Below are 57671 nucleotides of genomic sequence, written 5' to 3'. Positions count from 1 at the left end.
CTTCCTGCAATTTTAAAGCTTGATTCTTTTTAGCTAACTCTTCTAATTTTGTATCAGAATATTCTAGAAATTGTTGAACTGTTTTTACAATATTTTCCATTATTTCGGTAATAAGTTAGGTATCGTATAAATATATTCGCCATCTTTAGAGAAGGAATATTTTGCGCGTGCATATTTTGCAGCGTATTCGTCATCCTTCAATTTCTCTACGATATCCTTTTGATATTCTTTTTCCTCAAGGGTTTGCTGATATTGTTCTTGCAATTGAACATATTGTTGTTTGCGTTTTTGAAGCGTCTGGTAACTCTGAGCCAGATTATAGGTTGGAAGGATGAACAATAAAATAATTAAAATGAGAACCCAACCCATAAATCGGTTTTGTTTTTTCCGCTCTTCATTCTGGTATTTCTGACGTTGATGTTCGTCTTGGATATACCGATTATTCATTTGTACAATATTTTTAGGCATCTTCTTCTATCCTTGTTTCACGAATAATTTCATACATTTTAGACGCATCTTCTTTTTTGGTGCTATCTAACATTTCCAACACTTTTACTGTCAATAGCTTATTTCCAAAGCGAACTTCGACTTCGTCATTTACCTTTAAGTCGGTTGAACTTTTTGCTAGGACCCCGTTAACTTTGATGCGCCCCTTGTCGGCTACTTCTTTAGCTACAGGGCGTCTTTTGATAATGCGGGAAACTTTTAAATATTTATCTAATCTCATCGTATCACCTCTAATGTATTATTGTACCATTTTTTTAGAAAGAGCCCAGTAAAATCTATTTTTCTAGTCTTGTTTTTCCAGTTTTTCCTGCTTGATGGCTAGTAATTTTTCCCCAAATCGTCGCAAGCCTTCTAAAATTTCAAAATCTTTCTTATTTCGCACATCAAAGATTAATTCAATCAAGCCTTGGCTTTCTGCAATACGAGCTTTTAAATTCGTTGCTGATAAGGCAGCAAAATAATCTTGAGTCAAGAAAAGTTGCTTAGTAATTGGCTCAAATTTCACCGTTAGTTGCTGGTCTTTTCGATCGACTACTTTAACAAAGACCTGATCCAGATAAGATTTGATAAACCCTATTTCTAGGAGATAGGCTACCACATCTGGGTATTCTCCAAATCGATCAATCAATTCGTCTTGCAAAAGCTCATAATCTTCTTGAACTTGAATTTCTCGAATGCGTTTGTAAATTTCAATTTTTTGACGTTCATCGGAAATATAGTCACTTGGAATGTAGGCATCAATTTGGAGATTGAGTTCTGCATTTCCTTTTTGACGTTTTTTCTCTTTTCCTTGTTTTTTCTCAATAGCATCTTCGAGTAACTGTGAATACATTTCAAATCCGACAGAATCAATAAAGCCAGACTGAGAAGCTCCTAAAATATTTCCCGCACCTCGAATAGACAAGTCTCGCATAGCAATCTTAAAACCAGATCCCAATTCAGTGAAACCTTTGATAGCTTCTAGGCGCTTTTCAGAAACTTCTGTCAAGGTTTTGTCCGGCCGATACATCAAGTAGGCATAGGCAATGCGATTGCTTCGTCCGACCCGGCCTCTCAATTGGTAAAGGGTAGACAAGCCCATATGGTCGGCATTTTCAATAAAGAGGGTATTGGCATTAGGAATATCTACTCCTGTCTCAATAATGGTGGTTGTGACTAAAATATCATACTCACCTTCAATGAAGTCCATCAAGGTATTTTCTAACCGCACTTCACTCATCTGTCCATGGACAAAACCAATAGAGGCTTCTGGAACTAATTCTTGTAGTTCTGAAACCTTTTGTTCAATGGTGTCCACCTTATTGTAGAGATAATAGACCTGGCCTCCCCGATCCATCTCCCGACGAATGGCATCTCGTATAATGGTTGGATTGGTTTCTAGGACATAAGTTTGAACAGGATACCGATTGGTCGGCGGGGTCTCAATAACAGATAGATCCCGAATTCCCAACATAGACATGTGGAGGGTACGAGGAATGGGCGTTGCCGTTAAGGTTAAGACATCGACTTTTTTCTTTAATTCCTTGAGGGTTTCCTTATGTTTGACACCGAACCGTTGCTCCTCATCAATCACGATAAGACCGAGATCCGCAAATTCCACATCCTTAGATAAGAGGCGATGGGTTCCAATCAGAATATCGACCTGGCCTTTTTTTAGTTTTTCCAAAGTTTCTTTTTGCTCAGCACGACTCCGGAAACGACTCAAGACATCGACTTCTACTGGAAAGGCCTCGAAGCGTTCTTTGAAATTGGCATAGTGCTGTTGAGCTAAGACTGTTGTCGGAACTAATACGGCTACTTGTTTGTGGTCTTTGACAGCTTTAAAGGCCGCTCGCATAGCAACTTCTGTTTTCCCGAAGCCTACGTCACCGACCAAGAGGCGATCCATGGGGCTTGAAGACTCCATATCTTTTTTAATTTCTTGGATAGAGCGAATCTGATCATCTGTTTCAACATAAGGAAAGGCCTGATCAAAAGCTTCTTGATTCTCATCGTCTGGAGTAAAAGCAAAGCCTTGTAATTGACTGCGCTCTGCATAGAGTTGAATCAGATCATCTGCAATATCCTCTACTTCTTGACGGACCTTTTGTTTAGCCTTTTGGAAGCGACCATCGTTCAGTTTGTTGATTTTAGGAGGCTTGCCATCACTCGCAACATACTTGGACAGCATCTGGATTTGATCCACAGGAATGGAAATCCGGTCTCCATTTTGATACTGGATGGAGACATAGTCTCGGTGAACGCCAGAAATTTCAATGGTTTCTAGTCCTAAATACTGACCAATTCCATGAACCTGGTGAACGACGTAGTCTCCCTTTTCCAACTCATTGTAGTTTTTCAACCGCTCAGCGTTGGAAATGGTTTGCCGACGAATCTTTCTTTTAACCTTTTTCTGAAAGATTTCTGTCTCTGTAATGAGGACAATCTTCTCATCCACAAAATGGAATCCACGTGCCAAACCACCGATGATCAACTGGCTCTGTCCTGGATGAAGATGATCGGGTGTAAGATAATCCAGGTCGATCCCATAGTCTCTCAAGTGCTCTTGTAACTGCTGGAAGCCTTGTTTACTCGTCACTTGAAGGATGACTGTGTAATCTTGTTTACGGAAACGGTCAATTTCCTCTTTTAAGAGAGTAAATTGACTAAAGAATTCCTGCATGGGGTATTGGTTAAAAGAATAGAGAGCATCGAATCGCAGATTTCCCAAGCCTTTTTGGAAATTTGAAAAATAAGAAGCTGGTTTATAAGTGCGTAAGAGCGCGCTATTGTCCGCAAAATACTGAGCTTCAGAAAAAGACCGACTCTTTTGTAAATCCTCTGTCAAAAGATTAGCAACTTCTACATCAAACCGCGTTTCCTGATCCATGATTTTATGGTAATCATCCAAAAAAACAGGAGCATGCTTGGGCAGGTAATCAAAGAGAGTATAGGTTTGCTGATAAAAAAGAGAGAGAAATTTTCGACTATCTGCATGGAGTCGCTGGTGATGCGCCTCTGTGAGAATCTCAGCCAAATAGGATTTTAGCTCTGGATTAGGGCTTTTTTGAATCAGATTTTCTAGGTTCTTCTGTCCTCTTAAAAAATCATCTTTCGTTAGTAGCATATCACTAACTGGATGAACCCTTATCGCATCTAGATTTTCTAGTGAACGTTGAGTCTCTGGAGAGAAAGTCCGAATGCCATCTATCTCATCTCCAAAAAATTCCAGGCGATAAGGGAAATCTTGACTGGCTTCAAAAAGATCTAAAATATCCCCTCGAAGACTAAACTCACCCTGTTGGCTTACCTGTGAAACCTTTTGATAGCCCATGGCCAGTAGGGTATCTTTCAATTCTGTCAGATTTCGTTCTTCTCCAACAGAGAAAGGTTGAATCATAGAGCTGAAAGTCTTTGGATTAGGTAAGAGCAAACGGCTACCACTGACATTGGCAATAACGATTCCTTCTTTTTCTGGAGCTAGGAGAAAGTCCAGAGCTTCCAAACGAGAAAAGACCCGTTCCTGGGAAGCAAAGACAAATTCTGCCAAGGGATTGTCATCTCCGAGGAAAAGATAGACCTTTTCTTCGCCTAGTAATCCCAGTAAATCACTGGCAAGCCGTTCTGCTTCATTTTGAGAGGAGGTCAAGACTAAGACCTTGTGACCATTTTCAACAGCTGTTGCCATCGTAATAGCTTTAGTGGATGAAGACAGTCCTAGTAAAAGAGAGCGACTTCTTTTTTGCTGGTCCTGTTGCCATTTTCTGATATCTTTATTTTGTTGAAATAGATCAACCAGTGTCTTATATTTATCCATTGTATCGTTGCATTGCTTTTTCAAATTGACCATCTTTCAAATAAAAACGAAGAGCTTCTTCTGATTTGTCGATGGCAAGGAGGATGGCAGCATAATCATCCTGATCGAATTTCCCTAAGACATGGTGGACCACTGACATGCCATGCTTAGGTCTTCCGATTCCAATCTTGATTCGATTAAAGGTCTGAGTTCCAATATGGTTGATAATCGATTTGATTCCGTTGTGACCTCCAGCCGATCCTTTAGCTCGAAGGCGAATCTTGCCGACTTCCATATCCAAGTCGTCATAAATAACGACCAAATCTTCCACCTCTAAGCCATAATAAGTCAAAAGTGCGTGTACGGCCTTGCCACTCTCATTCATAAAAGTGGTTGGTTTGACCAAAAAGACCTTTTCTCCATCTATAAAAGTAGAGGTTACATCTGCTTGAAAAATCTTATCATGTGAGAAGGTGAGATTGAGAGACTTCGCTAGCTGATCTACTAGCATAAACCCCACATTGTGTTTGGTTTCTACATATTTATCTCCCGGATTTCCTAATCCGACGATTAATTTTGTCATTTGCTTTCCCTTTCAAAAGCCAAAAGGGCTGGAATTTTTTTCCAACCTTTTGGTTATTTACTTGTTTTCTTTACACATTGAAGCGGAATTCCATGATATCACCATCTTGAACGATATAGTCTTTCCCTTCTTCACGCAATCGTCCCGCTTCTTTTACAGCCTTTTCAGATCCGTATTTTACCAAATCGTCATAAGACATCGTTACTGCACGGATAAATCCTTTTTCGAAGTCAGAGTGGATAATACCAGCTGCTTGAGGAGCTTTCATGCCACGTTTAAAGGTCCAAGCACGAACTTCTTTTTCACCAGCTGTGAAGTAAGTTCCCAGTCCAAGTAAATGGTAAGCTGCACGGGTCAACTTATCCACACCTGATTCTGTCAAACCAATGGCTTCAAGAAACTCTTTTTTATCTTCATCGTCTAACTCAGAAATTTCTTCCTCCGCACGCGCAGAAATCACCACTACCTCTGCATTTTCTGTTACTGCGAATTCACGAATTTGCTTCACATAATCGATCGAATCTGGTTCTCCAACCACATCTTCATCTACATTCGCTACATAAAGAACTGGTTTCGTGGTCAAAAGGAAAAGTCCTTTAACTACTTTTTGCTCTTCGTCTGTGAATTCGATGGTACGAGCTGATTTTCCATCTTCAAGAACAGGTTTAATCTTTTGAAGAACGTTAAATTCTGCAACGGATTCCTTATCTTTTTGCGTACGGGCCATCTTTTCCACACGCGCATAGCGTTTATTCACAGATTCTAAGTCAGCCAAAATCAATTCTAGGTTAATGGTATCAATGTCTGCTAATGGATCGACAAAGGCATCTTCACGACCTTGCTCCCGCATGACATTTTCATCATCAAAGGCACGAACCACATGGACAATAGCATCTACTTCACGGATGTTGGCCAAGAATTTGTTCCCGAGCCCTTCCCCTTTAGAAGCTCCTTTAACAATCCCTGCAATATCTGTAAATTCAAAGGTTGTTGGAACTGTTTTCTTAGGAGTAATCATTTCCGTCAATTTTTGGAGGCGTTCATCTGGAACTTCTACCATTCCAACGTTTGGATCAATGGTCGCAAAGGGATAGTTTGCAGCCTCTGCTCCTGCTTTTGTAATTGCGTTAAATAGGGTTGATTTACCAACGTTTGGCAAACCTACAATACCTGCTGTTAAAGCCATTTTTCTTCTTCTCCGTTCCCATTTCAATCTTATCTATTATATCATAATTCAAAGAACAAAGGGATGAAAAATGGATTCTGAATTATTACTAAACTGTAACGTTTCCTAAAGTAAAAATATGATATAATCAAACCAACAATAATAAAGGAGTTTTTGTCATGAAAAAACTATCAATTAAATCTATCCTTCTGCCTCTTTTAGCAGTCTTTACTCTCTTTCTACTGGCAGCTTGTGGACAAAGCACAAAAAAAGGTTATCTTCAATTAATTGACCAAGATAAGAAAACAGACATTCGTGTAGTTCTTGAATATCAAGGTGATAAAATTTTAAGTACAGATTCAACAAGTATTATTTACTACGAAGGAACAGGCTTGCCAAAAGAACAATTAAAAGAAGTTATTGATGAATATGATAAGAAATTCAAAGATGTCAAAGGATTCTCACACTCTGCAGAATACAAGGATGACTATGTCGTTGAAAAAACAAAGATTGATTATACCAAGGCAGATTTAAAAGAATTACAAGAAAATCAGTTAATTGCTGCACAAGAAAATCAAAATGTTGATTACATTGGCTACAAGACAACGCTTAAAACCTTTAAATCCAATGGTTTCAAAGAAGTAAAAGATGGAAAATTTGAAGAATTAAAATAATAATACAAAAGAGAGTGGGACAGAAATCGGTAATTCGTTAGAATTCGATTTCGTCGTCCCACCTCCGCACAGTTGAGTAGGGCTGTAAAAGCTGATGAAATCAGCGTAGTAGAGCCCACTCAACCACTGCGTCTTGCTCGACAATCCAAAGACAATTGAGAGGCTGGGACAAAAGTCCCAGCCTCTTTTACAATACTTTTTTCATTTTTTGATCAAAATCGTGACGGCTCATCATGACCATATGATCACAATTGCTACAACGAATTTTGATATCTGCCCCTACTCGCCTAATTTCCCAACAATTGGCTTTTTTCCCTGTTGCTTTGATGATACAAGCATGGGGTTTTTTCATTTCTACAAAATCACCGACCTGATACATGGATTTTCCTTTCATCAACATAGAAGACGAAAAGCTAGCCTTTTTGATGCTAGCTTTTGGCCCTTAATTGGTCCGAACTGGTGTAATTAATTGAATGAAGCGTTCAGATTCCTCTGCTGGTACCAATGTAAAGGGACGAACTGCAGAGATGAAGCGAATGACGACTTTTTCACTTTCAATAGCTTTCAAAGCGTCAATCAAATAAGTTGGATTAAAGCTGATGTTCAAATCATCTCCCGAAACTGCTTCTGTATCAATTTCTTCATTCACACGCCCTACCTCAGGAGAATTTACGTGAGCAGAAACGACTCCACTAGCGATTTCTAATTTAACAGTACCATTTTGAGTAGCGTTAGACAAAAGGCGGGCCCGTTCCATTGCTTGGCGAAGATGAGCAACTTTAAAGGTTACTTCAGAACTAAACTCTGTTGGAATCAAGCGATCTGTATCTGGATAGTTTCCTTCTAGTAAGCGTGTATAGAAACTGATATTGTCACTTCTAAATAAAATCTGGTTATTCGCAAAGAAGACTTCAACCTGTTCAATTTCATCTGAAAAGACAGACGTTAACTCGCGTAAAGAACGGCTTGGAATCACAACATCAAAGTTATCCCCATTTTTTTCAAGAGTAATATTTTTTTGACTCATTCGATGAGAATCTGTTGCCACCGTTTTTAATTCCTTGTGATCAGAAAGAACAAAATGGACTCCTGTCAAAATCGGACGACTTTCTTGGGTACTTGCTGCAAAAGCTGTCTCAGAAATGATTTTCTTCAAGGTTTGAATTGGGAGCGTTAGAGGGTTGCTAGCTGAAATTTCTTGAATGCGAGGATATTGTTCTGCATCTTTCCCTTTAAGGGTAATTTCTGATTTCCCACTAACTAATACAATTTGTTTTTGTTCGATTTCTTTCACATCTAAAACGACATCTGGTAGACTTGAGACAACATTGATAAAGAAAGTTGCTTCTAAGAGAATAGCGCCTGGTGTTGTTACTAGAAGGCCTGCATTTTCATCTTTAACAGAAATAAAGTATTCAATTGAAATTTGTCCATTTGATCCAATGAGAGTAATTCCTTCAGAAGTTACGTCAATCTTAATAGTAGATAAGATAGGAATTGCATTTTTTGAACTAATGGCTCTTTTTGTCGTATTTAAAGCTTGTAGGAAATAGGCCTTGTTAATAGAAAAATTGATCATGAGATCTCCTTTTATTATTTTAGTATTAGTAAGTTAATAGTAATAGTAGAGTGTGTGGAACATGTGGAAAAGTCTTCTAAAGCCAGACAGGAATTGAAAAGTTCCTTGTTTACAACATGTGGAAAAAGAAGCAAGTTTTTCTATGATTGTCCACATGAGATTACTTTAATTTTTTCTTGATAGTTTGAATCTCGAGTCTGAGATTGTCATCAATTTCGATCATCCCTTTGATTTTTTCATAAGCATGCATGACTGTTGTGTGGTCTTTTCCTCCAAATTCACGACCAATACGGGGAAGACTATTATCAGTCATTTCGCGGGCGAGGTACATCGCTACTTGTCGAGCTAGGACAATATTTTGAACCCGTCGAGTGCCTTTCATTTCATTGACACTGACATTGTAAAATTTTCCAACCTCAGCTTGAATCTTTTCAATAGGAATTACAGTGATTTGTAAAGATTCATTCTTACGAGCTCGAATGGCTTCGGCTGCGACATCAATTGTAATATCTTTGATTTTTTTAACTCTTGCCACGAGAGAAATATCATTCAAAGCACCTTCTAAGTCTCGGACGTTCGAATCAAATTGACCTGCTAGGTATTCAAGGGTATCATCTGGGAAAGTAAAGTCTAGGTCTTCGATTTTATTTCTCAAAATAGCAATTCGCGTTTCAAAATCTGGTGGTGTAATATTTTGAGTCAAGCCCCACTTAAAGCGCGTGACTAGACGTTCTTCTAAGCTATCTAAATGATCAGGACTACGATCGCTGGTTAGGACAATCTGCTTATTATCCCCATAAAGAGCATTAAAGGTATTAAAGAACTCTTCTTGAGTTGTAACCTTTTTCCCTCCAAGAGATTGAATATCATCAATTAAGAGCAGATCCAAGTTTCGATAGGTTTTTTTAAAGGTATCCATATCATTGAGGCGAAGACGCTCTAAAAATTCATTGATAAAGGATTCTGCTGGGATGTATTTTACTCGAGCATTTGGGTAGTTTTCCATAATCTGATTCCCAATTGCGTTGAGCAAATGCGTTTTTCCTAAACCAGGTCCTCCATAGATAAATAAAGGATTATAAGTGGTAGCTAGGTTTTCAGAAACTGCTAAAGCGGCAGCCAAAGCCCATTGATTTCCGTCTCCACTTACAAAATTATCAAAGGTGTATTTCTTTTTTAACCCTGTTTGGATAGGAGGCAAATCGATGATTGGAGTATGGCTAACTGCATAGTCTCTATTCGTTTCTGAAAGAGGGATAAACTCTTTTTCTTCTTCCTCTTCTTCAAGATTGAATTGATAGGAAATGGTTAATTCTACTGCATAAATTTCAAAACCAGCAGTCAGAATCACCTTTGTCATATTCTCTTCCCAGAATAATTTCTTTACTTCCGCATCTAAATAAATAATGGCTTCTTGTTGATCGACTTTGATGAGTCTTGAAGTAAGGACAAAATAGTCAAAAATTTCTTTTTTAAATGTCTTTTTACTTAATTCAATCACACGATTCCAGAAGGTTTCTTCTCTTGACACCTATCGCCCTCCTATTCATTTTTACTTGCTATGTTTTTCTTATTTTATCATAAAAGGAGGGAGTTTTCCACAACTTGTTCTGAGGGAATAAAAAAGAGTTTTTTCCACAATATGTGAATAGTTATCCCCAATGTGTGTAGAAGTTTTCCACAAGTTGGGGATAAGATAGAATAAAGTAGGAATAGCAAGTAAAGAAGAGTTGTAAATAAGTGGATAAATCTGTTAATTGTTCTATAAAAAATAACAGCCTCATTTGAGACTGTTAATAATTCGTTGGTATTCATCAAGGTTGTTAAATGAAATATGAATACTTCCTTTTTCTTGTTTCGTCAGATGGATTTCTACTTCGGTTCCTAGAATCTTTTTTAGTCTATTTTCTTCCTGTGCTAAAAAGAGTTCTTTCTCTTTTTTACTTGGTGTTTTCTTTTTTTGACCAACCTTTTCTTCCAAACTACGAACGCTTAGTCCTTCTTTCAGAATTCGTTCCAGCCAATAGATTTGTAGATCTTCCTTTAAGGGAACTAAAATACGGGCATGTCCTTGTGAAATTTTCTCGTTTTTGATAGCGTCTTTGACAGCTGGTGAGAGATGAAGTAAGCGGACCATGTTGCTGATGTAAGGACGAGATTTTCCCATAAATTGAGCAATTTCTTCATGGGTAGCCCCTTTATCAATAAGATGTTGGTAGGATTCGGCCTCTTCAATTGGATTCAAATCTTCTCTTTGTAAATTTTCGATAATGGCTTGTTTGATCATGTCATCATCTGATAATTCTCTTATAATCGCAGGGATTTCTTTGAAACCAGCCATTTGAGCTGCTCGGTAGCGTCTTTCTCCAGCAAGTAGTTCATAACCAACAATAGGAGATTTTCGAACAATAATAGGTTGGATTAATCCATTTTCTTTGATTGAGGCTGCGAGTTCTTCTAATTTCTCTTTTACAAAGGTTTGACGAGGTTGAAAAGGATTGGTTCGTATTTGCTTTACGTCAATAATATCAATTTTTTCCATGATGTATATAGCATAACACACCTTTACAATTTCGTAAAGGTGTGTTGACACTGTTGTAAATTTACTTAATTTCCAAGATTTTCTGTTGATTTTGTAAGTTCAATGGTTGCTGTTTTTTGCTTACCATCTCTATAGAAAATGACTTTGATTTCATCACCAATTTGATGAGAATAGAGGGCAGATTGTAAATCTGCAGTTGATTCAATGGTTGTATCATCGATTTTTGTAATGATATCTAATCGACGTAAATGTTTGGATGCCGGCATATCATTTTCAACTGAGCGAACAAGAACCCCACCTTTGAGTTTGCTTGGAATGTCTAATTGGCTAAGATCAGAAGAGGATAGACTAGCCAGGTCCATCATGGTAATTCCAAGTGCTGGACGAATGACTTTACCATCTTTTTCTAAATGTTCAATAATATTTTGCACATCATTTACAGGAATAGCAAATCCCATTCCTTCAACCGCAGTTTGCCCATTTGAAGAAATTTTACTTGAGGTAATTCCGATGACTTGTCCCTGAATATTGATAAGGGGACCACCAGAATTCCCTGGGTTGATTGCAGCATCCGTTTGCAAAGCTTTTGTAGACACATTTTGACCGTCTTCTGATTTGAGCTTCACAGTACGTCCAAGACTAGAAACAATCCCTTGAGTAACGGAATTGGCAAATTTTGTCCCTAAAGGACTACCAATAGCGATTGCGGTCTCTCCGACGGTCAATTTAGATGAATCCCCAAATTCAGCCACGGTCGTAACGTTATCTGAACTGATTTTGACAACCGCAATATCTGAGAAGGTATCTGAACCAACAACTTCTCCAGAAACCTTGTTTCCATCTGCAAAAAGAATGTCGGCTTGTGTTGCTCCCATTAACACGTGAGCATTGGTTACTACATAAGCATCCTTACCATCTTTTTTATAGATAACACCTGAACCTTCACTAGCTACTTCTGGATCAGAGTCTGTTTCTCCATTAATAAAGCCTTTTTCAGAGGTTTCAGCGTAGGTAATAACAGAAACAACTGCATTTTTAACCTTATCAACAGCTTCACTAGTTGATGTTGTATTCTTATAAGCGCGATTGACTTTGGTAGATTTTATTTCTTGGCTAGAATTTGCAGAATTCCCTTTGGTAAACTGGAAAGAGGTTAAGGTTCCTAAAATTCCTCCAGTAAAACCAATGACAAGAACAAGTAAAAGTTGCAAAGCTTTTTTTAGAAAATTTGATGATTGTTTCATAGTTTTCTCCTATTTATTCCAATTATGGAAAATTATAGATCTAGTTTCTTAATTATAACTTAAAATAGAAATTTTTTCCACAACTTGTGGAAAACTGTGTATAAGTGTGAAAAACATGAGTATAGAGCCATTTTTTTAATGATATATTCAAGTGAATTTGTTGAAGACTTGTGTATAAGTTCATTTGTGTTAGAATATGAATATGAAAATTAAGATTGTAACCGTTGGAAAATTAAAAGAAAAGTATTTAAAAGATGGAATTGCTGAATATACTAAACGCTTGGGTCGGTTTACGAAGGTAGAAATGGTAGAATTGCCGGATGAGAAAACTCCAGATCGGGCCAGTGACTTAGAAAATCAGCAAATACTTGAAAAAGAAGGAAATCGCATTTTAGCAAAAGTTGGCGATCGTGAGTATGTGATTGCCTTAGCGATTGAAGGACAACAATTTCCATCTGAGAAGTTTAGTCAAACCTTAGAAGAGGTAACTGTACGAGGGTATTCTGAAATTACTTTTGTGATTGGAGGGAGCCTAGGCTTGTCTCCAGCTGTAAAAAAACGAGCGAATTTACTCATGAGTTTTGGAAAGTTAACTCTTCCCCATCAATTGATGAAGCTTGTTTTGATAGAACAAATCTATCGGGCATTTATGATTCAACAGGGAAGTCCCTACCATAAATGAATCTTGACGCTCCTCCTATTTTCTGATAGAATAAAAGGACATCTGGTCTCATAGCTCAGCTGGATAGAGCATTCGCCTTCTAAGCGAACGGTCGCAGGTTCGAATCCTGCTGGGATCAAAATAAAAAACGTGATTTTTATACAAATCACGTTTTTTTGTTATCTATTTTTTTAAAGAAACTAGATTTTTTTAAAACATATGGGATAAAAAAATTGCAAAAACTAGATTTTCGTTCCAAATAGCTGTAAAAATGAACCAAATAGCGGAAATGTTAAAAAAGTCTTTGATTTTTTACTAAAATTTATGTATATTAAATTTAATAATTTAATAACCAAATAAATTATAAGGAGTTTTTTTTATGAAAAATAATCCATCAACAGTTTCTAAGGCATTTAAAGTTCTCACAGAAAAAGAATTGCAGCAAATTTGTGGAGGGGATAAACGGAGAAAGAATAGTGTTGGTGAACTTATTAATCTAATTTTTGGTAGGGGAGGAAACTGATGTTTCTAAATACTCTATCTTTAATCTTAACTATTTTTATAATTTTTTTATCTTTTTTAAAAATTGATCAAAAACTTAATAAATATAGTAAACAATTGATTTTAGGATCTGGTGTTGTTGCTGTATTTGTCATCACAGCGGTCTTAGATTACTTTGATTTAAATATTGATTATCTAATGTTATGTCTATGGCCACTGTTTCTGTACCTTTATTACTATTTTATTTGTAATATTCAACGTCAGATAGCTATTTTATATTCATTCGTCATTTATTTAGCAGTTGAAAGTACAGATACATTTTTATCTGTAATCACTTCTTCTGTTTTTGGTGATAGTATAATTCATCAATGTTCTGACTATTATTTTTTGACTCTCCGAATTATCTCACTTGTTTTAATCATGAAGATATTAACCATTCTCGAAGTGAATCTTCTTTATTTTAAAGAGCGGGTTTTTAAGAAATTTGTCCAGGAATTGATTGTTAGTTATCTTATTTTAACCTTAGTATTGAATGCTTCTCATTGGATAAGTGATATTGGTCATTTCAATAGTTTTGGTAGTATGGTAGCAACGATTTGTTTCTTGATGTTTGTCGGAACCTTGGTTCAAATGAAGACGGTTCGAGACCGTTATGAAAAGAAAATGGAGTTGAAGCAAAAGAGGTTTGAACAGCGCCAAATGGAACAGTATATGAATAAAATTCAAGGCCTTTATTTAGAATTAAAAGGTTTTCGTCATGATTTTGGAAATATTATCACTTCTTTAAATTTGGCGATTGAGGAAGAGAATATTGAGGATATTAAACGAATTCAAAGAGATGTTCTTGAGGAATGCTATGGCCAACTCCAAAAAGAAGAATATACAGGATTTGACCTAGGAAATATTCGAGATTCTGCTTTGAGAAGTATCTTAAGTAGGGGATGGATTTATGCGGAGGAAATGGGTGTTAAACTAACCTTTGAAACAGAAGACATTATTGAAAAGGTTCCAATGAGATTGTTGGATCTCGTACGAACTGTCGGAATTTTAGTCAATAATGCTATTGAAGCTGCTAAAATGAGTCAAGAAAAAGAAGTTCAAATAGCGGTTTTTAATATGCCAAATGGAGTGCATCTGATTATAAAGAACTCTATTTCTGATGAGCCGATTAATTGGAATCGACTCTATGAAAAGGGATTTTCAACTAAAGGGGATCGTAGAGGAATGGGCCTTGCGATTGTAAAAGATCTTATTGGAGAATATGCTGCGATTTTTCTAGAGACAGAATTAATCAATGGAAGATTTACGCAGAGCTTAGTTATTGGAGAGAAAGGAATATAGATGAATATTGTATTGCTAGAGGACGAAATTTCTCAACAAGTTCGAGTAGAGAAACATGTGAAAGCTATCGCTGAGGAGGAAGGCCTACGATTAAATATTGTTTCAACCAGTAAAATAACTGAACTAAAGGAATATCTAACCAATGGTGATTTTCATCAGCTTTTCTTCCTTGACATTGATATCAAAGGGGATGAAAAAGCTGGTATCAAGGCAGCTCAAATGATTCGTGAGGTCAATCCTTTTGCGATTATTGCCTTTATCACGACGAAATCGGAATTTGCTACCATCACTTATCGTTACAAGGTATCAGCTCTCGAATTTATTGAAAAAACCTTAAATGAAAACTTGTTTAAAGAAAAAATTCGAGAATGCATTCTCTACTTGAAGAAGAATGTGATTGAAAATAAAAATATCGTTGATTTCTTTGAGTATAGTTTCAAAAATATGGAAATTCGAGTTCCATATCGAGATATATTGTACATTGAGACAACTGGAGTTTCCCACAAATTGCGACTTGTTGGAAAGAATTTTCAAAAGGAATTTTTAGGGACTATCAAGGATATACTTGAAAAAGATGTAGACAATCATTTCTTTAGTCCCAATCAGTCCTATCTAGTGAATCAAAGAATGATTGTCAATTTTGATCGTCGCAAGAGACTCTTGATGTTAGAAGAGGAGACAACTTGCCCTGTCTCTCGTACACAGGTGAAAAAGGTCGAAAAATTATTAAATAAAATACAGAAAAAGGCTTGACAATTTTTGAATCGATGGTATAATGGGATATGTTCTGTTAATGACATGGTCCGTTGGTCAAGGGGTTAAGACACCGCCTTTTCACGGCGGTAACACGGGTTCGAATCCCGTACGGACTATATCTCATTCCGCCATAGCTCAGTTGGTAGTAGCGCATGACTGTTAATCATGATGTCGTAGGTTCGAGTCCTACTGGCGGAGCTAAACTAGCATCCTAAGGGATGCTTTTTTTGTTTAAAATAAGAGAGTGGGACAGAAATCGGTAATTCGTTAGAATTCGATTTCGTCGTCCCACCTCCGCACAGTTGAGTAGGGCTGTAAAAGCTGATGAAATCAGCGTAGTAGAGCCCACTCAACCACTGCGTCTTGCTCGACAATCCAAAGATAATTGAGAGGCTAGGACTTTTGTCCCAGCCTCTTTATGATGCATCTCTACTGATTTTTTGAGGATTGAGATCTATTTCGAATAGCATTGTAGCCAGCGAAGGAAAGAATCCCAAGTAGAAAAGCGATGGTTCCTTCTTTCAACCCATGTGGAATAAACTGTAGAATAACCTGTCCTTTTCCTTTAGGGACATCAACAGCCATGAATCCTTTTTGAGCTCTTCGAATAGGGACAGGCTGGTCATCCATCGTCGCTGTCCACCCTTTATCATAAGGAAGTGTGAAAAAGAGACTTGTATGATGATCTGCTGTAAAATCTGCAGTGACAGTATTTCCTTTGGTTTGCACATGAACTTCTTGTTGGTGTAAAGTTTCAAAGGCTTCCTGGTAGGCTTGAAGGTTCAAAGCAAAAAATTCTGGATTTTGGAAGGTTACTGTCGAATTTTCAGGGAAGGCAATTCGAATCTTAACAGTTTCTCCTGCTTTAAAGTGACCAATGGTGAAGAAGGGAAATACATTGTCTGTTGTATAGCGGTTAACTTGGCCATTCGTGATGATTTCAACGTCGGTATAATCTTCATTCTCAAATTCTAAAGAAGGAAGATTTACATAAAGTTGACTATCATTTTGAACGTAGAGCTCATATTCGATACTGGCATAAGTTAGAAAACTATCTGCTTCAACTTTAGCCTTTTGAGGTCCTTGAGCAGGATTGTCTGAGCTAGTTTTCAGTGGATATAATCGCTGATAGAAGGTCAAGGATTGGCCTGTTAGATGATTGAGAAAATTCTTTTGGTTATCCAAGGTTAGATTAGAAAATTGGATATCCTTGTAGGGACTTGCTGTTAGAAATGCTAGTGAAAGAGCTTTTTCATTTTGATATAAGGTCTGGTTTCCTTGAGTTTCCAATTTATGAAAAGCAAACTTTTGAGGATTTCTATCTGTAATATTGTATTTGATCCCGAACAGACTGTCCATTAGTAAAGTATTGTTTTGATAGCGTAGGTTTAAGTTCGTTCCATCTGATTTAAAACCAAGTTTGTCCAAGGTCGAACTGGTATCTGTATTTCTGACAGATGAAAATTGGGAAATCCCTCTAAAATTGTATTTCATACTATCATTACCTGTTTGAGGTTGGAGAATCTCTGTTCGGTAAAAATTTTGATCATCCTGTAAACTTGATGTCAATTTATCAATTGCTGGAATCTTTCCTTGATAAGAAGAACGAGCTGCAAATACCCATTCATTTGCAATCCCATCTATCTGATAATAACTGTTTATACTGATTTCAAACAGACAGAAGAAAAGAATCACAGCAGAAAAAATTGTATAAGAAAGTTTACGAACTGTAAAGGCAAGTGTCACAGTTAAAAAAACAAGAAGAAATTCTAGTGTCAATACATAATGACTGCTTGTTAAGAAATGATAGTGTTTGCGATAGATAAAAGTCAGAATAAAGCCAATGCTAACTAAACTAAAAGCTAGACAGAGGCGTTGCCAATTGATTTCTTTTATCCGATTGAGGACTTCTGCTGCCATGAACAAAATAGTCAATGAAAATAGCCAGGCATAACGGTGAAGAAACATATTGGGAGCATGCATCCCCTGCCAGAATAAATCTAAAGCTTGTAAATAGAAGCTTGCAATAAGAATGACTAATAAAGTCAAATAGGCTAGTTTCACGTGAAACCTAATCGATTTGACAAAGAAAAATAGAAAGGCAAGTAAAAACGGGAAGAGACCAACATAGATCATAGGGATAGCCCCATATTTTGTTGTGTCGAAGCTACCAATTAAGTTTTTTGCAAAGACGTCTAAGTACCAACTATTTTCTGTAAAGGTTCTTGTTATCTTAGTAAAGTTTTCCCCATGAGTTCGTAAATCTAAAAGAGTGGGGTAAATCATGATCAAGCTAGTGATCCCTGATAAAATTGACACAATTGTAAAGTCTAAAAAGGAAGATATTCTTTTTTTAAAGTTCCAGGAAAGCTGCGTACAATACCATAAAGTTAAGAAAATAGCCATCATAAATCCAAAATAATAATTCTGGATGAAGAGGATAGTCAAGCTTGTAAAGTAGAGGACACGCTTCTTCTGAGTCATTAAACGGTGTAAACCTAACAGAATGAGAGGAGCTAAAATAAAGACATCGAGCCAGGTTTTGATTTCAATCTGGCTGATAGAGAAACTCATTAAAGCAAATGAAGTTGACAGTGAAAGGATCAAGAATTTTTGTAGTTGAGGATAGATTCCTTTAATGGAGTGATAAGTTGACAACCCTATCAATCCTATTTTTATCAGTGTAAAGAGATAGACGGAATCAACCATGGATAAACTGTCAAAGAAGAAGACAAAGGGAGATAAAAAACTGCCCAAATAATAGCTAGAAAGAGCGTAAAAATTTAAGCCCAGTCCACTTGTAAAGCTGTAAAAAAGGCTGTCGGTTCCGTGTAAAATATTTCGTAAGGTAACGTCGAAAATAACGTATTGATGAAAACCATCGCCTAATAAAGGAGAAGTCTCACTACCCCAATAAATACCTTGACTGAGGTAGACAAAAAATAAGATTGTAAAGGGAAGTAAAAAAGCTGTAAAGTAAAATATGATGGGGTGTGATAAATATTTTTTAAATTTCATATACTCTATTGAAAGACCCTGAAACAAAGGTTCCAGGGTTTTTGATCATTTTGAGTGATTTCTTAGTCTTTCCAAAGTTCTTTGACTTTTGCTTGAACTTCTTGGTTTTCTAAGAATTCGTCATAGGTTTCATCAATCCGGTCAATAACACCATTTTTTGAAAGAACAATGATATGGTTGGCAAGAGTTTGAATAAACTCATGGTCGTGACTGGCAAAGATGATCGATTCTTTGAAGTTTTTCAATCCATCGTTTAAGCTTGAAATAGATTCCAAATCCAAGTGATTTGTAGGATCGTCAAGTACAAGAACGTTTGACTTCAAAAGCATGAGTTTTGAAAGCATCACGCGTACCTTTTCTCCCCCTGACAAGACGTTTACAGGCTTGTTAACCTCGTCTCCAGAAAAGAGCATACGTCCGAGGAATCCACGAAGGAAGGTATTGTCATCTTCTTCTTTACTTGCGAATTGACGGAGCCAGTCAAGGATCGACTCTCCACCTGCAAAGTCAGCTGAATTGTCTTTTGGTAAGTAAGAGCGACTAGTTGTGACACCCCACTTGACAGTTCCTTCATATTCGATTTCACCCATAATAGCGCGGATCAAGGCAGTTGTTTGGATGTCGTTTTGTCCGATAAGAGCTGTCTTGTCACCTGGACGCAAGATGAAGCTGATGTTGTCAAGTATAGTTTCACCGTCAATCTTTACAGATAAGTTTTCTACTGTCAACAAATCATTCCCGATTTCTCGTTCAGCTTTAAAGCTGATAAATGGGTATTTCCGGCTAGATGGGACAATTTCTTCTAACTGAATCTTGTCAAGCATCTTTTTACGCGAAGTTGCCTGTTTAGATTTTGAAGCATTGGCAGAGAAACGAGCCACAAATTCTTGTAATTGTTTGATTTTTTCTTCTGCTTTGGCATTACGATCTGCTAACAACTTGGCAGCCAGTTCAGATGATTCTTTCCAGAAATCATAGTTACCGACATAGAGTTTGATTTTTCCAAAGTCCAGGTCGGCCATGTGAGTACAGACTTTATTCAAGAAGTGACGGTCGTGGGATACAACGATAACAGTATTCTCAAAATCAATCAAGAAATCTTCTAGCCAGGTAATGGATTGAATATCAAGACCGTTGGTCGGCTCGTCCAAAAGAAGGACATCTGGTTTACCAAAGAGAGCTTTGGCTAGGAGGACTTTCACTTTATCCCCATTTGCTAGTTCACTCATATTTTGGTAGTGGAGCTCTTCTGGAATATTCAGGTTTTGGAGGAGTTGTGAAGCTTCGCTTTCTGCTTCCCAACCACCTAGTTCAGCGAATTCTCCTTCAAGCTCTGCTGCACGGACACCATCTTCATCTGAAAAATCTTCCTTCATATAGATAGCATCTTTTTCTTTCATGATGCTATAAAGTTTTTCATTTCCCATGATAACGACGTCAATGGCACGCTCATCTTCGTAATCAAAGTGATTTTGACGAAGAACAGAAAGACGTTCGTCTGGACCAAGAGAGATGTGACCAGTTGTTGGTTCAATATCCCCAGCTAAAATTTTTAAAAAGGTTGATTTCCCAGCACCATTGGCCCCAATCAAACCATAGGTATTTCCTTCTGTAAATTTGATGTTAACATCATCAAACAATTTTCGATCACTAAAACGTAGTGAGACGTCTGTTACTGTTAGCACGTATATTTCTCCTCTATTTCTGTCTATATAAGCCTATTTTACTAGAAAACGCTTGATTTTTCAATGAATACCCTTAAGCATTTGAGGGAGATGATTATGGAGGATAAAAGAGAGAAGAACTTGACTTTCCCTTGATGTCATTATATAATGAAAATCAATCAGAAGAGTAGTCTAGATTCGTTTTTTAGAGAGCTTATGGTCGCTGAAAATAAGCAATGAACTAGCATGAAATGGACTGATATTCAAATAGAATCTGAACCAATAGAGATTCGGCTAGCAGGCCTTATGTGCAGCTCATTTGTGATGAGCCAGAGGGAACACCAGATGTTGTTCTAAGTGAGGTGGCACCGTGTCTCAGACGCCCTCGCATAGTTTTTGCTATGCGTGGGCTTTTATTTTGTACTTCAGGGAGGAAGAAAAATGACTAAGCCGATTATTTTAACTGGAGATCGCCCGACTGGGAAACTCCATATTGGACACTATGTCGGTTCATTGAAGAATCGAGTTCTTATGCAAAACGAAGACAAGTACCAGATGTTTGTCTTTTTAGCAGACCAGCAAGCCCTAACGGATCATGCTAAAGACCCACAAACCATTGTCGAATCCATCGGAAACGTTGCTCTAGACTATTTAGCAGCTGGATTGGATCCAAATAAATCAACCATTTTTATTCAGAGTCAAATCCCTGAGCTAGCGGAATTGACCATGTATTACATGAATTTGGTCTCTGTTTCACGTTTGGAACGCAACCCAACCGTTAAGACAGAAATTGCTCAAAAAGGGTTCGGAGAGTCTATTCCATCTGGTTTCTTGGTTTATCCTGTTTCTCAAGCAGCAGATATTACCGCTTTTAAAGCCAATCTGGTACCTGTTGGGACCGACCAAAAGCCCATGATTGAGCAAACACGTGAAATCGTCCGTTCCTTTAATCATGCCTATCATTGTGATGTCTTGGTTGAACCAGAGGGAATTTTCCCAGAAAATGAGGCGGCGGGTCGTTTGCCTGGTCTGGATGGAAATGCCAAAATGTCTAAATCTCTTGGGAATGGCATCTATTTAGCGGATGATATGGACACCTTGAAGAAAAAGGTGATGAGTATGTACACGGACCCTGAGCATATTCGTGTCGAAGATCCAGGAAAAATCGAAGGAAATATGGTTTTCCATTATTTGGATGTTTTTGGAAAAGAAGAAGATCAGGTGACTATTCAAGACATGAAAGACCATTACCAAAGGGGTGGTTTAGGTGATGTTAAAACCAAACGCTATCTTTTAGAGATTCTAGAGAGAGAGTTGGGTCCTATTCGCGAACGGCGGATTGAATTTGCTAAAGATATGGGACAAGTCTATGATATGCTTCAAAAGGGTAGTGAAGTGGCTCGTTCTGTTGCAGCAGAAACGCTCGATCAAGTCAAGTCTGCTATGGGTTTGAACTATTTCAAATAAGCTCTTGATATGAAGATGATCTAATACAATAAATGATTCAAAAGAGGTTTCAACACCTCTTTTTGAAATATTGTACAAATGATTGACAAATTATCTTAGAATGGTATGATATTATCAATCAAAAAAGACGAGCTTGGCTCAAAAAGAAAGAAAAGAGGAAAATGGGAATGTCAAATTGGGACACTAAATTTTTGAAAAAAGGTTATACCTTCGATGATGTATTGCTCATTCCAGCTGAAAGTCATGTATTACCAAACGATGCAGATCTTCGTACAAAATTGGCGGATAACCTTGTGTTGAATATCCCAATCATCACAGCTGCAATGGATACAGTCACTGAAAGCCAAATGGCTATTGCCATTGCGCGTGCTGGAGGACTTGGCGTTATTCACAAAAATATGTCAATTACCCAACAAGCAGATGAAGTTCGTAAAGTAAAACGCTCTGAAAACGGCGTTATCATTGACCCATTTTTCTTAACACCTGAACATACCATTGCTGAAGCCAATGAACTCATGGGACGCTACCGTATCAGTGGTGTACCTGTTGTTGAAACCATGGAAAATCGTAAACTAGTTGGGATTTTGACCAACCGCGATTTGCGTTTTATTTCTGATTATGATCAACCAATTTCAAATCATATGACGAGCGAGAATCTAGTAACTGCACCAGTCGGTACTGATTTAGAGACCGCTGAACGGATTCTTCAAGAACACCGAATTGAAAAGTTGCCATTGGTAGACGAGAATGGTCGTTTGTCTGGTTTGATTACCATTAAGGATATTGAAAAAGTCATTGAGTTTCCAAATGCAGCTAAAGATGAATTTGGTCGTCTTTTAGTAGCAGGTGCGGTGGGTGTTACTTCTGACACATTTGAGCGTGCAGAAGCATTGTTTGAAGCTGGTGCAGATGCGATTGTGATCGATACGGCCCATGGTCATTCTGCAGGGGTTCTTCGTAAGATTGCTGAAATACGAGCTCATTTCCCAGATCGCACTTTGATTGCAGGTAATATTGCTACAGCTGAAGGAGCGCGTGCTCTCTATGATGCAGGTGTTGACGTCGTTAAGGTTGGAATTGGACCTGGTTCAATCTGTACAACTCGTGTAATTGCTGGTGTTGGGGTTCCTCAAGTTACAGCGATTTATGATGCAGCTGCTGTCGCGCGTGAATATGGAAAAACAATCATTGCTGACGGTGGAATCAAGTATTCTGGAGATATTGTAAAAGCTTTAGCTGCGGGTGGTCATGCAGTTATGCTTGGTTCCATGTTTGCCGGAACAGATGAAGCTCCTGGTGAAACTGAAATTTTCCAAGGACGTAAATTTAAGACCTATCGTGGTATGGGATCCATTGCAGCTATGAAGAAGGGATCTAGTGACCGCTACTTCCAAGGTTCTGTCAATGAAGCCAACAAATTGGTTCCAGAAGGAATCGAAGGTCGGGTTGCTTATAAAGGATCAGCAGCCGATATCGTCTTCCAAATGATTGGTGGTATTCGTTCTGGTATGGGCTATGTTGGAGCTGCCAACCTTCAAGAATTGCATGAAAATGCGCAATTTGTTGAAATGTCCGGGGCAGGTTTGAAAGAAAGTCATCCACATGATGTTCAAATTACCAACGAAGCACCAAACTACTCCGTTCAATAAAAAAGAAAAAGTGTGAAATTCTATGATTTCACACTTTTATTGTGTCAAATAGATGTAAACTTAAATTGACAACACTGTTAATTATTCGTCAATTTGACCTGAGTGAATATTGAAGATTTTTAAGTCTTCAGGCAAGTCTTTTAGGTGATCTAGAGTTGTAGTTGTAATAAATGTTTGGATGTCACGAGAGATAACTTCTAGTAAATGTAGTTGACGATTGTTGTCAAGTTCACTCATGACATCGTCTAAGAGTAAAATAGGCTTTTCATTCGTCAAGGATTCAATCAATGAAATCTCTGCTAGTTTTAATGAAAGAACAACACTGCGGTGCTGACCTTGGCTACCAAAAGTCGCATTCATGTCATTGATGTAAAAACTAATGTCATCTCGGTGAGGACCGACACTGGTTGTTTTTTTGATGAGATCCTTGGTCCGATTTTCTCGTAGTAATTTGATAAAAGTTGGGCGAAGTGTTTCTTCATCTTGAAAAGGAACAGAGGAGTCATACCGAATGGTGAGTTTTTCAGCTTGATTGGAAATTTCAAAATGTTTTTCCTGGCCAAAGTTTTCTAATTTTTTAAGAAAATCTTTCCGATGGATGCAGACTCGGCTACCATAATCTGCTAATTGTTCATCTAAAACATCTAAAAAGGTTGGATCTACTGTGTTCGCCGTTTTTAAGTAACTGTTGCGCTGCTTTAGAACATGATGATAGGCTGTTAAATCCGATAGATAAACGGGTTTCATCTGCCCTAAATCAATATCAATAAACTTGCGACGAAGAGAGGGTGATCCTTTAATGAGTTGTAAATCCTCTGGAGCAAAGAGAACCACATTCATGTTACCGATATATGTTGATAACTTGCTTTGTTTTAAGTGGTTCACTTTAGTGACTCTTCCTTTTGAGGATAAGGAAATTTCTAGAGGGATAGAGCCTGTCTTTTTTTCTAACACTCCTGAAACGGTAAATTGTTCCTCTTGAAAATGAATTAAATCTTTATCGGAACGAGTCCGATGGCTGCGGGTCAAGGCTAAAAAGTAGATAGACTCAAGGAGATTGGTTTTGCCTTGAGCATTTTGACCTAAGAAAATATTCAAACCGGAGTGGAATTGGAGTTCTACTTCTTTATAATTTCGAAATTTTTGAATATGTATGGATTTAAGCCACATATTATGTCCCTGGGAAACGAACGGGTTTCCGTTTGTTCTCCTCTTTTTTTGGTTTTGTGTCTTTTTTTTGTTTCTGTTCTTTGTTTAATTTCTTCACTAATTGAGCAACGCGTTCTTTTTCTAGCTTGTCCGCTTGGTAGTCTTCAATTTCTTCTGGACTAGGTTGCGTAATCGTTACGATTTCCTTATCACCAATTACTTTGATTGTATCTCCTACTCGTAATTTACGTCCTCTTCTGGTTTCCACTTCTCCATTGACCTCTACTTGATTTTCAAGTAAAAAGGCTTTGATAGCTCCACCGCTTTGGATGATTCCCAGTTCTTTAAATAGAGCTTGTAATGTGATAAATTCATCAAAAAGTTTATAGTTCATAGTTCACCTCAATGATTGTTATTATACCACAAAAGGATGAAAAACCTAAAATAGGGCGAGTCAGTGTAAACGTTTTTTAATCTGTCTGGGAAAGATTTTACTGGGATTTCATGATATAATGAAGAGTAATATTTGTTAGAACGAGGATGACGATGGAATTAGTTACTGGTGTTCGAATCCATTTTATGAAATCAGAAAAATTTAAGACCAATGAGATAAAAGTGCGATTCTCGGCCCCCCTTTCTGAAGAAACAATAGCAGGACGGGTTTTAGCCTCACGCATGATCGAAACAGCCAATCAACTTTACCCAACTTCTCAGCAATTTAGAGAACAGTTGGCGAACTTGTATGGAGCCAATTTTTCTACTTCTGTTTCAAAACGCGGCCAAACACACTACGTTGATATTAATTTATCCTATGTCCGTGATGCTTTTTTGAGCAAGAAAAATGTCTTGACAGATCAGATGCTGGATTTATTAAAGGTATCTCTTAATGCTCCTCTTGCAGAAAATGGATGCTTTCATTCAGAAACTTTTTTAGTAGAGAAAAAAAATCTTATCACAGAACTAGAAGCAGAAATTGAAAATCATTTTTATTATGCTCACCAACAATTGAATCGGTTGTTTTATGATCAAGCTGACATGAAACTAAGTAAGTATGGAAGTGTCCAGCAGATTCAGAATGAGGATGAAGAGTCAGCTTATGAAGCATTTCAAGAAATGCTTCAAACAAATCTGATTGACTTTTTCTTTATGGGTGATTTCAATGAACTAGCGGTCATTGAAAAGATCAGTAACTTTGGTTTACAACCTCGTAAATCTAATGTCAACCTTTTTTACACACAATCTTTCTCGAATGTTGTCAGAGAAGGACTGGAGCAGCGAGAGACTCATCAATCTATTTTAGAATTAGGTTATCACTTTCCTGTTCAGTATGGAGAGAAAGAGCATTTTGCTTTAATTGTTTTAAATGGTTTACTGGGCACTTTCTCTCACTCAAAATTGTTTACAGTCATCCGAGAAAAAGAAGGGTTGGCTTATACTATCTCCAGCCATTTTGATATTTTTTCTCATTTTATGCGTATCTATGCAGGGATTGATAGAAAAAATAGAACCCGGACGATGACTCTGATGAGTCGTCAAGTGAGTGACTTTAAGAGAGGGAAGTTTACCAGTGAAGAGTTGCGCTTGACAAAAGAAATGATAATAAATGCTGCAAAATTGTCGCAGGATCGACCTGGCACCTTGATTGAAAGAGCTTATCTAAAATCCACTTTAGGAAAACAGTTCTTGTCAATTGATGATTGGATTCAAGCCATTCAACTGGTGACGAAAGATGAAATTATGGCTGTTGCCAAATCACTCAAATTACAAGCGGTCTATTTTATGGAAGGAAGAGAATGATAAAGAAAGATTTGGAGAAAATAGAGTATCCAGCTGTTGGAGAATGCGTTTATCAGACAACTCTCCAAAATGGATTGAGGTTATATTTAATTCCAAAAACGGATTTTAATGAAAGCTATGCAATCATTTCTACTAAATTCGGTTCAGTTGACACAAGATTTACAATGGATGGAGTAGAAGGTGTAAAAGAATTTCCAGCAGGGATTGCACATTTTCTTGAACATAAATTATTTGAAGATCAAGACGGTCAAGATTATTTACAACATTTTGTACGGCTGGGGGCTGAAAGTAATGCTTTTACTAGCTTTACGCAGACCAGTTATCTCTTTTCGACTACCTCGTATGTCAATGAAAGTCTGAAATTGTTACTGGAGATGACACAGTCTCTTCATCTCTCAAAGGATTCTCTAAAGAAGGAACAATCGATTATTCAACAAGAAATCGAAATGTACCAAGATAGTCCTGACTATCAATTATTCTTTAGGGCGCTGGCGAATCTCTATCCAGATACACCATTGGCCCAAGATATTGCAGGTACTACAGCTTCTCTCTCTCAAATTGATGAAGAGAGTTTACAGGATAATTTCGATTTATTCTACCAACCATCCAACATGTATCTAGTAGTTGTCGGAAATTTTGATCTTGACAGTCTTGTGAACCTTGTTTCTGAATTTGAGATGAAAACTTCTTCAAATCCTCTTCCTCACATTTCACCTGTAGACTTAAATCCAGTTGTTCAAAATGAGACAAGTCGGATGGAAGTTGCTTCACCAAAATTAGCAATTGGAATTCGTGGAAGAAATCAAATTCCTCCTATGTACCAGTATCGCTACAAGATTATCCTCAAATTATTGTTTGCAATGATGTTTGGGTGGACATCCAAACGATTTCAGTCGCTTTATGAAGTTGGTAAACTTGACAACTCCTTGACATTAGAAATTGAAGTCGAGTCTTCGTTTCACTTTGTGATGTTAACGATGGATACTTCTGAACCTGTCAGTATATCACATCAGTTCAGAACTGCCATAAAGAATTTTGAGAAAGATCCCGATGTGACTCAAGAGCATTTGGATACGATTAAAAGCGAAATGTTTGGTGATTTTTTACATGGTTTGAATTCCTTGGATTATATTGCTACTCAATTTAATCCAATTGAGACGGGTGAAAATCTATTTGACCTTCCAAAAATTTTACAAAGTATTTCTTTACAAGACGTTGTAAAGGTTGGGCGAGACTTTGTCAACGCTTGTGATATGACGGACTTTATCATTTTTCCTAAATAATGGGAAAAGAATGGAATGATGATTTTGTCGAATTAAATCGAGGTCGGTTTTGTCAATTAGATGTAAACTATTATGTAAACTAGTAAGGAGACTAGAATGAAAAAAGAAAATATTCCTAATGCCTTAACACTGATTCGAATTGTGTTTATTCCCATTTTTATTTTGATGCTAATATTTGGCAAAAGTTATGGCTGGCATGTAGCAGCAGCTATCGTATTTGCTGTTGCAAGTATCACCGATTATTTAGACGGTTATCTAGCTCGTAAATGGAACGTTGTTAGTAACTTTGGAAAATTTGCAGATCCTATGGCTGATAAGCTTCTTGTCATGTCTGCCTTTATCATGATGATTGAATTAAAGATGGTTCCGGCCTGGATTACGGCAGTTATTATTTGCCGTGAATTAGCTGTTACTGGCCTCCGTCTGTTATTGGTTGAAACAGGAGGAGTTGTTTTGCCAGCAGCTATGCCTGGAAAAATTAAAACCTTCTCACAAATGTTTTCCATTATTTTCCTTCTCTTTCATTGGGATTTATTGGGCCAATTGACGCTTTATGTTGCGCTAATCTTTACAGTCTACTCTGGATATGAATACTTTAAAGGCAGTGCCTACCTCTTTAAAGATACCTTTAGATAAATGAATAATATTATAGAAGTTCGAAATCTTACATTTAAATACCAAAAAACAGATGAGAACCATCAGTTAAATGATATTTCGTTTCACGTGAAACATGGTGAATGGTTATCCATTATCGGACATAACGGAAGTGGTAAATCAACAGTGGTTCGTTTGATTGATGGTTTGTTGGAACCTGAATCGGGTGAAATCTATATCTCTGGAGATTTGCTAACTCCTGAAAACGTTTGGGATAAACGTAGTGAGATTGGTATGGTTTTTCAGAATCCGGATAACCAATTTGTTGGAGCTACTGTAGAAGATGATGTGGCGTTTGGATTGGAAAATCAAGGGATTCCAAGAGATGAGATGGTTCAACGAGTAGATGAAGCTTTGAAAATGGTTCGCATGGATGAGTTTAAGGATCGAGAACCAGCTAGGTTATCCGGTGGACAAAAGCAACGGGTGGCGATTGCAGGAATTATTGCTTTACGACCTAAAATCATTATTTTGGATGAAGCGACCAGCATGTTGGATCCTGAAGGACGCTTGGAACTGATTCGTACGGTTCGAGAAGTTAAAGAACGATACGGTTTAACGGTTATTTCTATTACCCATGATTTAGAGGAAGTTTCCCTAAGTGATCGGGTTATTCTCTTTGAAAAAGGGAAAGCGACCTTGGATCTGACTCCAAGAGAACTCTTTTCTCGAGATGATTTAGATGAAATTGGACTAGAAGAACCTTTCGCGAATCGATTGCGAAGCATTTTACATCAAAAAGGTTTTCCAGTCGGAGAAACCTATCAGACTGAAGGAGAGCTAGAAAAACTATTATGGGAATTGCTTTAAAACAGCTTAGTTATACCTATCAAGAAGGAACTCCATTTGAAGGAGCGGCTCTTTTTGATGTGAATATGGAAATCCCAAGCGGTTCTTATACAGCTCTAATTGGGCATACTGGAAGTGGAAAATCAACCATTCTCCAATTATTAAATGGTCTGCTTTTACCTAGTCGAGGGGAAGTGCAAATGAATGATTTACACATTGATTCTGAGTCCTCTCAAAAAGAGTTAAAGAACCTTCGGAAGAAAGTTGGTCTTGTTTTTCAATTTCCAGAAAGTCAACTTTTTGCTGAGACTGTGGTAAAAGATGTCGCTTTTGGTCCTCAAAATTTTGGAGTAGACCAAGAGTCAGCTGAAAGCATTGCCAAGGAGAAATTGACTTTAGTCGGTCTTTCTGAAGAGTTGTTTGAACGGAGTCCCTTTGAATTATCTGGAGGACAAATGAGACGGGTTGCTATTGCAGGCATTTTAGCGATGGAACCTGAAATCTTGGTACTGGATGAGCCGACAGCTGGCTTGGATCCCTCAGGCAGACGGGAATTAATGAAGCTATTTGCGTCACTTCATCAAGCTGGCATGACCATCGTTCTTGTTAGTCATTCTATGGAAGATGTGGCAGAATACGCAAATCTTGTTTATGTTTTGGAAAAAGGACGAATTGTGAGGTCTGGGCACCCAAGGGACGTATTTCAGGATGTAGAAGGGTTAGAAAATATTCAATTAGGTGTACCTAAAGTGACGAAATTTGCTTGGCGTTTACGTCAAAAAGGACTATCTTTGCCAATTTTACCAATCACTTTACAGGAGTTTAAGGAGTTAATTGGACATGAATAGTATGATTTTAGGACGATATGTACCAGGTAATTCCATTCTCCATCGTATGGATCCAAGAGCAAAGTTACTGGGACTTTTCTTATTAATTGTTATTTTGTTTTGGGCTAATAATGTGATGACAAATGCCCTGTTATTTTTATTTGCCCTTGCTTTGATTTTGATTGCTAAAATCCCCTTTCGTTTTTTTATTAATGGCTTGAAATCTATGGTCTTTATCATCGCATTCACCACCCTCTTTCAGTTGTTTGCGACGACTGGTGGTAAGACTTTATTTCAATTTTATTTTTTGACTGTAACGGATAAAGGTCTTGCGCAAGCTGGTGTGATCTTTTGTCGTTTTATTCTCATTGTTGTATTTTCAACGATTTTAACGCTGACAACCACACCCTTAAGCTTAGCAGATGCAGTAGAAAAATTGTTAACTCCTTTTAAAATGATCAAAGTTCCTGCTCATGAAATTGGGCTCATGTTGTCTATGAGCCTCCGTTTTGTTCCCACTCTGATGGATGATACAATTCGCATTATGAATGCACAGAGAGCTAGAGGGGTTGATTTTGGAGAAGGAAATCTCCTTCAGAAAATCCGCTCTTTTATACCGATTTTAATTCCCTTGTTTGCATCAAGTTTTAAACGTGCAGATGCTCTTGCAATTGCCATGGAAGCAAGAGGTTATAAAAGTGGAGAGGGAAGAAGCCGATACAGGCAGTTAAAATGGCAAGCCTTAGATAGTATAGCTATTCTATCTATAGTGGCAGTTGGTGCTATCATTTTTTGGTTGAAATATTAGAATACCACCACTACATATAGGGTGTTTTTTCTAAAAAGATGAAGAAAAACGCTATTTATAGCGTTTTTTGCATGAAAAATACATGTTTTTGTAACCTTTGTAACATAAAATATAACTAACTGTAACATTTAATGTGTAAGATAGTATTATGTTCGAAAGGAGAATGTATTGATGAACACAAAAAAAGTCCAATGGACATTAACTTCTATTATCTCAGCTCTTTCACTTTTTGTTACTGGTGTGGTAGTGAATGCTGAAACATACGAAGTAAAAAATGGTGATACTTTATCAGAAATTGCGATTAAGAATAACACTACTATCGAAAAGCTTGTTGAATTGAATCAAATCAGCAATCAAGATTTGATCCATGCTGGTCAAATTATTGAGTTGGGTGAACGTTCAAACTCATTGATCAACAAAGTAAATACTGCCAAAGCAAGTCAGGAACCAGTAGCTGGAGCTTCTACAAATCAAGTTGCAGCAGAAACAACAACTAATGCTACTTATAATGCGGCACCAGTTGTTACGAATTCTGGAAATGGGATTGTACTTGCAAATGGAAATACTGCTGGAGAAACTGGATCTTATGCAGCAGCTCGAATGGCTGAAATGACAGGGGTTCCTGCATCAACTTGGGAAGCAATTATTGCCCGCGAATCAAATGGTCAAGTGAACGCAGCAAACCCATCTGGGGCTAGTGGTCTTTTCCAAACAATGCCAGGTTGGGGTTCAACTGCTACAGTTGATGATCAAATCCAAGCAGCTTATAATGCCTATTCAAACCAAGGACTTTCAGCTTGGGGATACTAAAAAAGAGGGGGAACCCTCTTTTTATTTTGTTTCTTATCTTGACAAGTGCGGGAAAGAGTTGTAAAGAGGTACGATAGTATTCGTCAACCTTGATGACCGATGTGTAGTCTTACCCAAGCGTGATTTTATACAAAAAAGAGGTTTACAATTTTGTAAACCTCTTTTATCAACTTAAATGAGTGAGTAAATCTAGGGGAGAATCTATGATGGTATCAGGACTTTCCTCTTTTAATTGATTTAGAGGAGCAAAACCCCAACTGACTGCAATTGTATGAATGCCAATGGTTTTTCCTCCAATGATATCAAATTTAGTATCCCCAACGATACAAGCCTCATCTTTTGGAATTTCATGATCCAACAGTACACGCTGAATGATATCAGCTTTGTGCATGGATCCAGGGATAGAACCATAAATCCCTTCAAAGTAATCACTAATTCCTAGTAAATGGGCTATTTCAAGACTCACTTCCTGATTTTTAGAGGTGGTGATGAATAAGTGGAAACCCAATTCCTTTAATTGATGAAGGAGTTCTTTGATACCTGGGTAGAGGTAGGTTTGCTGTTGGCCGGTTTCTTTGTAATAGGTGCGATAGATTTCTACAGCTTTTGTAACAAGTTCTTTTGGAACATGGTTTGTAAATGTAACCTCGAGTGGAGGGCCCATAAAGGTTCGAATAGTCTCTTTATCAGGTGCAGGAACCCCCAGCAGGTTAAAAGTGTGTAGAAAGGTGGTCTCGATACCTTCGGAACTATCGACTAAGGTCCCATCCAAGTCGAAAAATATATACTTCATAGATTACTCTCCGAAAATTTCTTGTTGTAGTCGTTTCCCAGTTGGAGTAGTTGCCAGACCACCTTCAGCAGTTTCTCTAAAGGCAGTTGGTAGACTTGATCCGACCTGATACATAGCATCGATGACTTCATCAACAGGTATTTTGGATTCAATTCCTGCCAGGGCCATATCTGCCGCAATATATGCATAACTCGCTCCCATAGCGTTTCGTTTGACACAAGGAACCTCAACTAGTCCTGCAACAGGATCACAAATCAGGCCTAGCATATTTTTAATGACGAAACAAATAGCCTGGCTAGCTTGGTAGGGACTTCCTCCCGCTGCTAGCGTTAAAGCTGCTGCGCTCATAGCAGATGCTGACCCAACCTCTGCTTGACAACCTCCCTCGGCTCCAGAAATCGATGCATTGTTGGCAATAACCAGACCAAAGGCTCCAGCCGCTAATAAGAATTCCAATTGTTGGTGTTCATCTAAATGGAGTTTCTCAATCGCTGAAGTGAGAACAGCGGGTAAACAACCGGCCGATCCGGCTGTTGGAGTAGCACAGACCAAGCCCATTTTTGCATTGTGTTCGTTGACAGCGATAGCATTTTTGGCTGCAGTTAGGACAGTATAGTCAGAGAGGGCTTTTCCAGATTGAATATAGCGATCTAGTTTTGCAGCATCTCCTCCTGTCAAGCCACTTCGAGAAAGCTGATCATTGAGGCCTAAGTGGACAGATTCTTTCATCACCTCAAGATTACGTGTCATAAGAGTCAGAACTTCTTCTCGCTCACGGCCAGTTAGTTCAAACTCGGTAGCAATCATTAATTCTGCGACATTTCCTTCATAGTGGAGGGTCGCTTGCTCAACTAGTTCTGTAATTGAATAAAACATGGGGTCTCCTTATTGAAAGAAATTCACATTGTGTAAATGGGGAATTTGACGGATTAATTCAATCGCTTCGTCACAATTTCGAGAATCTACTTCAATGATCATAATAGCCTTTTCACCAGCTTTTTCGCGGGTTACGTTCATTTGGGCGATATTGATATCATAGCGGGAAAGGGCTTCTGTAACATGGGCAATCATCCCAGGAACGTCTTGGTGAACGATAATAATAGTTGGGGTGTTCATGTTCAGTGAAATTGCGAAGCCATTTAACTCAGTTACCTGAATATTCCCCCCACCAATAGAAATTCCTGTGACGGAGATAGTTTTATGCTCATTTTTTACCGTGATGGTCGTCGTATTTGGATGAGGAGCATTGCTCTCTTTTTGAATGCTCCAAACAATGCGGATTCCTCTTTTATGAGCAATCTCTAGGCTATTTGGAATCTCTGGATCATCTGTATCCATGCCTAAAATTCCAGCTACCAGGGCCAAATCTGTTCCGTGACCACGATAGGTTTTGGCAAAGGAATTAAACAACTGAAATTCAACTTCTGTCGGATCCTCTCCAAAAATAGAAGAGACAATTTTTCCAATACGAACGGCTCCAGCAGTATGGCTACTAGAAGGTCCAATCATAACTGGTCCAATAATATCAAATACGGATTGGAATTTAAGCGAATTCATCAGTATGCTCCTTAGGGTTTCTTTTCTTTCATTATAACAAATCTAGGTCTTGTTTTCTCCTATTTGAGAGGGAAATTTTGTTATAAACTTAAAAGATACTTAAAACTATTTTATTTGAGGTGTTATTTATTCTCGCTAACACATGTTTGAAACATTTGACGTACTTTCATAAAATTTCTGAAACATTTCTTCTGTAAGATAGAGAACATACAGAAAAGGAGTATAAAACTATGAATAAAAAAATGTTTGTAAAACGTGTTATCGGACTTAGCTTATTATCAGGAATGTTTATTCCCGCTCTTGCCTGTGCAGAATCTTACACTGTAAAGTCTGGGGATACCTTATCTGCTATCGCTAAGGAGAAGAATACGACAGTTGATGCCATTGCTCAGAAAAATAAGATTAGCAATGTAAACCTCATTACGGTTGGACAAGTTCTGGAGATTGAAGATACGAATGCAACGAATAAGACTTCAGAGCAAGCTACCACCAGTAAAGTTGACACTACACAAGCAACAACGACGGGTTCTGCATCAAATGGCTTGAGTGCAGAGGATGCAGCGGCTAAAGAATGGATTGCTCAGAAAGAATCAAGCGGCAGTTATACAGCACAAAATGGCCAATATTATGGTCGATATCAGTTAACAATCACGTATTTAAATGGAGATTTATCACCTGAAAATCAGGAGAAAGTAGCCAATCAATATGTCGTTAACCGCTATGGATCATGGTCTGCAGCTAAAAACTTCTGGTTGACCAATGGTTGGTATTAAAGTACATGAAAGAGTTCAGCAATTGGACTTTTTTTTGATTTACAGAGCTGTAAACGTAGATAAAATAGTAAATAAGAAGAATGGCAAGATGCTTGTTTTCTACTATAAAGCGTGTTACAATTGATAATGCTCAAAACGACCTTCAATCGTTGAAGCAAACCACGACCTTCAATCGTGAGAAACGAAAAGATGGGAGAAATCTATGAGTGATAACTCGAACACACGTGTTGTTGTTGGAATGAGTGGTGGTGTCGATTCATCTGTAACGGCTTTGTTGTTAAAGCAACAGGGTTACGATGTCATTGGCATCTTCATGAAAAACTGGGACGACACAGACGAAAATGGGGTCTGTACAGCTACGGAAGATTACAAAGATGTAGCAGCAGTTGCAGACCAAATTGGCATTCCTTACTATTCTGTCAACTTTGAGAAAGAATACTGGGATCGCGTCTTTGAATACTTCCTTGCAGAATACCGTGCAGGCCGTACACCAAATCCGGATGTCATGTGTAACAAGGAAATCAAATTTAAGGCCTTCTTAGATTATGCCATGACTCTCGGTGCCGATTATGTAGCGACAGGGCATTATGCGCGCGTGGCACGAGATGAGGACGGCATTGTTCATATGCTACGTGGCGTTGACAATGGGAAGGATCAAACTTATTTCTTAAGCCAGTTGTCTCAGGAGCAACTTCAAAAAACCATGTTCCCATTGGGACATTTGGAAAAGCCTGAGGTTCGCCGTTTGGCAGAAGAGGCTGGATTGGCAACAGCTAAAAAGAAAGATTCCACTGGGATCTGCTTTATCGGTGAAAAGAATTTTAAAGAGTTTCTCAGTAACTACCTCCCTGCCCAGCCAGGCCGAATGATGACTGTAGATGGACGTGATATGGGCGAACATGCTGGTTTGATGTATTACACAATCGGTCAACGGGGTGGTCTTGGAATTGGTGGTCAACAAGGTGGGGACAATGCCCCATGGTTTGTAGTTGGTAAAGATCTGAGTCAAAATATTCTTTATGTCGGTCAAGGCTTCTATCATGAAGCACTCATGTCAACAAGTTTACAATCTAGTCAAGTTCACTTTACACGAGATATGCCAGAAGAGTTTACACTAGAGTGTACAGCCAAGTTCCGCTATCGCCAGCCAGATTCCAAAGTGACGGTTCATGTCAAGGGTGACAAGGCTGAGGTTATTTTTGCAGAACCTCAACGGGCCATTACACCAGGTCAGGCTGTTGTCTTTTACGATGGTGAAGAGTGTCTCGGAGGTGGTTTGATTGACAATGCTTACCGGGATGGAGAAGTTTGTCAGTATATTTAAATTGACAAATTTTCTCAATTTGCTACAATAAGAAAAGCAATAGAAATGATGGTCAAAGCTCATGGATGTTGCAGGCTTTTTTGTCCTGCACTTCTCAGAGTTTTGACTATTTTTGTGTCGTTTCGAAAGGAAGTAACATGCAAGAACAGGATTTTCGGACCAAGTTGAATCAGACGGTTTTTGGTGTGAGAGCAACTGCTTTAATTGTAGAAAATGGTCGATTGTTAGTTATAGAAGACAAGGATGGTTTCTATACAATCGGTGGCGCTCTTCAAGTGAATGAAGCTACAGAAGATGCTGTGGTTCGGGAAGTCAAAGAAGAACTTGGCGTTGCTTCTAGAGCTGGTCAGCTAGCTTTCATTGTTGAAAATCGCTTTAATCAAGCTGGAATCCACTACCATAATATTGAATTTCATTATTTGGTGGACTTGCTGGAAGATGCCCCTTTAACCATGCAGGAAGATACAAAGTCCTTACCTTGCCGGTGGCTTGCTATAGAGGCCTTATCTACTGTTGACCTGAAGCCGGCATTTTTAAAAACGGCCTTACCAGATTGGAACGGACAATTACAACACATACAGCTGGAGAAATAGGAGAAAAGATGACTTATAATTTTATAGAAGAATACGATATTATTGTAATCGGAGCAGGACATGCGGGTGTAGAAGCCTCACTTGCTGCGAGCCGGATGGGTTGTAAAGTTCTACTTGCAACCATCAATATAGAAATGTTGGCGTTTTTGCCTTGTAATCCTTCGATTGGTGGTTCTGCAAAAGGGATTGTGGTCCGTGAGGTAGATGCCCTCGGTGGAGAGATGGCCAAGAATATTGACAAGTCCTACATTCAAATGAAGATGTTGAATACAGGAAAGGGTCCAGCAGTCCGTGCGCTTCGTGCCCAAGCGGATAAGGAACTTTATTCTAAGGAAATGCGTAAGACGGTTGAGAACCAAGAAAATCTGACTCTTCGCCAATCAGTTATTGATGAGATCATCGTCGAAGACGGGAAGGTCAGAGGAGTTGTAACAGCGACTCATCAAGCCTATGGAGCCAAGGCTGTTATTGTCACGACAGGGACAGCTCTCAGAGGAGAAATTATTATCGGGGATCTCAAGTATTCGTCAGGACCAAATCACAGCCTTGCTTCGATTAAACTGGCTGATAATTTAAGAGACCTAGGACTTGAAATTGGTCGTTTCAAAACAGGAACGCCTCCTCGTGTCAAGGCATCGTCAATCAATTATGAAGAAACGGAAATTCAACCTGGTGATGAAAATCCAAATCACTTTTCTTACAATTCGCGTGACGAGGATTATTTAAAGGATCAAATCCCTTGTTGGCTCACCTATACCAATAGTCAAAGCCATGAGATTATCAACAGCAATTTACACCGGGCCCCTATGTTTACAGGTGTTGTAAAGGGTGTTGGTCCTCGTTATTGTCCATCTATTGAAGATAAGATTGTTCGCTTTGCTGACAAGGAACGTCACCAACTTTTCCTAGAACCAGAAGGACGCAATACAGAAGAAGTATATGTCCAAGGCTTGTCAACCAGTTTACCAGAAGACGTGCAAAGAGAACTAGTTCATTCAATTAAGGGGCTAGAAAATGCTGAGATGATGCGTACCGGTTATGCAATTGAGTACGATATGGTTCTTCCACATCAGTTACGAGCAACTTTAGAAACAAAGAAAATATCAGGTCTCTTTACAGCGGGCCAAACTAATGGAACATCTGGCTACGAGGAAGCTGCTGGCCAAGGAATTGTAGCAGGGATTAATGCGGCTCTGAAAATTCAAGGGAAACCAGAACTCATTTTGAAACGGAGTGATGGCTATATCGGGGTCATGATTGATGACTTGGTGACCAAAGGAACAGTCGAACCATATCGGTTGTTAACTAGTCGTGCTGAGTATCGCTTGATTCTTCGTCATGATAACGCAGATATGCGCTTGACAGAAATTGGGCGCGAGGTTGGTTTGGTTGACGATGAACGTTGGAACCGTTTTGAAACCAAGAAGTATCAGTTTGAAAATGAGATGAAACGTCTTGACAGTATCAAGTTAAAACCTGTAAAGGAAACCAATGAAAAAGTTACAGCACTTGGCTTCAAACCATTAACAGATGCAGTTACTGCCAAAGAATTTTTACGTCGACCAGAGGTATCCTATCAAGATGTTGTCAACTTTATCGGACCTGCTGCGGAAGAGTTAGATGATAAGATCATCGAACTGATTGAAACAGAAATTAAGTATGAGGGATATATCTCAAAAGCTTTAGACCAGGTTGAAAAGATGAAACGAATGGAAGAAAAACGAATTCCTGCCAATATTGACTGGGATGATATTGACTCCATCGCAACAGAAGCTCGTCAAAAGTTCAAACTGATTAATCCAGAGACCATTGGTCAAGCTAGTCGGATTTCAGGTGTCAACCCAGCTGATATTTCTATCTTGATGGTTTATCTTGAAGGCAAGAGTCGGAGTATTTCGAAAAACCAAGAAAAAGAATCCTAACTTGATGAGGATGTAAATATGTGAAGGAAGTGGCTGAAGAGCTACTTCTTTTCTCGTTTTATAGTTTGTTTACAATGGTGTAAAGATTCTTTACAGTGTTAGACAAGTGATCAATCAATCCATGATCCATCTTAGCCATTTGTTTGGCGGAAAGGCTTGACTGGCCTCGCTTTTTCTTATATTTTATGGTATAATGGCCCAACAGAGGTTTATGATGAAAAAATTTCGTATGACTCCTATCCATTATTGTATGGTAGGTTTGTTAGCATTTATTATATTAGCCATCAGTTCCAGATTAATGGGTGGCACAATTGCAAATTTATTTGTGATTCTGTTGATCCTTTCCGGTGTCATCTATCTTTTTCTTCATCAATTAAAGCAAGTAGAGTTAGATGAGTTAGAACAAATTCAATATGTTAATCATCAGGCTGAAAATGGATTGGCCTCGCTACTAGATAAAATGCCAGTTGGTGTGATTAAGGTAAACGGTGAAACCAATGAAGTCGAGTGGTTTAATCCCTATGCGGAGTTGATTTTCTCCACTGAGGATGGACAATTTGATGTGGAATACCTGCAACAAGTTTTGGCAATTCCATTTGAGGGGAAAGGCCATTACGCAACCATTGGGGATAAAAAATATTCGGTTTATCTGGATTCCCAAGCTAGTGTCGTTTATTTTTTTGATGCTTCAAGCGAGTACGAAGCCAACGTCGGTCTTGTTACCACTAGACCGGTTATCGGGATTATGTCTGTAGACAACTATGATGACTTAGAAGATGTTGTGTCTGATTCAGATATCAGTAGCATCAATGGATTTATTGCAAACTTTGTTGAAGAATTCTCTGAAAAATACCATATGTTTTACCGAAGAGTTGGGATGGATCGTTTTTATCTCTTTACCGACTATACGGTCCTTGAACAATTAATAGAATCCAAATTTTCTATTATTGACCAATTCCGTGAGGAAGCAAAAAATCGTGAATTACCAATTACGGTAAGTATGGGATTCTCATACGGGGACGGCAATCATGATCAAATTGGTAGAGTTGCTTTATCGAATCTAAACTTAGCTGAAGTTCGAGGAGGCGATCAAGCGGTTGTGAAAGAAAGAGAAGAAGGTAAGGATCCTATTTTCTTTGGAGGTGGGACAGCTTCTTCTATCAAGCGCACTCGTACGCGAACTCGTGCTATGATGACAGCTATTTCTGAAAAAATTAAATCGGTTGATCAGGTATTTGTTGTTGGCCACAAAAAATTAGACATGGATGCTTTAGGAGCATCGATTGGGATGCAATTATTTGCATACAATATCAACGAACGCTCTTATGCAGTTTATGATGATACGTCCATGGCTCAGGATATCAAACGAGCGGTTGAAAAAATTCAATCTGATGGAGCGACTAAACTATTAACGGTTTCAGATGCTTTAAGGATGGTAACCGATCAATCCCTTTTGATTATGGTGGACCATTCGAAGACAGCTCTTACGCTTTCAAATGATTTGTATGAGAAGTTTTCCCAAGTCATTGTCATTGATCACCATAGACGGGATGAAGACTTCCCTGAAAATGCCATGATCACTTATATTGAAAGTGGTGCAAGTAGTGCGAGTGAGTTGGTTACTGAATTGCTTCAGTTCCAGAATTCTAAGAAGAACCGCTTGAATAAGATTCAAGCCAGTGTTCTGATGGCAGGTATTATGTTGGATACCAAGAATTTCTCAGTTCGTGTGACAAGTCGTACATTTGATGTAGCTAGTTATTTGCGAAGCCGAGGCAGTGATAGTGTCCTCATCCAGGAAATTTCAGCTATTAACTTCGATGAGTACCGCGAAGTAAATGAATTGATCCTAAATGGTCAAATGGTCTTCCCACATATTATTGTGGCAACGGGAGCAGAAGATGTTCCTTATGGGACAGTCACCATTAGTAAAGCAGCGGATAGTATGTTGGCCATGTCCAAAATTGAAGCTACCTTTGTTATTGCTCTGAATGAACAAGGAAGCATTTCCATTTCAGCTCGAAGCAGAAGCAAGGTTAATGTGCAAAAGATTATGGAGCAAATGGGAGGCGGAGGCCACTTTAATTCTGCGGCCTCTCAATTGTCAGATGTAACAATAGATCAGGTTCGTGCCCAGTTGATTGACTGTATTCGAGAAGAGGTCCAAAAGGATAAGGAGGAAGAAGAATGAAAGTTATCTTTTTAGCAGATGTAAAAGGAAAAGGAAAAAAAGGGGAAATTAAAGAAGTCCCAACAGGTTATGCTCAAAACTTTTTGATTAAAAAGAATTTAGCCAAGGAAGCCAACGCCCAAGCGATTGGGGAGCTTCGTGGTAAGCAAAAATCTGAAGAAAAAGCCCATGCGGAACTAGTCGCAGAAGCGAAAAAAATTCAAGCAAAATTAGCAGAAGAAACGACCGTTGTCCAATTTACAGAAAAAATTGGTCCTGATGGACGTACATTTGGTTCTATTACCAATAAAAAAATTGCAGAAGAACTACAAAAACAATTTGGAATCAAAATCGATAAGCGTCACATTCAAGTGGCTTCTCCAATTCGCTCTGTTGGCTTGATTGATGTGCCTGTTAAAATTTATCAGGATATTACAGGTGTTATCCAAATTCGAGTAAATGAAGGTTAAGTAAATCGTTAGAAAGGAATGACTATGGCTGAGATAGAAGAATTAAGAACCCAGCCTCAAGATATCCAAGCAGAGCAATCTGTCTTAGGAGCCATCTTTATCGATGAGGGAAAACTGGTTTTTGTTCGTGAGTTTATTGAGCCAGCAGATTTCTTTAAATATGCCCATCGGTTAATTTTTAAGGCGATGATTGACCTTGCAGACAGGGGAGATGCTATTGATGCGACTACAGTTCGCAATATTCTAGATAGTCAAGGGGATTTACAAAATATCGGTGGTCTCTCGTATCTAGCCGAAGTCATCAACTCTGTTCCAACCTCAGCCAATGCGGAATATTACGCAAAGATTGTTTCTGAAAAAGCAGTTCTGAGACGCTTGATTGCTCGTTTAACGGAGAGTATAAATCAAGCATATGATGGAGCTAGTCCGTCGGATGAGATTATTGCAGGTGCAGAAAAAGCTCTGATTGATGTTAGTGAAAAGACTAATCGGAGTGGTTTCAAGAATATTAAGGATATCTTAAATATCAACTTTGGAAGTCTTGAAACTCGGTCTTTGCAGACAACGGATATTACTGGGATTGCAACGGGGTATCGAGATCTTGATCATATGACAACAGGTCTTCATGAAGAAGAGTTGATTATTCTTGCAGCTCGTCCAGCGGTTGGTAAAACTGCCTTTGCTCTAAACATTGCCCAAAATATCGGAACCAAGTTGGATAAAACAGTTGCTATTTTCTCGCTGGAAATGGGTGCTGAAAGTTTGGTAGACCGGATGTTGGCAGCAGAGGGCTTAATTGAATCCCATTCCATTCGTACTGGTCAGCTGACAGACGATGAGTGGCGGAAATATGCAATTGCACAAGGAAATCTAGCTAATGCAAGCATTTATATAGATGATACTCCCGGTATTCGGATTACAGAAATTCGGTCTCGTTCTAGGAAATTAGCACAAGAGACCGGTAATCTCGGTCTAATCCTCATCGACTACTTGCAGTTGATTACTGGGACTGGACGTGAAAACCGTCAACAGGAAGTCTCAGAAATCTCTCGTCAATTAAAAATTTTGGCGAAAGAATTAAAGGTTCCTGTGATTGCCCTCAGTCAGCTATCTCGGGGAGTCGAACAACGACAAGATAAACGTCCGGTTCTATCCGATATTCGTGAGTCAGGATCCATCGAGCAGGATGCAGATATTGTTGCCTTTCTATATCGAGATGACTATTATGAACGTGCGGGTGAGGAAGAAGAAGGCATGCCGAATAATAAGGTTGAAGTCATTATTGAAAAAAACCGTTCGGGTGCGCGTGGAACAGTGGAGTTAATCTTCCAAAAGGAATATAATAAATTCTCCAGCATATCAAAGAGAGTAGAGGAATAATGGATGAGTGATGCATTTACTGATGTAGCAAAAATGAAAAAAATCAAAGAAGAAATCAAGGCTCATGAAGGTCAAATTGTAGAAATGACCTTGGAAAATGGCCGTAAACGTCAAAAAAATAAGTTTGGTCGATTAATTGAAGTCTATCCTTCTTTGTTTATTATTGAATACACAAATGAAAATAGTTTACCTGGTGAACCAGCAACAACCTATGTCGAATCTTACACTTACTCAGATATTTTAACTGAGAAAAATCTGATTCATTACTTAGACTAATTTGGTTAGGGTGAGCTACAAATTTCAACCGTCTCTTCTCGGAGATGGTTTTTTTAATTATATGATCGTTATAGTTATGTAAAAATATTGACAAAGCTGTCAATTTTACAATCAAATATGTCAATAATAGACAGGGAATCTTTTAAAGGCTTTTGTTCTTAATCTTGCTACAATAGGGTTATTTGGGAGACTGTTAAAACAATCATGCTTGACAAGTTGTAAAAAAGTTGTAAAGATTCATGTAAACAAAATAAAAATGAGAGGATAGAAAAGGAAATACATGATAATCGAAGTCAGAAATTAGCGATTTAGAAAGTCGCTAGCTAGAAGCGCCCATTTTACTTTTCACTTATAGAAAGAAATACAAAAAAACGAGAAAGCAACTTTACAAGGACTGGTATTGGTGGTATAATAGAATTTGTGCGAAATGACAGCAGGACAAAATGAAGCTCGTCAACAGGAAGCCAGCTAGAAAAGTAACCTTTGCTGTTTGGGCGAAGGCTTTCTGAACGAATCAGGTTTGTCTAAAACGTTATTTCCTACAAAAAATTATTTTTATAGGAGGACATTTCATATGTCACGTTATACAGGACCATCTTGGAAACAATCTCGCCGTCTTGGCTTGTCACTTACAGGTACAGGTAAAGAATTGGCACGTCGTAACTACGTACCAGGTCAACATGGACCAAACAACCGTTCAAAATTGTCAGAATACGGTTTGCAATTAGCTGAAAAACAAAAACTTCGTTTCTCTTACGGACTTGGTGAAAAACAATTCCGTAACTTGTTCGTACAAGCTACTAAGATCAAAGAAGGAACTGTCGGTTTCAACTTCATGCTTCTTTTGGAACGTCGTTTGGATAACGTTGTTTACCGTCTTGGACTTGCGACTACTCGTCGTCAAGCTCGTCAATTCGTTAACCATGGTCACATCCTTGTTGATGGAAAACGCGTTGATATCCCTTCATACCGTGTAACTCCAGGTCAAGTGATCTCAGTTCGCGAAAAATCAGCTAAAGTTCCAGCTATCCTTGAAGCTGTTGAAGCAACTCTTGGACGTCCAGCATTCGTATCATTCGATGCTGAAAAATTGGAAGGTTCATTGACTCGCTTGCCAGAACGCGATGAAATCAACCCAGAAATCAACGAAGCACTTGTGGTTGAATTCTACAACAAAATGCTTTAATTTTAAGATATATCTTACGAAAAGCCCATGGTTGTGGGCTTTTTGCTTTGTCTTAAACTGTTGATTTCTGGGTTTGCTTAGATATTTGTTCCCTATGCTTGCTTCATAGAAAGAAATGACCGCCTGTAAAAATAGGCGGTTTTTCTTTTTCAAAATAAATGATCATTCTCCTGATTTGGAGATTTTTATGACCAAATACCTAAAATAATAAACCAAATAGCGATTTTTTCTTCTCCGGTAGTTCTTTTTGTTAAGATAAAACAAACGATTGGAAAGGGTTCTTATGGGATTTAAGAAAAAACATTATCGCCAACAAGTTGACATGAGAGACTGTGGTGTTGCAGCTTTAGCCATGGTCTTTGGCTACTATGGATCATACTATTCTTTAGCTAGTCTGCGGGAGAAGGCAAAAACGACTGCAGATGGAACGACCGCCTTAGGTTTGGTCAAGGTAGCTGAAGAGTTGGGCTTTGAGACACGCGCCTTCCGAGCAGACCGCACTCTTTTTGACTTAGAAGGAGTGACCTATCCATTGATTGTCCACGTGATCAAGGATGGGCGTCTCCCTCATTATTACGTAGTGTATAAGAAAGATAAAAAACATCTTTACGTAGCAGATCCAGATCCAAAAGTAAAGATGACCAAATTGACGATCGAAGAGTTTGAAAAGGAATGGACAGGGATTGTCATTGCCTTGGCCCCGACTCCGGCCTATCAACCTAGTAAGGAAAAGAAAAATGGGCTCCTAGACTTTGTCCCTCTTTTGTTTAAACAGCGACAATTGGTCCTTCATATTGTTCTTGCAACTTTATTGGTAACCCTTATCAATATTGTTGGTTCTTACTACCTACAATCAATTATTGATACCTATGTGCCTGATCAGATGAAGCAGACCTTGACTGTGATTTCACTAGGTTTGATTGTGGTTTACATCTTACAGCAAATCCTCACCTACGCGCAAGATTACTTGCTCCTTGTTTTAGGCCAACGCTTGTCTATTGATGTCATTCTGTCCTATATTAAGCATGTTTTTCGGTTGCCTATGAGTTTCTTTGCAACTCGACGGACAGGGGAAGTGGTGTCGCGTTTTACAGATGCCAACCGCATTATCGATGCTCTGGCTAGTACCTTGCTTTCAATCTTTTTGGATCTATCCATCGTCCTGATTTTATCAGTAGTCCTGTTTAGTCAAAATGCTCATCTCTTTTTCTTGACCATTCTCTTGCTGCCGATTTATGCAGTCATTATTTTTGCCTTTATGAAGCCTTTTGAGCGCTTAAATAATGAAACTATGGAAGCCAATAGTGTCTTGTCTTCTTCTATTATCGAAGATATCAATGGGATTGAAACCATCAAGTCTCTTACCAGTGAGCGTAGTCGTTATCAAAAGATTGACTCAGAATTTGTGGATTATCTGAAGAAGTCCTTTGCCATGAGCAAGGCGGAAAGTCTTCAAAAGGGGCTCAAGCACTTGGCTCAGTTGATTTTGAATGTTTTGGTCTTGTGGATGGGAGCTCATTTGGTCATGAAGCAAGAATTGAGTTTGGGTCAGCTGATTACTTACAATACTCTCCTTGTTTATTTCACAGGGCCTCTAGAGAATTTGATCAACCTCCAAACCAAACTTCAAGCCGCCCGAGTAGCTAATACCCGTCTGAATGAAGTCTATCTGATAGACTCTGAGTTCGCAGAGAAGAAGCCCCTTCAAGAGCGTGAGGCTCTCGATGGTGATCTAGTATTTGAGGGAGTAGATTACAAGTACGGTTTCGGGGCCAATGTTCTAACAGATATTAACTTAAGAATCAAAAGAGGGAGCAAGGTAAGTTTTGTCGGTATTTCAGGTTCTGGAAAAACAACGCTAGCTAAAATGATGGTGAATTTCTACCAACCCACTAAAGGAACGATTCGTCTGGGAGGAAGGGATATCCAGCAAGTGGATAAAACCTTGCTCCGCCAGCAAATCAATTATTTACCCCAGCAGCCCTATGTCTTTAATGGCACAATATTAGAGAACTTGTTACTAGGAGCGCGGGAAGGAACTAGTCAGGAAGATATCTTGCGCGCTGTTGAAATCGCAGGAATTCGAGAAGATATTGAGCGCATGCCCCTCAATTACCAAACGGAATTAACAACGGATGGTATGGGAATTTCTGGTGGACAACGGCAGCGGATTGCTTTGGCGCGTGCTTTGTTAACGGATGCTCCTATTCTGATTCTGGATGAAGCGACCAGCAGCCTAGATATCTTGACGGAGAAGAAAATTGTGGACCGCTTGATGGCCTTAGATAAGACCATTATCTTTATCGCCCATCGGTTAACGATTGCAGAACGGTCTGAAAAAGTCTTCCTCATGGACCAAGGTCGTCTTAAGGAAGAGGGAAGCCATGAAGAACTACTGAAAAAGAATGGCTATTACAGCCATTTAGTTACTTGTTAAGAGAGGACTAGGAGAAAAAAGAGAGTATGATGAACGAAAAATATTTTGAAAGTGCAGAATTCTATCAGAAACGTTTCCATAATTTTGCTAGTTTATGGGTAGTCCCTTGTTTTCTTTTACTACTTTTTGTTGTGGGATTCTCTGTCTTTGCCAAGAAGGAAGTGACCTTGTCTAGTCGAGGGACAATTGAAGCTACGCGCGTGATTGATCAAATCCAATCAACCAGTAATTCTCCCATTCAAGTCAACCATCTAAAGGAAAATAAAGAGATTAAGAAGGGAGAAATCTTGGTAGAATACCAAGAGGACCAGGAAAAACAACAAGGAATGAGCTTAACGCAACAGCTAGACCTCTTAAAGAAACAGGAGGAACAATTAAAATTGTTGAAAACGAGCATTGAGACAGGGGAGAGCCAGTTTACAGGAAATGAGCATTTTGGTTATGACCAGCTGTTTAAGGATTACCAGCAACAGATAGCGATTCTCCAAGCTCAAGCCCATCAACAAAATGCAACCATTGCTTCTCAAAATGCCAGTGCAAGTTCCAGTCAAGCAGAAATTGGCCAAGTTATCCAAGACCAAGAGAAGCGCTTAGCTGATTACCATAGTCTAAAATCAGCTCTACTAGAGGGGAGAAGTCTGGATGCGACTCATCCACTTTACTCTTTCTACCAGAGTTACGCTCAGCAAGCACACGGAGAGGAAAACGCTCAAGCACAAGCTTCTTTTATTGGCCAGTTGGATAGTCAAATCCAGCAGTTAGAGGCGAGTATTTCTAATTATCGAATCCAATATGCGGGATCCGGGAGCCAACAAGCTTTTTCGACCAGTTTAGATAGTCAAATAGCCTCCCTGAAAGCTCAACAATTGAGTAAAGTTGGACAAGATCTTCTGCTTCTTTCTCAGCAAATCGCAGATCTAGAAAGTAAGGTAAAAACACAAGAAACTCTTCTTCAGAAGACTCGGATTCTAGCGAAGGATGAAGGGGTGCTTCATTTGAATGATGAAACAAAAGGAGCGAGTATTGTAGCGGAAGGGACTCCTCTGGCTGTAGTTTATCCTCTCATTCAGAAAGAAAAAGAAGTCAAGATTGTCACCTATATTCCTTCAAAAGATATAGCCACGATTCATGTGGGAGATCGGGTTCGCTTTAGCACACAGGGAAGTAAACAAAAACCAATTACGTTAGAAGTCCGTATTAGCTCAATTGCTTCGAGTGCAACTCGGACAGAACAGGGGAACTTTTTCAAAATAGAGGGAGTCCTTCGTCTCAAGGATCATGAGGCTAAACTTCTACGGTACGGTTTGGAAGGGAAGTGTGTTCTGATCACAGGAGAAAAATCTTACTTCAGTTTCTTTGTAGATCAATTTTTAGGAGCGGGGAACTAAAGAAGGATAATAGAAAAAGAGACCGAGGTCTCTTTTTTATTCCAGCATTTTTAATAGGAAGTCAGCCATTTGTTGCGGGCTTTCTTTTTGGCCTCGCGCCACCCACATTTGACAGACTCCAAAGAAAGCATTGGTGAGGTAGACAGAACTATAGTCTCTCTCGATTTCGGTCAAAGATCGATGGCCATAACGCTCTTGCAAGCTATCAACTAGTAGAACTTGTAGCTTATGCCGCAAGAAGGATTGAATTTCTTTTGTCCCATTCTCGGTTAGAAGGACAGCAAAGAGGGGCTCCTTGGTGAGAAATTCGAAAACTTCGGTAACAGCTTGGTGTTTATCATCTTGCTGTTTGTCGAAGATGTATTCGACTTTGTGGAAAAATTCCTGTTGGTAGCGCTCAATCATATCGTACTTATCGCGGTAGTGGGTATAGAAGCTACTCCGGCTGATACCAGCCTCTTTTGCCAACTGAACGGTTGAAATCTCATCAAAGGACTCTCTATGAAGCAGGTCAACCATGGCTTCCTGGATGATCCGTTTTGTTTTTATTCGCTTGTTGCTTTCGGTAACCATTCTAGTCCCTTTCTTTTATATACAAAATTATACACAGTGTCCAAAAATTTCCTTTTTAACTTGCGGTTTTTCAAAAGAACTGTATAATCAATTATATCAAAAAATTAGACATTGTGTATAAAAAGGAGACAAAAAATGTTTAAGGAATGGAAAGTGATTTTTAGAAAACCGACCGTTATGGTTGTGATGTTAGGGGTTGCTTTGATACCAGCTCTCTATAATGTGATCTTTCTATCTTCTATGTGGGATCCTTATGGCAAGGTTTCGGACTTGCCGGTAGCAGTTGTCAATCAAGATCAGCCAGCTCGTTATCAAGAACAAGAATTAACAATTGGAAAAGACATGGTGTCCAATTTTGAGAAGAGTGATGCCCTGGATTTTCATATTGTAGATGAAACAGCAGCTAAAGAAGGACTGAAAAAGGGTGATTATTATATGGTGGTGACCTTGCCCCAAGATCTATCCGCTAAAGCGGCATCTATCTTAACCAATCATCCCGAACAAATGACCATTGCCTACCAAACATCTAGTGGCCATAGCTTTATTGCTGGTAAGATGAGTGATTCAGCCATGATAAAAATTCAGCAAACCGTTGCTAGTAATGTAACCAAAACCTATACAAACGCTCTTTTTGAAAAGATGGGGAGTTTGAAGACAGGGATGGGAACAGCAGCTGAAGGAAGTCAAAAGCTGGCAACCGGTGCTGGTCAGTTAAAAGAGGGTGGGCAAACCCTGACAGACCATTTGACAACCTTGTCCAATTCTAGTCTGTCTTTTTCAAATGGGGCACAGACTCTTAGCACAGGACTCTTGGCCTACACCAATGGAGTTGGTCAATTAGCGACAGGTCTTCACCAAATGAAGGAGAAAGTTCCGACCCTCGTATCGGGAGTTGGGCAACTTCATAATGGTTTTACCACCTTTAGTAGTGGACTGACGACCTATACGTCTGGTGTTGGACAACTTGGAGATGGTTTGAACCAAATGGCTAGTCAAACGCCTCAGTTAGCCTCTGGAATTGGCCAATTGCATACAGGAATGAACACTCTCACAACAGGACTGGATACCTACACAAAAGGAGTCAGTCAGTTGAATGTTGGTGCTAGCAATTTGACGAATGGTCTAACAAACTATAGCACAGGGCTTGCTACTCTCAGTGGTGGAGCTAGTCAATTAAGTGGTCAATCGGAAGCATTGAGAAATGGAGTGTCTCAGTTAGAAACAGGAATTCAAACCTTATCTACACAACTTTCTCCGTCACCAAGTCAACAAGAGCAGCTTGCCCAATTAACAGCAGGCCTCACCCGATTAAATGAAGCTATTCAGAACACGAGCGGAGATACTAGTCAACTCAGCACAGCATTGGCAACCATTGCCACCTCTGCTCAAGGGATTTCAGCTGCAGCACAGGCTGACCGCAATTCAGTACTAGCCAATCTTCAAGCTACTGCTGCCTATCAATCGATGACAGCCGAACAACAGGCAGAACTGACGGCTGCTGTGTCTGCTGCTTCAAGTACGACGGAGACTGCTGCTCAAGCGATTTTAACTACCGTTCAAGGTTTGCAAGAAGGCTTAACGACCGAGAGTCCCTTGGCCACAGTAAAAGAAAGTGCCAATCAGATCTTGCCAACAGCTTCGTCTACCTTGAATACTCTTTCAACTAGCTTGAGCTCCGTGCAGATAGCAGTGACAGAGCAACTTCTACCAGCTAGCCAAACTCTCAACCAAGGAGTGCAACTCTATACGACAGGGGTGGACCAGTTAGCTGGCGGAGCTAGTCAGCTTAATGATAATAGTAGCACCTTGATAGCAGGCGCTACTCAATTGAGTGCGGGGACCAGTCAACTGGAGCAGAAATCTGCGGATTTGGTATCTGGAAGCAGTCAACTAGCAACAGGATTGGGAGAACTAAATGGAAAGATGCCAACTCTGATTATGGGAATGGACCAATTAGTTTCAGGGGCCAACCAATTGACTAGTAAGTCTAGCGAATTAACAACAGGTGCTGGACAACTGGCCAGTGGGATTGGTCAATTAAACACTCAAACACCAGTTTTAGCTAGCGGTGTTGATCAACTCGTATCAGGAGTCGATCAGTTATCGGATAAATCAGCTCAGTTACTATCAGGTTCTTATCAATTGGCGGATGGTGCAAGTAAAATAGCTGATGGCTCTGGTCAATTAGCGACAGGAGGCCAAGTTCTTGTCGGGGGCTTGGGGGATCTCCAAACAGGTAGTCAGAATCTCAGTCAAGGCTTGAGTTCGGCTAAGGACCAATTAAATAGCGCTAGCACTAAAAAAGAAAATGCCAGCGTATTGTCAGATCCAATTACCCTTTCAAAGACAGACCATGATAATGTTTCAGTGAATGGAGTGGGAATGGCGCCTTATATGATATCAGTTGCCCTTTTCGTCGCTGCTCTTTCTACCAATATGATTTTTGCCAAATTGCCATCTGGGCGTCATCCAGAAAGTCGTTGGGCTTGGCTGAAATCGAGATTGGAAGTGAACGGGATAATTGCTGTCTTGGCTGGTGTCCTGGTCTACGGAGCTGTTCATCTGCTAGGGATGGCAGCAAACCATGAAGCTTTGACACTTTTCCTCTGTGTGCTAGGAAGTGTGACCTTCATGTCCATGGTGACGGCCTTAACGACATGGAACAACAAGGTAGGAGCTTTTATCTCTTTGATTCTCTTGCTCCTTCAACTGGCTTCTAGTGCAGGAACTTATCCGCTTGCCCTCACTAATCGTTTCTTCCAAACCGTTCATCCGCTGTTGCCGATGAGCTATACCGTATCGGGACTAAGGGAAACCATTTCCTTGTCTGGTCAGATAGGCGGGCAAGTCACCTTCCTTACCCTGGTTTTGATGCTGTGTATTGGTTTAGGAATGCTGGCCTATCAACCTCAAAAGATGGAAGAAGACTAAACTACCTCTATCCATAGTTTCATGTGAAACAAATCCCCTTCTCTGAAGAGAAAGGGGATTTTTCTTAGTTAAAATAAAGCACTTCAGGATCTGGAGTAACATAGACAAGGTTGTCACCCTTAAAGACAAGTTGAACTTGTCCTTCTTTGTAGGTAAAGACTGTAAAAGTTTGCTCTAATTGAGCCGTTTGAGCTAGATCGACTACACCAGCCCAAAAAGCATGGAGTTGCTCGTCAGTTAAAAGGCCCTCTTGATAGAGATTAACAAGGTTTTCTTTTTCCTTTTCTGAAAAGGTCTCGAGCATATAATTTGAATCAACATGGGTTTTTTCAGGTTTACCAAGAATTTTTTTGACTATTTTTGTTGTATAGCCTTCGAAATCAGGTGTATGCACTTTTAATCCACCGTCATATTTTTTATAGTAAACGACAGAATCACCAGTTGCATAGATCTTGTCCTTGGGGGCTTCGCTAGCATTGGCAGGGAACACCTCCATTTTTTTGCTTGAGCTGGTTTTTGTCTTAGACTCTTTCTTTTCTTTGTTCGAAGAGCTAGCTTTAGATGATTTTTTAGAAGATGAGGCTTCTTTTTCACTTTTCTCTTGTTTTTTAGAGGAGGAACCAGTGCTTGTTTCTTCCGGTTTGAAATATGATTGAAAATCAGACATACAGGCTGTCAAGAAGAAAAGACTCAAAAAGAGAGTTGCAAGGAGAGTGATTTTTTTAGACATAATGTAAATCCCTTTCTAATCATAGATCATCATTTCTTCTATTGTACACTATAAAAGATTGAAAAGCACGAAAAAATAGGAGAGAAGCTGTACGAAGTAGGTATTTATTTCATACAATCTTTCTCTCCTGTAAGGGACAGCTCGTTGTGATCTTATTTGAAGCGAGGAGGCTAGGACTTTTGTCCCAGCCTCTTTTTAGGGGTTTAAGAACTTTTTAAGGAAAAGTGGTATACTGTTTCTAAAAAAATTAAGGAGTCTTGCATGAGAAAGAGAGCTATTTTTGAAGATATCGTCTCCATTATGACTCACGATTCATCTACTATCAAAGATCGAAAAGGATGTGATCCAGAGCCTTTTCGGGAAAAAATAACAGATGATATGGCGGATGATGCCTTTCTTTATCAAGTCAGGTCCTACCTAGCCAGTTTTGGTATTATTGGGCACATCTCCTTTCAGAATAAAAAAGCTGGTCAGAAAGGCTTTCTCTTACGTGTAATGGACCATCAACTTTATGTTGAAAAGGCGCATGCAGACACTGGTCTCCAGGCAGGGGATCAGATCCTAGGTCTGGATGGAAGTGACTTGGAGCAGGTGGCGTCTCTTCATAAGGACTATTTTATAAGTAAGACCCCCGAAAGACACTACCGAGAATGGGCGGATTTGGTCTCTCAGTCCAAAAGAGTCACCCTGCTTCGAGAAGGGGTAGAAAAGACCATTGAAGTAGCGCCCAGTCGAGAGCCGATCCAAGATCAGATTTTTTGGAAACGGTTAGACGATGAGATTCTTTATCTTTGTCTGGATAACTTTATGGATGAAGGAGCTATTAGTCGCTTATACCAAGAGTGTTTACCGATGATGACGGAAGTCAAGTTCCTTCTCATTGATGTCCGACAGAACGGTGGAGGGACAGATTCTTTATATTTCCCTCTATTACATCTAGGCTTAGAGAAGGGTCAGGGCTATGATTCGCTTGACTGGGATGATGATGGCATGGAAATTCTCTACACGGAACGCAATGTCGACTTACGCTTGAAGGATTTTGAGGACTGGATGCAACAGGAAGAGATTAGTTCCGAAACAATTAAACTCCTTGAAGAGATGAAAGAGGATCTACTCCGCTATCGGGGCAAAGGCTATGTGCTGTACCAGCAAGAAAACGAGGAATTCTTCCCAGAGGTTAGAGGCGGCCAATATCCCGAACAGATCTTTATCTTATCAGATATCTATTGTGCTTCATCTGGGGACAATTTTGTCCAGATGATGAAGCAGTTTAAGAAGGTAACGGTGGTAGGTAGACCAACTCTCGGAATTTTAGACTATTCCAATTGTTGTACCGTTGATTATGGTGATTATCGATTGATGTTTCCTACTTCTCGCTGTCTAAGCGTAGATCAAGGTAGAGGAATGACGGATAAAGGTGTTGAACCGGATATAGAAATTCCCTGGACTCCAGCTCATTTTGAAAGAGACGTAGAAGTAGACAAGTGTTTGGAATTGATTCGTCAGAGTCGCGGAACGGCAAAATAAGGCTTAGATTAGATGATGGTTGACTTAAATCAGAAAAGCAATCAATTTAAGGGCAGATCTCAATTGTCTCTTATGGTAACGTTTTCTAGTATTTTTTCCTTGTGTTTGGATTGCTATGACTGAACAAAAAATGGTAAAATAGTCAGTGATAATCAAAATGAAGAGTGAAAAAGATGAAACATAAAACACTTTATAAATTTATAGGGCAAACAATCTTGTATTTCGCTATTTTCTTAGCCCTACTCTATTTCTTTAGTTACCTTGGTCAAGGTCAAGGTGGCTTTATTTACAATGAATTCTAAAGGAGATCCCTACCGTGTCAAACCAACCAATTACTGATATGATTGAGGCGATTGAACGTTACGCCCAACTACAACCAGACTATCCTGTTTACAATGTCCTTGGAGAAGAGCATACCTATGGCCAATTGAAGGCTGATTCAGATAGCTTAGCGGCCCACATTGACCAAATGGGACTTCCTGAAAAGTCACCTGTTGTGGTCTTTGGTGGACAAGAATATGAAATGTTGGCAACCTTTGTGGCCCTGACCAAGTCTGGCCACGCCTATATCCCAATTGACAGCCACTCTGCCTTAGAGCGCGTGTCTGCTATTGTTGAAGTGGCTGAGCCAAGCTTAATTATCGCCATCAATGAGTTTCCAATTGAAAACCCAGCTGCTCCAGTCATGTCCTTGGAGCAAGTGCGTGAAGCTTATGCGGCTCAGAATGCGTATGACTTGCAACATCCGGTCAAAGGGGATGATAACTACTACATCATCTTTACTTCTGGAACAACTGGAAAACCAAAAGGGGTGCAAATTTCGCACGACAACTTGCTCAGCTTCACCAACTGGATGATTACAGACAAGGAATTTGCGACACCAGAGCGTCCGCAAATGTTGGCGCAACCACCCTATTCCTTTGACTTGTCTGTCATGTACTGGGCACCAACCTTAGCTCTTGGAGGGACCCTCTTTGCCCTTCCATCAGCTATCACTCAAGACTTTAAACAACTCTTTGCGACTATCTTTTCTCTTCCGATTGCTATCTGGACTTCAACGCCATCTTTTGCAGATATGGCCATGTTGTCTGAAGATTTCAATGCTGAAAAGATGCCAGGCATTACCCATTTCTACTTTGATGGGGAAGAGTTAACGGTTAAAACGGCTCAAAAACTGCGCGAGCGTTTCCCAAATGCGCGCATCATCAACGCTTACGGACCAACAGAAGCGACGGTAGCTTTGTCGGCAGTTGCTATCACAGATGAGATGCTAGCGACTCTTAAACGCTTGCCAATTGGTTATACCAAAGAAGATTCTCCAACCTTCATCATTGATGAAGAAGGAAACAAATTGCCAAATGGAGAGCAAGGAGAGATCATCGTGTCTGGACCGGCTGTTTCAAAAGGTTATATGAATAATCCAGAGAAAACAGCAGAAGCTTTCTTCGAATTTGAAGGACTTCCAGCCTACCATACGGGAGATGTTGGAACCATGACAGATGAAGGTCTTCTTCTCTATGGTGGTCGGATGGACTTCCAGATCAAGTTTAATGGCTATCGTATTGAACTAGAAGATGTTTCTCAAAACTTGAACAAATCTCAGTACATCGACTCGGCTGTTGCAGTGCCACGCTACAACAAAGATCATAAGGTTCAAAATCTCTTGGCCTATGTCATCTTAAAAGATGGCGTCAAAGAGCAATTTGAACGCGAGATTGATATTACGAAAGCCATCAAGGAAGATTTGGAACACATCATGATGTCTTATATGATGCCTTCAAAATTCCTTTACCGTGATAGTTTACCGCTAACTCCAAACGGGAAAATCGACATCAAAGGGTTGATTAGTGAGGTTAACAACCGATGATCGAGTTTTTGAAACAGCTCCCTCATTTAGAACCCTATGGAACCCCGGTCTACTTTATTTATCTGATTGGGGCCTTATTGCCCATCTTTGTTGGCCTCTTCTTTAAAAAACGATTCCCAGTCTATGAAGCCTTGGTCAGTCTCGCATTTATTGTTCTAATGCTGACAGGGACGGATTTGAAACAAATCTATGCGGTTCTTTTCTACCTCTTTTGGCAAATCCTTTGGGTCTACTCCTATAAATTCTATCGAAGTCAGCGTGACAACAAGTGGGTCTTTTACCTCCACTCTTTCTTGGTCGTTTTGCCCTTGGTTTTTGTGAAGGTGCAACCAGCCATTGATGGCACCCAGTCCTGGATGGGCTTCCTTGGGATCTCTTATCTGACCTTCCGAGCAGTGGGCATGATTATCGAGATGCGAGACGGAACCCTCAAAGACTTTAGTCTCTGGGAATTCTTGCGTTTCTTGCTCTTTATGCCGACTTTTTCAAGTGGGCCGATCGACCGCTTCAAACGCTTCAATGAAGATTATCTGACGATTCCGGATCGAGATGAGCTTCTAGATATGTTGGAGCAGAGCGTCAAGTATATCATGCTTGGCTTCCTCTATAAGTTTATTCTAGCTCATATCTTTGGCCATCTCTTACTAGGACATGTCAAGACCTATGCCCTTCTTCAAGGGGGAATCTTTAACCTAGGCACCTTAGGGGTCATGTATGTCTTTGGTTTGGATCTCTTCTTTGACTTTGCAGGCTATTCTATGTTTGCCCTTGCGGCATCTAATTTGATGGGAATTAAGAGCCCAATCAACTTTAATCTCCCTTTTAAGTCACGTGACTTAAAGGAATTTTGGAATCGTTGGCACATGAGTTTGTCCTTCTGGTTCCGGGACTTTGTCTTTATGCGTCTAGTCATGGTTTTGATGCGCAACAAGGTCTTTCAGAGTCGGATTACAACGTCAAACGTTGCCTATATCATTAACATGTTGGTCATGGGCTTTTGGCATGGGGTTACCTGGTATTATGTAGCCTATGGTCTCTTCCACGGTCTGGGTCTTGTAATCAACGACGCTTGGTTGCGGAAGAAAAAGACAATCAATAAAGAACGCAAGGCAAAAGGACTGGAGCCCCTACCAGACAATCGCTGGACCCAGGCTCTTGGTATCTTTATTACTTTCAATACCGTTATGCTGTCCTTCCTGATTTTCTCAGGTTTCTTGGATCAGCAATGGTTTCCAAAAATGAAATAAGAAAAGGAAAAATGAAAAATGGATGTAAAATCACAAGTAATTGAAATTATTGATGAATTGTTTATGGAAGATGTCTCAGATATGATGGATGAGGATCTCTTTGATGCGGGTGTTCTTGATAGCATGGGAACCGTTGAGTTGATTGTTGAATTGGAAAACCGCTTCGATATTCGGGTTCCAGTATCTGAATTTGGTCGTGATGACTGGAACACAGCCAACAAAATCGTAGAAGGTGTCATGGAGCTTCAGAATGCTTAAACGATTGTGGCTGATTCTGGGTCCGGTCTTTTGTGCCATGGCTCTTGTCGCCACTCTTCTCTTTTTCTATCCGATTAACCATAAACATAATCTGACAGAGGAGAAAAAGGCCGCAGTGAGCTTGACAGCAGAAGGCTTTAAAAGTCGTGCCCGTAAAGAAGAAGCGCTCGGGGATCCCAACTATCGTTTTGTACCCTTCTTTGGTTCCAGCGAATGGTTGCGGTTTGATATCGTCCACCCAGCAGTACTAGCTGAGAAGTATGATCGTTCTTATCGCCCGTATTTTCTAGGGCAACGAGGAGCAGCGTCCTTGAACCAATATTTTGGGATGCAGCAAATTCTTCCTCAACTAGAAGGAAAAACCGCTGTCTATGTGGTATCGCCCCAGTGGTTTACGAAGGATGGCTATGATTCGTCGGCCTTTCAGCAATACTTTAACAGCGATCAATTAACTAGCTTTTTGGCCAACCAAGAAGCTGGCCCAGCAAGCCAGTATGCGGCGTCTCGTCTTTTGCAACAGTATCCTAATGTTGCTATGCAGGGAGAAGTTCAGAAGCTAGCGAAAGGTCAAAACCTATCTGGTTTTGAAAAAGGTCTCAATCAGACCCTCATGCGCTTTGTTCGTCGGGAGGATGCCTTCTTTAGCACCTTTACGGCAATGAACAATAGCAACTATGAGAAGAAAGTTCTCTCTCGCTTAAATGACTTGCCAGATACATTTTCTTACGAAGCTTTGGAAGAGGTAGCGACTGCGGAAGCCAAAAAGAAAACCAATAATAACAAACTAGGCATTAGTAATAGCTTTTACAACCATCGACTTGCAAGTAAGTTAAAGAAACTCAAAGGATTCCAAAAGAATGAATCCTATGAGCAATCTCCAGAATACAATGATTTACAACTGGTCTTGGATCAGTTTGCTCAATCGAAAACCAATGTGATATTTGTCATCCCTCCAGTTAACTCTAAATGGATGGCCTATACAGGTTTGAGTAAAGAAATGTATCAACGGACAGTTGAAAAAATCCG

Annotated in this window: 52 protein-coding genes and 3 tRNA genes (2 of these 55 cut by a window edge); 35 read left to right on the top strand and 20 right to left on the bottom strand. The window is 39.3% G+C overall.

Annotation, left to right across the window (positions count from 1 at the left end; translation table 11 throughout):
- From DW930_RS10665 to ychF, 6 genes are all read right to left on the bottom strand, one after another.
- Positions 1–100, bottom strand: partial view of an SP_0009 family protein gene (locus DW930_RS10665; RefSeq protein WP_006595319.1) — the 5' portion only. 29 nt of this gene lie to the left of the window's left edge; 100 of the gene's 129 nt are visible here — the first part of the coding sequence; its start codon is at positions 98–100; the stop codon falls past the left edge of the window.
- The gene (locus tag DW930_RS09990; RefSeq protein WP_023024832.1) at positions 100–468 is read right to left on the bottom strand and encodes a septum formation initiator family protein; all 369 of its coding nucleotides are present in this window, start codon (positions 466–468) and stop codon (positions 100–102) included. Before DW930_RS09990 ends, DW930_RS10665 begins: the two co-directional genes overlap by 1 nt.
- The gene (locus DW930_RS09985; protein ID WP_023024830.1) at positions 461–727 is read right to left on the bottom strand and encodes an RNA-binding S4 domain-containing protein; all 267 of its coding nucleotides are present in this window, start codon (positions 725–727) and stop codon (positions 461–463) included. The genes DW930_RS09990 and DW930_RS09985 overlap by 8 nt, the downstream gene beginning before the upstream one ends.
- A gap of 63 nt (positions 728–790) precedes the next feature.
- Positions 791–4303, bottom strand: a complete 3513-nt coding sequence (mfd, locus tag DW930_RS09980; RefSeq protein ID WP_042507489.1) for a transcription-repair coupling factor — start codon at positions 4301–4303, stop codon at positions 791–793.
- Positions 4296–4865 (bottom strand): aminoacyl-tRNA hydrolase, encoded by a 570-nt coding sequence (gene pth / locus DW930_RS09975; RefSeq protein WP_023027433.1) that lies wholly within the window; start codon positions 4863–4865, stop codon positions 4296–4298. Before pth ends, mfd begins: the two co-directional genes overlap by 8 nt.
- Positions 4866–4935: 70 nt before the next feature.
- Positions 4936–6051 carry a redox-regulated ATPase YchF gene (ychF, locus tag DW930_RS09970; protein ID WP_023024824.1) on the bottom strand — a complete coding sequence of 372 codons (1116 nt, stop codon included), beginning with the start codon at positions 6049–6051 and terminating at the stop codon, positions 4936–4938.
- Positions 6052–6209: 158 nt separating this feature from the next.
- Between ychF and DW930_RS09965 the strand changes: the two genes are divergently transcribed.
- Positions 6210–6704 (top strand): DUF1307 domain-containing protein, encoded by a 495-nt coding sequence (locus tag DW930_RS09965; protein ID WP_120701435.1) that lies wholly within the window; start codon positions 6210–6212, stop codon positions 6702–6704.
- Positions 6705–6891: 187 nt separating this feature from the next.
- On the opposite strand, the gene DW930_RS09955 is transcribed toward DW930_RS09965, so the two are convergent.
- The 5 genes from DW930_RS09955 to DW930_RS09935 all read right to left on the bottom strand — a co-directional run bounded on the left by DW930_RS09955 (position 6892) and on the right by DW930_RS09935 (position 12069).
- Entirely contained in the window at positions 6892–7083 is a 192-nt protein-coding gene (locus DW930_RS09955; protein ID WP_023024820.1) for a DUF951 domain-containing protein, read from the bottom strand.
- A 63-nt stretch (positions 7084–7146) separates the two neighbouring features.
- Positions 7147–8283 (bottom strand): DNA polymerase III subunit beta, encoded by a 1137-nt coding sequence (gene dnaN / locus DW930_RS09950; RefSeq protein WP_006595327.1) that lies wholly within the window; start codon positions 8281–8283, stop codon positions 7147–7149.
- Between the two features lie 160 nt (positions 8284–8443).
- The gene (gene dnaA, locus DW930_RS09945) at positions 8444–9814 is read right to left on the bottom strand and encodes a chromosomal replication initiator protein DnaA (RefSeq protein WP_123159948.1); all 1371 of its coding nucleotides are present in this window, start codon (positions 9812–9814) and stop codon (positions 8444–8446) included.
- Positions 9815–10063: 249 nt separating this feature from the next.
- On the bottom strand, positions 10064–10825 hold the full coding sequence (locus DW930_RS09940) for a ParB/RepB/Spo0J family partition protein (RefSeq protein ID WP_023024814.1): 762 nt from the start codon (positions 10823–10825) through the stop codon (positions 10064–10066).
- Between the two features lie 65 nt (positions 10826–10890).
- Complete coding sequence (locus tag DW930_RS09935; protein WP_123159947.1) at positions 10891–12069, bottom strand: S1C family serine protease; 1179 nt, start codon at positions 12067–12069, stop codon at positions 10891–10893.
- A 202-nt stretch (positions 12070–12271) separates the two neighbouring features.
- On the opposite strand from DW930_RS09935, the gene rlmH reads away from it, so the two are divergent.
- The 7 genes from rlmH (at position 12272) to DW930_RS09900 (ending at position 15526) form a co-directional block, all read left to right on the top strand.
- The gene (gene rlmH / locus DW930_RS09930) at positions 12272–12751 is read left to right on the top strand and encodes a 23S rRNA (pseudouridine(1915)-N(3))-methyltransferase RlmH (protein ID WP_023024810.1); all 480 of its coding nucleotides are present in this window, start codon (positions 12272–12274) and stop codon (positions 12749–12751) included.
- A 44-nt stretch (positions 12752–12795) separates the two neighbouring features.
- Positions 12796–12869 (top strand) — tRNA-Arg (locus DW930_RS09925).
- A 240-nt stretch (positions 12870–13109) separates the two neighbouring features.
- Entirely contained in the window at positions 13110–13253 is a 144-nt protein-coding gene (locus DW930_RS09920; RefSeq protein ID WP_023024808.1) for a bacteriocin, read from the top strand.
- Positions 13253–14572, top strand: a complete 1320-nt coding sequence (locus tag DW930_RS10620; RefSeq protein WP_243635772.1) for a GHKL domain-containing protein — start codon at positions 13253–13255, stop codon at positions 14570–14572. Before DW930_RS09920 ends, DW930_RS10620 begins: the two co-directional genes overlap by 1 nt.
- Positions 14573–15325 (top strand): response regulator transcription factor, encoded by a 753-nt coding sequence (locus DW930_RS09910; protein ID WP_123159946.1) that lies wholly within the window; start codon positions 14573–14575, stop codon positions 15323–15325.
- A gap of 47 nt (positions 15326–15372) precedes the next feature.
- Positions 15373–15444, top strand: a tRNA-Glu gene (locus tag DW930_RS09905).
- An 8-nt stretch (positions 15445–15452) separates the two neighbouring features.
- Positions 15453–15526: transfer RNA gene (locus DW930_RS09900), tRNA-Asn, on the top strand.
- 231 nt (positions 15527–15757) lie between these two features.
- Here the strand turns inward: DW930_RS09900 and DW930_RS09890 are convergent.
- Positions 15758–18355: a YfhO family protein gene (locus DW930_RS09890; RefSeq protein ID WP_207801611.1), complete on the bottom strand. Its 2598-nt coding sequence runs from the start codon at positions 18353–18355 to the stop codon at positions 15758–15760.
- Between the two features lie 53 nt (positions 18356–18408).
- A complete protein-coding gene (locus tag DW930_RS09885) occupies positions 18409–20031 on the bottom strand; it encodes an ATP-binding cassette domain-containing protein (protein ID WP_006595336.1) in 1623 nt (540 codons plus the stop codon).
- A gap of 420 nt (positions 20032–20451) precedes the next feature.
- Here DW930_RS09885 and trpS point away from each other — a divergent pair, with 420 nt between their 5' ends.
- Positions 20452–21477 carry a tryptophan--tRNA ligase gene (gene trpS, locus DW930_RS09880; protein WP_023024798.1) on the top strand — a complete coding sequence of 342 codons (1026 nt, stop codon included), beginning with the start codon at positions 20452–20454 and terminating at the stop codon, positions 21475–21477.
- 167 nt (positions 21478–21644) lie between these two features.
- Complete coding sequence (gene guaB / locus DW930_RS09875; protein ID WP_042361445.1) at positions 21645–23126, top strand: IMP dehydrogenase; 1482 nt, start codon at positions 21645–21647, stop codon at positions 23124–23126.
- Between the two features lie 81 nt (positions 23127–23207).
- Here the strand turns inward: guaB and recF are convergent, their stop codons facing one another.
- Positions 23208–24296 (bottom strand): DNA replication/repair protein RecF, encoded by a 1089-nt coding sequence (recF, locus tag DW930_RS09870; protein ID WP_123159944.1) that lies wholly within the window; start codon positions 24294–24296, stop codon positions 23208–23210.
- Between the two features lies 1 nt (position 24297).
- Positions 24298–24669 (bottom strand): S4 domain-containing protein YaaA, encoded by a 372-nt coding sequence (gene yaaA, locus DW930_RS09865; protein WP_023024793.1) that lies wholly within the window; start codon positions 24667–24669, stop codon positions 24298–24300.
- 152 nt (positions 24670–24821) lie between these two features.
- Between yaaA and DW930_RS09860 the strand changes: the two genes are divergently transcribed.
- The 7 genes from DW930_RS09860 to DW930_RS09830 all read left to right on the top strand — a co-directional run bounded on the left by DW930_RS09860 (position 24822) and on the right by DW930_RS09830 (position 31243).
- Entirely contained in the window at positions 24822–26072 is a 1251-nt protein-coding gene (locus tag DW930_RS09860; RefSeq protein WP_123159943.1) for a pitrilysin family protein, read from the top strand.
- A complete protein-coding gene (locus DW930_RS09855) occupies positions 26069–27355 on the top strand; it encodes a pitrilysin family protein (RefSeq protein ID WP_023024790.1) in 1287 nt (428 codons plus the stop codon). The genes DW930_RS09860 and DW930_RS09855 overlap by 4 nt, the downstream gene beginning before the upstream one ends.
- Positions 27356–27451: 96 nt before the next feature.
- The gene (pgsA, locus tag DW930_RS09850) at positions 27452–27991 is read left to right on the top strand and encodes a CDP-diacylglycerol--glycerol-3-phosphate 3-phosphatidyltransferase (protein ID WP_023027422.1); all 540 of its coding nucleotides are present in this window, start codon (positions 27452–27454) and stop codon (positions 27989–27991) included.
- Complete coding sequence (locus tag DW930_RS09845) at positions 27992–28819, top strand: energy-coupling factor ABC transporter ATP-binding protein (RefSeq protein ID WP_023024787.1); 828 nt, start codon at positions 27992–27994, stop codon at positions 28817–28819.
- Positions 28804–29646 (top strand): energy-coupling factor transporter ATPase, encoded by an 843-nt coding sequence (locus DW930_RS09840; protein WP_023024785.1) that lies wholly within the window; start codon positions 28804–28806, stop codon positions 29644–29646. Before DW930_RS09845 ends, DW930_RS09840 begins: the two co-directional genes overlap by 16 nt.
- A complete protein-coding gene (locus DW930_RS09835) occupies positions 29639–30433 on the top strand; it encodes an energy-coupling factor transporter transmembrane protein EcfT (protein WP_023027421.1) in 795 nt (264 codons plus the stop codon). The genes DW930_RS09840 and DW930_RS09835 overlap by 8 nt, the downstream gene beginning before the upstream one ends.
- A 171-nt stretch (positions 30434–30604) precedes the next feature.
- Positions 30605–31243, top strand: a complete 639-nt coding sequence (locus DW930_RS09830; RefSeq protein WP_123159942.1) for a LysM peptidoglycan-binding domain-containing protein — start codon at positions 30605–30607, stop codon at positions 31241–31243.
- A gap of 166 nt (positions 31244–31409) precedes the next feature.
- Here the strand turns inward: DW930_RS09830 and DW930_RS09825 are convergent, their stop codons facing one another.
- The 3 genes from DW930_RS09825 to sdaAB are packed head-to-tail and all read right to left on the bottom strand — an operon-like array spanning position 31410 to position 33593.
- Positions 31410–32036 carry an HAD hydrolase-like protein gene (locus DW930_RS09825; RefSeq protein ID WP_023027419.1) on the bottom strand — a complete coding sequence of 209 codons (627 nt, stop codon included), beginning with the start codon at positions 32034–32036 and terminating at the stop codon, positions 31410–31412.
- A 3-nt stretch (positions 32037–32039) separates the two neighbouring features.
- Positions 32040–32912: an L-serine ammonia-lyase, iron-sulfur-dependent, subunit alpha gene (gene sdaAA / locus DW930_RS09820; RefSeq protein WP_023024777.1), complete on the bottom strand. Its 873-nt coding sequence runs from the start codon at positions 32910–32912 to the stop codon at positions 32040–32042.
- 9 nt (positions 32913–32921) lie between these two features.
- Positions 32922–33593, bottom strand: a complete 672-nt coding sequence (gene sdaAB / locus DW930_RS09815; protein WP_120701451.1) for an L-serine ammonia-lyase, iron-sulfur-dependent subunit beta — start codon at positions 33591–33593, stop codon at positions 32922–32924.
- A 230-nt stretch (positions 33594–33823) separates the two neighbouring features.
- On the opposite strand from sdaAB, the gene DW930_RS09810 reads away from it, so the two are divergent.
- The 11 genes from DW930_RS09810 to DW930_RS09760 all read left to right on the top strand — a co-directional run bounded on the left by DW930_RS09810 (position 33824) and on the right by DW930_RS09760 (position 47512).
- Positions 33824–34366 carry a LysM peptidoglycan-binding domain-containing protein gene (locus tag DW930_RS09810; protein WP_123159941.1) on the top strand — a complete coding sequence of 181 codons (543 nt, stop codon included), beginning with the start codon at positions 33824–33826 and terminating at the stop codon, positions 34364–34366.
- 202 nt (positions 34367–34568) lie between these two features.
- Entirely contained in the window at positions 34569–35690 is a 1122-nt protein-coding gene (mnmA, locus tag DW930_RS09805; RefSeq protein ID WP_123159940.1) for a tRNA 2-thiouridine(34) synthase MnmA, read from the top strand.
- Between the two features lie 137 nt (positions 35691–35827).
- Positions 35828–36283: an NUDIX hydrolase gene (locus tag DW930_RS09800; protein ID WP_123159939.1), complete on the top strand. Its 456-nt coding sequence runs from the start codon at positions 35828–35830 to the stop codon at positions 36281–36283.
- Between the two features lie 8 nt (positions 36284–36291).
- Positions 36292–38205 carry a tRNA uridine-5-carboxymethylaminomethyl(34) synthesis enzyme MnmG gene (mnmG, locus tag DW930_RS09795; protein WP_023027415.1) on the top strand — a complete coding sequence of 638 codons (1914 nt, stop codon included), beginning with the start codon at positions 36292–36294 and terminating at the stop codon, positions 38203–38205.
- A gap of 193 nt (positions 38206–38398) precedes the next feature.
- A complete protein-coding gene (locus DW930_RS09790) occupies positions 38399–40396 on the top strand; it encodes a DHH family phosphoesterase (protein WP_165851230.1) in 1998 nt (665 codons plus the stop codon).
- Positions 40393–40845, top strand: a complete 453-nt coding sequence (gene rplI / locus DW930_RS09785) for a 50S ribosomal protein L9 (RefSeq protein WP_023024764.1) — start codon at positions 40393–40395, stop codon at positions 40843–40845. The genes DW930_RS09790 and rplI overlap by 4 nt, the downstream gene beginning before the upstream one ends.
- Positions 40846–40869: 24 nt before the next feature.
- Entirely contained in the window at positions 40870–42225 is a 1356-nt protein-coding gene (gene dnaB / locus DW930_RS09780; RefSeq protein ID WP_023024763.1) for a replicative DNA helicase, read from the top strand.
- Between the two features lie 3 nt (positions 42226–42228).
- Positions 42229–42501: a Veg family protein gene (locus DW930_RS09775; protein ID WP_006595358.1), complete on the top strand. Its 273-nt coding sequence runs from the start codon at positions 42229–42231 to the stop codon at positions 42499–42501.
- A 574-nt stretch (positions 42502–43075) separates the two neighbouring features.
- A complete protein-coding gene (gene rpsD / locus DW930_RS09770) occupies positions 43076–43687 on the top strand; it encodes a 30S ribosomal protein S4 (RefSeq protein ID WP_003009175.1) in 612 nt (203 codons plus the stop codon).
- Between the two features lie 283 nt (positions 43688–43970).
- A complete protein-coding gene (gene comA / locus DW930_RS09765; RefSeq protein ID WP_123159937.1) occupies positions 43971–46124 on the top strand; it encodes a peptide cleavage/export ABC transporter ComA in 2154 nt (717 codons plus the stop codon).
- A 26-nt stretch (positions 46125–46150) separates the two neighbouring features.
- Positions 46151–47512: a bacteriocin secretion accessory protein gene (locus DW930_RS09760; RefSeq protein WP_123159936.1), complete on the top strand. Its 1362-nt coding sequence runs from the start codon at positions 46151–46153 to the stop codon at positions 47510–47512.
- Between the two features lie 36 nt (positions 47513–47548).
- Here DW930_RS09760 and DW930_RS09755 read toward each other — a convergent pair whose 3' ends face one another.
- Positions 47549–48085, bottom strand: coding sequence for a TetR/AcrR family transcriptional regulator (locus DW930_RS09755; RefSeq protein WP_006595361.1), 537 nt, complete (start codon positions 48083–48085; stop codon positions 47549–47551).
- 135 nt (positions 48086–48220) lie between these two features.
- Between DW930_RS09755 and DW930_RS09750 the strand changes: the two genes are divergently transcribed.
- Positions 48221–51016 carry a YhgE/Pip domain-containing protein gene (locus tag DW930_RS09750; RefSeq protein ID WP_123159935.1) on the top strand — a complete coding sequence of 932 codons (2796 nt, stop codon included), beginning with the start codon at positions 48221–48223 and terminating at the stop codon, positions 51014–51016.
- Positions 51017–51080: 64 nt separating this feature from the next.
- On the opposite strand, the gene DW930_RS09745 is transcribed toward DW930_RS09750, so the two are convergent.
- On the bottom strand, positions 51081–51746 hold the full coding sequence (locus DW930_RS09745) for a DUF4947 domain-containing protein (protein WP_229039010.1): 666 nt from the start codon (positions 51744–51746) through the stop codon (positions 51081–51083).
- A gap of 261 nt (positions 51747–52007) precedes the next feature.
- Here DW930_RS09745 and DW930_RS09740 point away from each other — a divergent pair, with 261 nt between their 5' ends.
- The 6 genes from DW930_RS09740 to dltD all read left to right on the top strand — a co-directional run.
- Positions 52008–53273, top strand: coding sequence for a S41 family peptidase (locus DW930_RS09740; RefSeq protein ID WP_023024749.1), 1266 nt, complete (start codon positions 52008–52010; stop codon positions 53271–53273).
- A gap of 173 nt (positions 53274–53446) precedes the next feature.
- Complete coding sequence (locus DW930_RS09735) at positions 53447–53575, top strand: teichoic acid D-Ala incorporation-associated protein DltX (protein WP_006595368.1); 129 nt, start codon at positions 53447–53449, stop codon at positions 53573–53575.
- Positions 53576–53589: 14 nt separating this feature from the next.
- Positions 53590–55140, top strand: coding sequence for a D-alanine--poly(phosphoribitol) ligase subunit DltA (gene dltA, locus DW930_RS09730; protein WP_123159933.1), 1551 nt, complete (start codon positions 53590–53592; stop codon positions 55138–55140).
- Complete coding sequence (gene dltB, locus DW930_RS09725; protein WP_023024745.1) at positions 55137–56387, top strand: D-alanyl-lipoteichoic acid biosynthesis protein DltB; 1251 nt, start codon at positions 55137–55139, stop codon at positions 56385–56387. The genes dltA and dltB overlap by 4 nt, the downstream gene beginning before the upstream one ends.
- A gap of 18 nt (positions 56388–56405) precedes the next feature.
- Positions 56406–56645: a D-alanine--poly(phosphoribitol) ligase subunit DltC gene (gene dltC, locus DW930_RS09720; protein ID WP_006595371.1), complete on the top strand. Its 240-nt coding sequence runs from the start codon at positions 56406–56408 to the stop codon at positions 56643–56645.
- Positions 56638–57671, top strand: partial view of a D-alanyl-lipoteichoic acid biosynthesis protein DltD gene (dltD, locus tag DW930_RS09715; RefSeq protein ID WP_123159932.1) — the 5' portion only. Its footprint extends 235 nt past the window's final position; only the first 1034 of its 1269 coding nucleotides appear in the window; the start codon lies at positions 56638–56640; its stop codon lies beyond the right edge, outside the window. Before dltC ends, dltD begins: the two co-directional genes overlap by 8 nt.

The sequence above is a fragment of the Streptococcus sp. AM43-2AT genome (assembly GCF_003603405.1).
In the GTDB taxonomy this organism is placed as follows: Bacteria; Bacillota; Bacilli; order Lactobacillales; family Streptococcaceae; genus Streptococcus; species Streptococcus ilei.
Note: the sequence above shows the minus strand (reverse complement) of the source record. Positions and strands in the feature narration are given on the sequence as shown.

Coding starts and splice junctions, on each gene's coding strand:
- DW930_RS09990 (WP_023024832.1), bottom strand. CDS start 468: ATGCCTAAAAATATTGTACAAATGAATAATCGGTATATCCAAGACGAA.
- DW930_RS09985 (WP_023024830.1), bottom strand. CDS start 727: ATGAGATTAGATAAATATTTAAAAGTTTCCCGCATTATCAAAAGACGC.
- mfd (WP_042507489.1), bottom strand. CDS start 4,303: ATGGATAAATATAAGACACTGGTTGATCTATTTCAACAAAATAAAGAT.
- pth (WP_023027433.1), bottom strand. CDS start 4,865: ATGACAAAATTAATCGTCGGATTAGGAAATCCGGGAGATAAATATGTA.
- ychF (WP_023024824.1), bottom strand. CDS start 6,051: ATGGCTTTAACAGCAGGTATTGTAGGTTTGCCAAACGTTGGTAAATCA.
- DW930_RS09965 (WP_120701435.1), top strand. CDS start 6,210: ATGAAAAAACTATCAATTAAATCTATCCTTCTGCCTCTTTTAGCAGTC.
- DW930_RS09955 (WP_023024820.1), bottom strand. CDS start 7,083: ATGTATCAGGTCGGTGATTTTGTAGAAATGAAAAAACCCCATGCTTGT.
- dnaN (WP_006595327.1), bottom strand. CDS start 8,283: ATGATCAATTTTTCTATTAACAAGGCCTATTTCCTACAAGCTTTAAAT.
- DW930_RS09940 (WP_023024814.1), bottom strand. CDS start 10,825: ATGGAAAAAATTGATATTATTGACGTAAAGCAAATACGAACCAATCCT.
- DW930_RS09935 (WP_123159947.1), bottom strand. CDS start 12,069: ATGAAACAATCATCAAATTTTCTAAAAAAAGCTTTGCAACTTTTACTT.
- rlmH (WP_023024810.1), top strand. CDS start 12,272: ATGAAAATTAAGATTGTAACCGTTGGAAAATTAAAAGAAAAGTATTTA.
- DW930_RS09920 (WP_023024808.1), top strand. CDS start 13,110: ATGAAAAATAATCCATCAACAGTTTCTAAGGCATTTAAAGTTCTCACA.
- DW930_RS10620 (WP_243635772.1), top strand. CDS start 13,253: ATGTTTCTAAATACTCTATCTTTAATCTTAACTATTTTTATAATTTTT.
- DW930_RS09910 (WP_123159946.1), top strand. CDS start 14,573: ATGAATATTGTATTGCTAGAGGACGAAATTTCTCAACAAGTTCGAGTA.
- trpS (WP_023024798.1), top strand. CDS start 20,452: ATGACTAAGCCGATTATTTTAACTGGAGATCGCCCGACTGGGAAACTC.
- guaB (WP_042361445.1), top strand. CDS start 21,645: ATGTCAAATTGGGACACTAAATTTTTGAAAAAAGGTTATACCTTCGAT.
- recF (WP_123159944.1), bottom strand. CDS start 24,296: ATGTGGCTTAAATCCATACATATTCAAAAATTTCGAAATTATAAAGAA.
- yaaA (WP_023024793.1), bottom strand. CDS start 24,669: ATGAACTATAAACTTTTTGATGAATTTATCACATTACAAGCTCTATTT.
- DW930_RS09860 (WP_123159943.1), top strand. CDS start 24,822: ATGGAATTAGTTACTGGTGTTCGAATCCATTTTATGAAATCAGAAAAA.
- DW930_RS09855 (WP_023024790.1), top strand. CDS start 26,069: ATGATAAAGAAAGATTTGGAGAAAATAGAGTATCCAGCTGTTGGAGAA.
- pgsA (WP_023027422.1), top strand. CDS start 27,452: ATGAAAAAAGAAAATATTCCTAATGCCTTAACACTGATTCGAATTGTG.
- DW930_RS09845 (WP_023024787.1), top strand. CDS start 27,992: ATGAATAATATTATAGAAGTTCGAAATCTTACATTTAAATACCAAAAA.
- DW930_RS09840 (WP_023024785.1), top strand. CDS start 28,804: ATGGGAATTGCTTTAAAACAGCTTAGTTATACCTATCAAGAAGGAACT.
- DW930_RS09835 (WP_023027421.1), top strand. CDS start 29,639: ATGAATAGTATGATTTTAGGACGATATGTACCAGGTAATTCCATTCTC.
- DW930_RS09830 (WP_123159942.1), top strand. CDS start 30,605: ATGAACACAAAAAAAGTCCAATGGACATTAACTTCTATTATCTCAGCT.
- DW930_RS09825 (WP_023027419.1), bottom strand. CDS start 32,036: ATGAAGTATATATTTTTCGACTTGGATGGGACCTTAGTCGATAGTTCC.
- sdaAA (WP_023024777.1), bottom strand. CDS start 32,912: ATGTTTTATTCAATTACAGAACTAGTTGAGCAAGCGACCCTCCACTAT.
- sdaAB (WP_120701451.1), bottom strand. CDS start 33,593: ATGAATTCGCTTAAATTCCAATCCGTATTTGATATTATTGGACCAGTT.
- DW930_RS09810 (WP_123159941.1), top strand. CDS start 33,824: ATGAATAAAAAAATGTTTGTAAAACGTGTTATCGGACTTAGCTTATTA.
- mnmA (WP_123159940.1), top strand. CDS start 34,569: ATGAGTGATAACTCGAACACACGTGTTGTTGTTGGAATGAGTGGTGGT.
- DW930_RS09800 (WP_123159939.1), top strand. CDS start 35,828: ATGCAAGAACAGGATTTTCGGACCAAGTTGAATCAGACGGTTTTTGGT.
- mnmG (WP_023027415.1), top strand. CDS start 36,292: ATGACTTATAATTTTATAGAAGAATACGATATTATTGTAATCGGAGCA.
- DW930_RS09790 (WP_165851230.1), top strand. CDS start 38,399: ATGGCCCAACAGAGGTTTATGATGAAAAAATTTCGTATGACTCCTATC.
- rplI (WP_023024764.1), top strand. CDS start 40,393: ATGAAAGTTATCTTTTTAGCAGATGTAAAAGGAAAAGGAAAAAAAGGG.
- dnaB (WP_023024763.1), top strand. CDS start 40,870: ATGGCTGAGATAGAAGAATTAAGAACCCAGCCTCAAGATATCCAAGCA.
- DW930_RS09775 (WP_006595358.1), top strand. CDS start 42,229: ATGAGTGATGCATTTACTGATGTAGCAAAAATGAAAAAAATCAAAGAA.
- rpsD (WP_003009175.1), top strand. CDS start 43,076: ATGTCACGTTATACAGGACCATCTTGGAAACAATCTCGCCGTCTTGGC.
- comA (WP_123159937.1), top strand. CDS start 43,971: ATGGGATTTAAGAAAAAACATTATCGCCAACAAGTTGACATGAGAGAC.
- DW930_RS09760 (WP_123159936.1), top strand. CDS start 46,151: ATGATGAACGAAAAATATTTTGAAAGTGCAGAATTCTATCAGAAACGT.
- DW930_RS09755 (WP_006595361.1), bottom strand. CDS start 48,085: ATGGTTACCGAAAGCAACAAGCGAATAAAAACAAAACGGATCATCCAG.
- DW930_RS09750 (WP_123159935.1), top strand. CDS start 48,221: ATGTTTAAGGAATGGAAAGTGATTTTTAGAAAACCGACCGTTATGGTT.
- DW930_RS09745 (WP_229039010.1), bottom strand. CDS start 51,746: ATGTCTAAAAAAATCACTCTCCTTGCAACTCTCTTTTTGAGTCTTTTC.
- DW930_RS09740 (WP_023024749.1), top strand. CDS start 52,008: ATGAGAAAGAGAGCTATTTTTGAAGATATCGTCTCCATTATGACTCAC.
- DW930_RS09735 (WP_006595368.1), top strand. CDS start 53,447: ATGAAACATAAAACACTTTATAAATTTATAGGGCAAACAATCTTGTAT.
- dltB (WP_023024745.1), top strand. CDS start 55,137: ATGATCGAGTTTTTGAAACAGCTCCCTCATTTAGAACCCTATGGAACC.
- dltC (WP_006595371.1), top strand. CDS start 56,406: ATGGATGTAAAATCACAAGTAATTGAAATTATTGATGAATTGTTTATG.